This is a genomic window from Amycolatopsis ruanii, assembly GCF_003385175.1.
Classification (GTDB): Bacteria; Actinomycetota; Actinomycetes; order Mycobacteriales; family Pseudonocardiaceae; genus Amycolatopsis_E; species Amycolatopsis_E thermalba.
In genome coordinates this window covers 1-44,095 of the sequence record NZ_PQHY01000061.1, presented here as the reverse complement: position 1 = coordinate 44,095, position 44,095 = coordinate 1, and the positions used below count along the sequence as shown (strand labels likewise).

At 72.4% G+C, this 44,095-nt stretch carries 47 protein-coding genes; 19 read left to right on the top strand and 28 right to left on the bottom strand.

What is annotated here, in order from left to right; translation table 11 throughout:
* Positions 1-643: 643 nt before the first annotated feature.
* Positions 644-847, bottom strand: coding sequence for a hypothetical protein (locus D0D28_RS26705; protein WP_094005298.1), 204 nt, complete (start codon positions 845-847; stop codon positions 644-646).
* A gap of 156 nt (positions 848-1,003) precedes the next feature.
* Here D0D28_RS26705 and D0D28_RS37035 point away from each other — a divergent pair, with 156 nt between their 5' ends.
* Entirely contained in the window at positions 1,004-1,450 is a 447-nt protein-coding gene (locus tag D0D28_RS37035) for a hypothetical protein (protein ID WP_240323364.1), read from the top strand.
* A 34-nt stretch (positions 1,451-1,484) separates the two neighbouring features.
* Here the strand turns inward: D0D28_RS37035 and D0D28_RS26695 are convergent, their stop codons facing one another.
* Together D0D28_RS26695 and D0D28_RS26690 are read right to left on the bottom strand one after the other, a co-directional pair.
* Positions 1,485-3,188 (bottom strand): AMP-binding protein, encoded by a 1,704-nt coding sequence (locus D0D28_RS26695; protein ID WP_116113406.1) that lies wholly within the window; start codon positions 3,186-3,188, stop codon positions 1,485-1,487.
* Between the two features lie 11 nt (positions 3,189-3,199).
* The gene (locus D0D28_RS26690; protein WP_094005296.1) at positions 3,200-4,042 is read right to left on the bottom strand and encodes a crotonase/enoyl-CoA hydratase family protein; all 843 of its coding nucleotides are present in this window, start codon (positions 4,040-4,042) and stop codon (positions 3,200-3,202) included.
* 68 nt (positions 4,043-4,110) lie between these two features.
* Between D0D28_RS26690 and D0D28_RS26685 the strand changes: the two genes are divergently transcribed.
* Positions 4,111-4,938 (top strand): alpha/beta fold hydrolase, encoded by an 828-nt coding sequence (locus D0D28_RS26685; RefSeq protein WP_116113411.1) that lies wholly within the window; start codon positions 4,111-4,113, stop codon positions 4,936-4,938.
* On the opposite strand, the gene cobA is transcribed toward D0D28_RS26685, so the two are convergent.
* The 6 genes from cobA to rpmB are packed head-to-tail and all read right to left on the bottom strand — an operon-like array spanning position 4,926 to position 7,579.
* The gene (gene cobA, locus D0D28_RS26680) at positions 4,926-6,155 is read right to left on the bottom strand and encodes a uroporphyrinogen-III C-methyltransferase (protein ID WP_094005295.1); all 1,230 of its coding nucleotides are present in this window, start codon (positions 6,153-6,155) and stop codon (positions 4,926-4,928) included. The genes D0D28_RS26685 and cobA overlap by 13 nt on opposite strands.
* 37 nt (positions 6,156-6,192) lie before the next feature.
* The gene (locus tag D0D28_RS26675; RefSeq protein ID WP_094005294.1) at positions 6,193-6,579 is read right to left on the bottom strand and encodes an ankyrin repeat domain-containing protein; all 387 of its coding nucleotides are present in this window, start codon (positions 6,577-6,579) and stop codon (positions 6,193-6,195) included.
* A gap of 49 nt (positions 6,580-6,628) precedes the next feature.
* Complete coding sequence (rpsR, locus tag D0D28_RS26670) at positions 6,629-6,877, bottom strand: 30S ribosomal protein S18 (RefSeq protein ID WP_094005293.1); 249 nt, start codon at positions 6,875-6,877, stop codon at positions 6,629-6,631.
* The gene (gene rpsN / locus D0D28_RS26665) at positions 6,874-7,179 is read right to left on the bottom strand and encodes a 30S ribosomal protein S14 (protein ID WP_116113404.1); all 306 of its coding nucleotides are present in this window, start codon (positions 7,177-7,179) and stop codon (positions 6,874-6,876) included. The genes rpsR and rpsN overlap by 4 nt, the downstream gene beginning before the upstream one ends.
* Positions 7,179-7,343: a 50S ribosomal protein L33 gene (rpmG, locus tag D0D28_RS26660; RefSeq protein WP_017988077.1), complete on the bottom strand. Its 165-nt coding sequence runs from the start codon at positions 7,341-7,343 to the stop codon at positions 7,179-7,181. Before rpmG ends, rpsN begins: the two co-directional genes overlap by 1 nt.
* Complete coding sequence (gene rpmB, locus D0D28_RS26655; RefSeq protein ID WP_094005291.1) at positions 7,343-7,579, bottom strand: 50S ribosomal protein L28; 237 nt, start codon at positions 7,577-7,579, stop codon at positions 7,343-7,345. Before rpmB ends, rpmG begins: the two co-directional genes overlap by 1 nt.
* A gap of 50 nt (positions 7,580-7,629) precedes the next feature.
* Between rpmB and mrf the strand changes: the two genes are divergently transcribed.
* From mrf to D0D28_RS26635, 4 genes are read left to right on the top strand one after another with little or no spacing between them, the layout of a single operon-like run.
* Positions 7,630-8,856, top strand: coding sequence for a ribosome hibernation factor-recruiting GTPase MRF (gene mrf, locus D0D28_RS26650; RefSeq protein ID WP_116113402.1), 1,227 nt, complete (start codon positions 7,630-7,632; stop codon positions 8,854-8,856).
* Positions 8,853-9,101, top strand: coding sequence for a type B 50S ribosomal protein L31 (locus D0D28_RS26645; protein WP_116113399.1), 249 nt, complete (start codon positions 8,853-8,855; stop codon positions 9,099-9,101). Before mrf ends, D0D28_RS26645 begins: the two co-directional genes overlap by 4 nt.
* On the top strand, positions 9,101-9,259 hold the full coding sequence (gene rpmF, locus D0D28_RS26640; RefSeq protein ID WP_094005288.1) for a 50S ribosomal protein L32: 159 nt from the start codon (positions 9,101-9,103) through the stop codon (positions 9,257-9,259). Before D0D28_RS26645 ends, rpmF begins: the two co-directional genes overlap by 1 nt.
* On the top strand, positions 9,256-10,305 hold the full coding sequence (locus D0D28_RS26635; RefSeq protein WP_116113397.1) for a GTP-binding protein: 1,050 nt from the start codon (positions 9,256-9,258) through the stop codon (positions 10,303-10,305). The genes rpmF and D0D28_RS26635 overlap by 4 nt, the downstream gene beginning before the upstream one ends.
* Before the next feature lie 420 nt (positions 10,306-10,725).
* Here D0D28_RS26635 and D0D28_RS26630 read toward each other — a convergent pair whose 3' ends face one another.
* From D0D28_RS26630 to D0D28_RS26610, 5 genes are all read right to left on the bottom strand, one after another.
* Positions 10,726-12,147, bottom strand: coding sequence for a pyridoxal phosphate-dependent decarboxylase family protein (locus D0D28_RS26630; protein WP_116113394.1), 1,422 nt, complete (start codon positions 12,145-12,147; stop codon positions 10,726-10,728).
* On the bottom strand, positions 12,144-13,445 hold the full coding sequence (locus D0D28_RS26625) for an MFS transporter (protein ID WP_094009179.1): 1,302 nt from the start codon (positions 13,443-13,445) through the stop codon (positions 12,144-12,146). Before D0D28_RS26625 ends, D0D28_RS26630 begins: the two co-directional genes overlap by 4 nt.
* Before the next feature lie 80 nt (positions 13,446-13,525).
* Positions 13,526-15,538: a neutral/alkaline ceramidase gene (locus D0D28_RS26620; protein WP_116113392.1), complete on the bottom strand. Its 2,013-nt coding sequence runs from the start codon at positions 15,536-15,538 to the stop codon at positions 13,526-13,528.
* A 93-nt stretch (positions 15,539-15,631) separates the two neighbouring features.
* Positions 15,632-16,657 carry an LLM class F420-dependent oxidoreductase gene (locus tag D0D28_RS26615; protein ID WP_116113389.1) on the bottom strand — a complete coding sequence of 342 codons (1,026 nt, stop codon included), beginning with the start codon at positions 16,655-16,657 and terminating at the stop codon, positions 15,632-15,634.
* On the bottom strand, positions 16,654-17,577 hold the full coding sequence (locus D0D28_RS26610) for an oxygenase MpaB family protein (RefSeq protein ID WP_094009182.1): 924 nt from the start codon (positions 17,575-17,577) through the stop codon (positions 16,654-16,656). Before D0D28_RS26610 ends, D0D28_RS26615 begins: the two co-directional genes overlap by 4 nt.
* A 48-nt stretch (positions 17,578-17,625) precedes the next feature.
* On the opposite strand from D0D28_RS26610, the gene D0D28_RS26605 reads away from it, so the two are divergent.
* Positions 17,626-18,216: a TetR/AcrR family transcriptional regulator gene (locus D0D28_RS26605; RefSeq protein WP_094009183.1), complete on the top strand. Its 591-nt coding sequence runs from the start codon at positions 17,626-17,628 to the stop codon at positions 18,214-18,216.
* Between the two features lie 266 nt (positions 18,217-18,482).
* Here the strand turns inward: D0D28_RS26605 and dmpG are convergent, their stop codons facing one another.
* The gene (gene dmpG, locus D0D28_RS26600; RefSeq protein ID WP_116113387.1) at positions 18,483-19,502 is read right to left on the bottom strand and encodes a 4-hydroxy-2-oxovalerate aldolase; all 1,020 of its coding nucleotides are present in this window, start codon (positions 19,500-19,502) and stop codon (positions 18,483-18,485) included.
* Positions 19,499-20,410 carry an acetaldehyde dehydrogenase (acetylating) gene (locus D0D28_RS26595; RefSeq protein ID WP_116113384.1) on the bottom strand — a complete coding sequence of 304 codons (912 nt, stop codon included), beginning with the start codon at positions 20,408-20,410 and terminating at the stop codon, positions 19,499-19,501. Before D0D28_RS26595 ends, dmpG begins: the two co-directional genes overlap by 4 nt.
* A 58-nt stretch (positions 20,411-20,468) precedes the next feature.
* On the opposite strand from D0D28_RS26595, the gene D0D28_RS26590 reads away from it, so the two are divergent.
* Both D0D28_RS26590 and D0D28_RS26585 read left to right on the top strand, forming a co-directional pair.
* Positions 20,469-21,215, top strand: a complete 747-nt coding sequence (locus tag D0D28_RS26590) for an IclR family transcriptional regulator (RefSeq protein ID WP_240323363.1) — start codon at positions 20,469-20,471, stop codon at positions 21,213-21,215.
* An 81-nt stretch (positions 21,216-21,296) separates the two neighbouring features.
* On the top strand, positions 21,297-21,800 hold the full coding sequence (locus D0D28_RS26585; protein ID WP_094009187.1) for a hypothetical protein: 504 nt from the start codon (positions 21,297-21,299) through the stop codon (positions 21,798-21,800).
* A gap of 94 nt (positions 21,801-21,894) precedes the next feature.
* Here the strand turns inward: D0D28_RS26585 and folP are convergent, their stop codons facing one another.
* Positions 21,895-22,707, bottom strand: a complete 813-nt coding sequence (gene folP, locus D0D28_RS26580; RefSeq protein ID WP_205413365.1) for a dihydropteroate synthase — start codon at positions 22,705-22,707, stop codon at positions 21,895-21,897.
* Positions 22,708-22,849: 142 nt separating this feature from the next.
* Here folP and D0D28_RS26575 point away from each other — a divergent pair, with 142 nt between their 5' ends.
* Positions 22,850-23,485, top strand: a complete 636-nt coding sequence (locus tag D0D28_RS26575; protein WP_094009189.1) for a TetR/AcrR family transcriptional regulator — start codon at positions 22,850-22,852, stop codon at positions 23,483-23,485.
* 304 nt (positions 23,486-23,789) lie between these two features.
* Here D0D28_RS26575 and rpsA read toward each other — a convergent pair whose 3' ends face one another.
* Positions 23,790-25,286 carry a 30S ribosomal protein S1 gene (gene rpsA / locus D0D28_RS26570; RefSeq protein WP_094009190.1) on the bottom strand — a complete coding sequence of 499 codons (1,497 nt, stop codon included), beginning with the start codon at positions 25,284-25,286 and terminating at the stop codon, positions 23,790-23,792.
* Between the two features lie 273 nt (positions 25,287-25,559).
* On the opposite strand from rpsA, the gene D0D28_RS26565 reads away from it, so the two are divergent.
* The 8 genes from D0D28_RS26565 (at position 25,560) to D0D28_RS26530 (ending at position 32,812) form a co-directional block, all read left to right on the top strand.
* The gene (locus D0D28_RS26565) at positions 25,560-26,432 is read left to right on the top strand and encodes a class I SAM-dependent methyltransferase (RefSeq protein WP_116113376.1); all 873 of its coding nucleotides are present in this window, start codon (positions 25,560-25,562) and stop codon (positions 26,430-26,432) included.
* On the top strand, positions 26,429-27,346 hold the full coding sequence (locus D0D28_RS26560; protein ID WP_094009191.1) for a GNAT family N-acetyltransferase: 918 nt from the start codon (positions 26,429-26,431) through the stop codon (positions 27,344-27,346). The genes D0D28_RS26565 and D0D28_RS26560 overlap by 4 nt, the downstream gene beginning before the upstream one ends.
* A gap of 73 nt (positions 27,347-27,419) precedes the next feature.
* The gene (locus D0D28_RS26555) at positions 27,420-28,073 is read left to right on the top strand and encodes an ATP-binding cassette domain-containing protein (RefSeq protein ID WP_116113373.1); all 654 of its coding nucleotides are present in this window, start codon (positions 27,420-27,422) and stop codon (positions 28,071-28,073) included.
* Entirely contained in the window at positions 28,070-29,950 is a 1,881-nt protein-coding gene (locus D0D28_RS26550) for a YhgE/Pip family protein (protein WP_116113371.1), read from the top strand. Before D0D28_RS26555 ends, D0D28_RS26550 begins: the two co-directional genes overlap by 4 nt.
* Positions 29,947-30,531 (top strand): TetR/AcrR family transcriptional regulator, encoded by a 585-nt coding sequence (locus D0D28_RS26545; RefSeq protein WP_116113368.1) that lies wholly within the window; start codon positions 29,947-29,949, stop codon positions 30,529-30,531. Before D0D28_RS26550 ends, D0D28_RS26545 begins: the two co-directional genes overlap by 4 nt.
* An 85-nt stretch (positions 30,532-30,616) precedes the next feature.
* Complete coding sequence (locus D0D28_RS26540; protein WP_116113366.1) at positions 30,617-31,237, top strand: dihydrofolate reductase family protein; 621 nt, start codon at positions 30,617-30,619, stop codon at positions 31,235-31,237.
* A gap of 16 nt (positions 31,238-31,253) precedes the next feature.
* Positions 31,254-31,589, top strand: a complete 336-nt coding sequence (locus D0D28_RS26535) for a YciI family protein (protein WP_116113364.1) — start codon at positions 31,254-31,256, stop codon at positions 31,587-31,589.
* The gene (locus D0D28_RS26530; protein WP_116113361.1) at positions 31,586-32,812 is read left to right on the top strand and encodes an RNA polymerase sigma factor; all 1,227 of its coding nucleotides are present in this window, start codon (positions 31,586-31,588) and stop codon (positions 32,810-32,812) included. The genes D0D28_RS26535 and D0D28_RS26530 overlap by 4 nt, the downstream gene beginning before the upstream one ends.
* 153 nt (positions 32,813-32,965) lie before the next feature.
* On the opposite strand, the gene D0D28_RS26525 is transcribed toward D0D28_RS26530, so the two are convergent.
* From D0D28_RS26525 to polA, 4 genes are all read right to left on the bottom strand, one after another.
* Positions 32,966-33,583 (bottom strand): hypothetical protein, encoded by a 618-nt coding sequence (locus D0D28_RS26525; protein WP_240323362.1) that lies wholly within the window; start codon positions 33,581-33,583, stop codon positions 32,966-32,968.
* A gap of 162 nt (positions 33,584-33,745) precedes the next feature.
* Positions 33,746-34,177: a VOC family protein gene (locus D0D28_RS26520; RefSeq protein ID WP_116113358.1), complete on the bottom strand. Its 432-nt coding sequence runs from the start codon at positions 34,175-34,177 to the stop codon at positions 33,746-33,748.
* A 30-nt stretch (positions 34,178-34,207) separates the two neighbouring features.
* The gene (locus D0D28_RS26515; RefSeq protein WP_094008323.1) at positions 34,208-34,648 is read right to left on the bottom strand and encodes a helix-turn-helix domain-containing protein; all 441 of its coding nucleotides are present in this window, start codon (positions 34,646-34,648) and stop codon (positions 34,208-34,210) included.
* Positions 34,649-34,652: 4 nt separating this feature from the next.
* Complete coding sequence (polA, locus tag D0D28_RS26510) at positions 34,653-37,388, bottom strand: DNA polymerase I (protein WP_240323361.1); 2,736 nt, start codon at positions 37,386-37,388, stop codon at positions 34,653-34,655.
* 85 nt (positions 37,389-37,473) lie between these two features.
* Between polA and D0D28_RS26505 the strand changes: the two genes are divergently transcribed.
* Positions 37,474-37,917, top strand: coding sequence for a PaaI family thioesterase (locus D0D28_RS26505; RefSeq protein WP_094008325.1), 444 nt, complete (start codon positions 37,474-37,476; stop codon positions 37,915-37,917).
* A gap of 62 nt (positions 37,918-37,979) precedes the next feature.
* Here D0D28_RS26505 and D0D28_RS26500 read toward each other — a convergent pair whose 3' ends face one another.
* The 6 genes from D0D28_RS26500 to D0D28_RS26475 all read right to left on the bottom strand — a co-directional run bounded on the left by D0D28_RS26500 (position 37,980) and on the right by D0D28_RS26475 (position 43,893).
* On the bottom strand, positions 37,980-38,693 hold the full coding sequence (locus D0D28_RS26500; protein ID WP_094008326.1) for an ABC transporter ATP-binding protein: 714 nt from the start codon (positions 38,691-38,693) through the stop codon (positions 37,980-37,982).
* The gene (locus D0D28_RS26495) at positions 38,680-39,597 is read right to left on the bottom strand and encodes an ABC transporter ATP-binding protein (protein ID WP_094008327.1); all 918 of its coding nucleotides are present in this window, start codon (positions 39,595-39,597) and stop codon (positions 38,680-38,682) included. Before D0D28_RS26495 ends, D0D28_RS26500 begins: the two co-directional genes overlap by 14 nt.
* On the bottom strand, positions 39,594-40,706 hold the full coding sequence (locus D0D28_RS26490) for a branched-chain amino acid ABC transporter permease (protein ID WP_094008328.1): 1,113 nt from the start codon (positions 40,704-40,706) through the stop codon (positions 39,594-39,596). The genes D0D28_RS26495 and D0D28_RS26490 overlap by 4 nt, the downstream gene beginning before the upstream one ends.
* On the bottom strand, positions 40,703-41,698 hold the full coding sequence (locus D0D28_RS26485) for a branched-chain amino acid ABC transporter permease (RefSeq protein ID WP_094008329.1): 996 nt from the start codon (positions 41,696-41,698) through the stop codon (positions 40,703-40,705). The genes D0D28_RS26490 and D0D28_RS26485 overlap by 4 nt, the downstream gene beginning before the upstream one ends.
* An 89-nt stretch (positions 41,699-41,787) precedes the next feature.
* Positions 41,788-42,960 carry a branched-chain amino acid ABC transporter substrate-binding protein gene (locus D0D28_RS26480; protein ID WP_094008330.1) on the bottom strand — a complete coding sequence of 391 codons (1,173 nt, stop codon included), beginning with the start codon at positions 42,958-42,960 and terminating at the stop codon, positions 41,788-41,790.
* Between the two features lie 315 nt (positions 42,961-43,275).
* Positions 43,276-43,893: an ANTAR domain-containing response regulator gene (locus D0D28_RS26475; RefSeq protein ID WP_017988040.1), complete on the bottom strand. Its 618-nt coding sequence runs from the start codon at positions 43,891-43,893 to the stop codon at positions 43,276-43,278.
* Positions 43,894-44,095: the final 202 nt, after the last annotated feature.

The window sequence follows — 44,095 nt, the reverse complement described above, 5'->3', positions numbered from 1 at the left end:
GGCCGGGGTGGCGGCGGGCTCGGCTCGTCACGGACGCACCTGCGGCGGTCGGCAGCCGGGTGAGCAGCGCGAAGGCGGACGGGACAGGGGTTTCCGGCCCGGCGGTGCACTTCATGGGTGGCAGGTGGCCCCCAGGGCGGGCCGGACAGCCCGGCCCGGGGCATCGTGCGTGCCGGGCCAGCCGAGTGGGCCCGGGCGGGCGAGAGGTCGGTCCAGCCGGATCGCTGGTTCCCGAGCGCCCGAGGCGCGGCCCGCAGCCGCAACGCGGGCGAGCGCGGCAACCGCGCATCCGAGGCTGCGTGGCGCGCCAGGCGTGCGTCGGCGGGCCGAGCCGCGGCCAGCATCTCGCCGGCCGGCCGCCGCCAACGGCGGACGAGCGGCACACGCGGTCGTGGCGGTCCTGCCGCCGGAGGCACTCCACCAGCTTCCGGGTGGTGTCCGTGTCGCCGGGGCGGCAACGGCCCATCCGAGGCTCCGCGGCGCGCCAGGCGTTCGCCAGCTCCCCGAGCCGCGGCCCGCATCTCGCCGGCCGGCCGCCGCCAACGGTGGACGAGCCCGGGCAAGCGTGTATCCGAGGCTCCGCGGCGCGCGCGAGGGGTACGCCAGCGGGCCGGGGGCGCCTCTGTCCGGCGCCCCTTCGGGGTCAGCCCGCGCGGCGGTGCGTCCAGCCGCGGCGGCGGAGTTCGTCTCCGCTGAGGGTGAGCGGGCGGCCGAGGTGGTCGGTGCCCACCCAGCGCAGCGTCCCGGCGCCGGGCTCGAGGACGTAGGGGCGGCCCTGGCTCCACACCACGGAGCAGGGGGCGGTAGGGAGCGGGTCCGTCTCGGTCGCGGTTTCGGTGCTCAACACGATTGTGGAGTCGCGCGAGGAGACCGAAGTGTTAGCCTCCCGCCGACCATTCACCCGGCCGGTGGATCAGCGTCCACAATGGAGCCTCGCCGGGCGCGTCCTGCCAGCGATTTCGCCGCTGTCACGGTAATTTCGGGATCCAGGAGGCAACCACTGATGACCGCACCCCGCCGCGCCCTGGCGCTGCTGCTCCTGTCCGCCGGTGTCCTCGCCGGCTGTACCGATACACCGGACGTCGCGCCGGCATCGAGCCCACCGCCGGCGACCACCAGCGCGACCACCAGCACCACCGCGACCAGCACCACCGCGACCAGCCCGGCCGGGGCCCGCGCGGACGAGTGCGGCACCGTGCGCGCCGCCAGCGGGCTGACGCTCCAGGTCATGGACACCACGACCAGCGGCCTGAGCTGCGGTCAGGCCACCGACCTGGTGACCCGCTTCCAGCAGGCGATCGCCGGGCGGCAGCCGGCCGGGTCGGGCCGCCCGGTCGGCGAGACCGTGGACGGCTGGCTGTGCGTGTCCGGCCCGCCCGCCTCCCAGGGCGGCACGACGTGCAGCCGCGGCGAGGACACCGTCTTCGCCCGCGTCACCGAGGCGGAGTAGCCGCCCCCGGCCACGAACCGGGGGCGGCCCGTCCTCAGCCCTTGAGCCCCGGGAAGTCGTCCTCGCGGAACTCGCCCGCCGGGCGCGACTCCGGCGACGCCTGCTCCTTGCCGCGCAGCTCGACGCGGCGGATCTTGCCCGAAATGGTCTTGGGCAGCTCGGCGAACTCCAGCCGCCGGATCCGCTTGTACGGCGCCAGGTGCTCGCGGCAGAACGCCAGGATGCTCTCCGCGGTGGCCGCGTCCGGCTCGTGCCCGGCCGCGAGCACGACGTAGGCCTTGGGCACCGCGAGCCGGATCGGGTCCGGCGCGGGCACCACCGCCGCCTCGGCGAGCGCCTCGTGCTCCAGCAGCACGCTCTCCAGCTCGAACGGCGAGATGCGGTAGTCCGACGCCTTGAACACGTCGTCGGTGCGCCCGACGTAGGTGATGTAGCCCTTCTCGTCGACCGACCCGACGTCACCGGTGTGGTAGTAGCCGCCGCGGAACGCGTCCGCCGTCCGGTCGGCGTCGTCGGCGTACCCGACCATCAGCCCCACCGGCCGTTCGGTCAGGTCGAGGCAGATCTCGCCCTCCTCGGCGGGCTGCCCGCTCACCGGGTCGACCAGCACCACCTGGAAGCCGGGCACCGGACGCCCCATCGACCCGGCCTTGACCTCCTGTCCGGGCGTGTTGGCGATCTGCACGCTGGTCTCGGTCTGGCCGAACCCGTCCCGGATGGTCACGCCCCACGCCTTGCGGACCTGGTCGATCACCTCCGGGTTGAGCGGCTCGCCCGCGCCGACCACCTTGACCGGCGGCGTCTCCAGCGCGCCGAGGTCGGCCTGGATCAGCATCCGCCACACCGTCGGCGGCGCGCAGAAGCTGGTGATCCCGCACCGCTGCATCTGCGCCATCAGCGCGCCGGCGTCGAAGCGCGTGTAGTTGTACAGGAACACCGTGGCCTCGGCGTTCCACGGCGCGAACACGTTGCTCCACGCGTGCTTGGCCCAGCCGGGCGAGGAGATGTTGAGGTGCACGTCGCCCGGTTCGAGGCCGATCCAGTACATCGTGGACAGGTGCCCGACCGGGTAGGACACGTGCGTGTGCTGCACCAGCTTCGGCTTGGCCGTGGTGCCCGAGGTGAAGTACAGCAGCAGCGGATCGGCCGCGGCGGTCGGCCCGTCCGGCGTGAACGATTCCTCCGCGGAATAGGCGTCGGCGAAGGAGTGCCAGCCCTCGGTCGGCTCCCCCACCGCGATGCGGGTGTAGTCCCCGGCGACGTCGGCGAACTTCCCGGTGTCGGCCGAGCGGACCACTACGTGCCGCGCGTTGCCGCGGTCGAGCCGGTCGCGCAGGTCGGCCGCCCCGAGCAGGGTCGACGCCGGGATGATCACCGCGCCCAGCTTGATCGCGGCGAGGATGGTCTCCCACAGCTCGACCTGGTTGCCGAGCATCAGGATCAGCCGGTCGCCGCGGCGGACGCCGAGCCCGCGCAGCCAGTTGGCCACCTGGCTGGAGCGGCGGGACATCTCCGGGTAGGTCCAGCGGCCCTCGCCGCCGTCCTCCTCGACGATCCACAGCGCGTACTTCTCCGCGTTGGCCGGATCGGCGGCGACGACGTCGAACCAGTCCAGCGCCCAGTTGAACTCGTCCAGCCGCGGCCAGGCGAACTCGCGGTAGGCGGTGTCGTAGTCCTCGCGGTGCGCCAGCAGGAAGTCGCGCGCCTCGCGGAACCGCTGGTGAGCGGTGTTGCTCATGGCGTTCCTCCTCACTCGCCGGTGAACTCCGGCGCGCGGCGCTCCATGAACGCCCGCACCGCTTCCTGGATGTCCTTGCTGGGCAGGAACGCCGCGTTCCAGGTGGAGACGTAGCGCAGCCCGTCGCTGACCTGCCGCTCGGTGTTGAGCGAAAGGACCTCCTTGACGCCCTGGACGACCAGCGGCGGGTTGGCGGCGATCTCGCGGGCCAGGTCCTCGGCCGCGGCCAGCACCGCGTCCTGATCGGGGTACACGTCGTTGACCAGGCCGATCCGCTCGGCGCGGGCCGCGTCGATGTCCTTGCCGGTCAGGGCCAGCTCACGCAGGTGGCCCTCGCCGATGATCCCGGCCAGCCGCTGCAGGCTGCCCAGATCCGCCACGATCGCGACCTTCGCCTCGCGCACGCTGAACTTCGCGTCCGCGCTGGCCAGCCGCACGTCGGCGGCCGCGATGACGTCGACCCCGCCGCCGATGCACCAGCCGGACACGGCGGCGATCACCGGCGTGCGGCACTCCGCGACCGCGGTGACGCTGTCCTGCAGGACGCGGATCTCGCGGAGGAACTCGGTGCGCGGGCCGGCCAGGGCGTCCCCGGCGAGCAGCGGCGCCCACCCGCCCATCATCGCGGGCAGGTCGAGGCCGTAGGAGAAGTTCTTCCCGCTGCCGGTCAGCACGATCGCCCGGACCGCGGGATCAGCGTCCAGGGTGCGGAACACGATCGGCAGCTCGCGCCAGAAGTCCGGGCCCATCGCGTTGCCCTTGCCCGGGCCGAGCAGGGTGACGCGGGCGACCGGGCCGGTGCGCTCGACGGCGAGCGAAACCAGGTCCGGGAGCTTGTCGGCGGTGTCAGTCATGCGGCCATCTTGACGCATCCGGACGCATTCGCGCGCACAAGCCCGCGCGGGATGGTTTGCTGATCGTCATGCTGACCCGTCCCCTGGAGACCACCGGACTGGCTGCCGCGTTCACCTTCGAGGGCCACCGGCTCTGCTACACCGAGTTCGGCACCGGCGACCAGGTCGTGGTGCTGGCCCACGGCCTGATGTTCACCCGGCGGATGCACGCGCCGCTGGCGCGCCGTCTCGCCGCCGACGGGTTCCGGGTGATCACCCTGGACCTGCTCGGTCACGGCGACTCCGACCGGCCGCGCGAGTCGTGGCACTACTCGATCCCGGCGTTCGGCGACCAGGTGGTGGCGCTGCTGGACCACCTGGACGTCGGCCGCGCGGTGGTCGGCGGGACGTCGCTCGGCGCGAACGTGGCGCTGGAGGTGGCGGTGAAGGCGCCGGAGCGGTTGCGCGGGATCGTGGTGGAGATGCCGGTGCTGGACAACGCGATCGTCGCCGGGCTGCTGGCGTTCACGCCGCTGCTGTTCGCGGCGCGGTTCGTGCCGTTCGGGGTGCAGGCGGTGGCGAAGGTGGCCGGGCTGGTGCCGCAGGGCAGCCAGTGGGTCGACGTCGTCACCGACACCCTCGACCAGCGCCCGGCGTCGATGGCCGCGCTGCTGCACGGCGTGTTCTTCGGCCGGATCGCCCCGCCGCGGTCGGTGCGCGGGCGGATCGAGGTGCCCGCGCTGGTGATCGGGCACCAGCGCGACCCGATTCACCCGTTCGGCGACGCGGACACCCTCGCCGCCGACCTGCCCCACGCGGAGTTCGTGCAGGCCCGCAGCCCGGTCGAGCTGCGGTTCGACCCGCAGCGGCTGACCGCGGCGATCCTGGACTTCGTGCGGCGCTGCTACCGGAGCTGATCCGGCAGCAGGCCGGCGACCGGGCCGATCACGATCACCGCGGGCGGGCGCACCCCGGCGGCCTTGGCGTCTTCCGCCGCGGTGGCCAGGGTGAAGCGGTGCACGCGCTGGGCCGGCATGGTGCCGTTCTCCACGATCGCGACCGGCGTGTCGGCGGGGCGGCCGCCGTCGAGCAGCGCGGCGGCGAACTGGCCGAGCCGTTCCACGCCCATCATCAGCACGATCGTGCCGCGCAGCTTCGCCAGCGCCGTCCAGTCGGTCAGCGAGCTCTCGTGGTCCGGCGCGACGTGCCCGGACACGACGACGACCTCGTGCGCGACCCCGCGGTGGGTGACCGGGACCCCGGCGGCCGCCGGCCCGGCGATCGAGCTGGTGATGCCCGGGACCACCGTCACCGGCACCCCGGCCTCGGCGCAGGCGAGCAGCTCCTCGAAGCCGCGGCCGAACACGTACGGGTCACCGCCCTTGAGGCGGACCACGAACCTGCCCGCCTTGGCGTGCTCGATCAGGGTGGCGTTGATGAACTCCTGGCTCGCGGCGCGGCCGTAGGGGATCTTGGCGGCGTCCACGACCTCGACGTCCGGGGGCAGCTCGTCGAGCAGCTCACGCGGGGCCAGCCGGTCGGCGACGACGACGTCGGCGCGGGCGAGCAGACGGCGGCCCTTGACGGTGATCAGCTCCGGATCGCCCGGGCCGCCGCCGACGAGCGCGACGCCGGGCAGCTCGGTGGCGTCCGGCGGGGTGAGATCGCCGGCGATCGCGCCGGTGTGCAGGGCCTCCACGATGTTGTCGCGCACCGCCGCCGAGCGCAGCGGCTGGCCGCCGGACAGCACACCCACGACGAGGCCCTCGTGGCGGCCGACCGCGGCGGTCACCGCGGTGCCCTCGATGCCGGCGTCGGCGCGCACGCAGAAGATCCGGCGCCGCTCGGCCTCCGCGCAGACCGCGGCGTTGACCTCGGGGTCGTCGGTGCAGGCCAGCGCGTACCAGGCGCCGTCGAGGTCGCCGTCGGCGTAGCGGCGCTGGTGCCAGACGACCTCACCGGCGTCGATCATGCCGCCGACGGCCGGCGTGGTGGACGGCGAGATCAGCTCGACCGCGGCCCCGGCGCTGATCAGGCGGGGCAGCCGGCGCTGGGCGACGGTGCCACCGCCGACGAGCACCACGCGCCGCCCGGCGAGATCGAGGCCGACGAGGTAGTGCTGGTCTTCGGGCATGCGGACAAGCATGCCTGCCGGAAGCGCCGATGACACCTCAGGGTTGCAGGAGTGTGAGCAACTCCGTATTGCCGAACATGCGCGCGGTGTCCACGGCCGACGGCGTGCCCGCATCCGGGTCCGCTCCCCCGGCCAGCAGCGCCTTCACCACGTCCGGGTCGTTCTTGAACACCGCGCCGGCCAGTGGGCTCTGGCCGCGGTCGTTGAGGCGGTTCGGGTCGGCGCCGCGGTCGAGCAGTGCTTTGACCGTGTCCGCGTGGCCGTGGTAGGCCGCCAGCATCACGAGCGTGTCGCCGCGGTCGTTGGTCAGGTTGACCGCGATGCCGGCGTCCACGTAGGCGGCCAGCGTCTCGGTCCGCCCCTCCCGCGCCATCTGGAAGACGCGGCTCCACAGCTCGACCAGTTCGGGATCGGGCTCGCTCATGACGCCGAGCCTAGTGCGGTGCGGGCCACCCGGCCCGCACCGCACCACCTCAGCGCGCCGACGAGGGGTAGGGCAACAACGCCATCTCGCGGGCGTTCTTGATCGCCTGGGCCACCTGCTTCTGCTGCGTCGGCGACAGGCCGGTCACCCGCCGGGCGCGGATCTTGCCCCGGTCGGAGATGAACTTGCGCAGCAGGTCCACGTCCTTCCAGTCCACAACGGACACGTCCGCCTCGGCGAGCAGGTTGCGGCGACGGCGGCCGGGCCGCTCCTTGACGTACTTGGGCACGGCGCTCACCAGCTCGACTTCGACACGCCGGGCAGCTCGCCGCGGTGGGCCATCTCGCGCAGCCGCACCCGGGACAACCCGAACTTGCGGAGGTAGCCGCGCGGGCGGCCGTCGGCGGTGTCGCGGTTGCGCAGCCGCGTCGGGCTGGCGTCGCGGGGCAGCTTCTGCAGCGCCGACACCGCGGCCGCCCGCTCGTCCGCGGTGGACCGCGGCGAGGACACGACCGCCTTCAGCTCCGCGCGGCGCTCGGCGTAGCGGGCCACGACGGCACGCCGCTGCTCGTTGCGGGCGATCTTCGACTTCTTCGCCATCAGCGCTCCTCCCGGAACTCGACGTGGCGGCGGACCACCGGGTCGAACTTGCGCAGCACCATCCGGTCCGGGTCGTTGCGCCGGTTCTTCCTGGTCACGTACGTGTAGCCGGTCCCCGCGGTCGAGCGGAGCTTGATGATCGGCCGGACGTCGTTGCGGGCCACTACAGCTTCACCCCCTTCGCGCGCAGCTCGGCGACGACCGCCTCGATGCCGCGCTTGTCGATCGTCTTGATGCCCTTCGCCGAAACCCGCAGCGTGACCCAGCGTCCCTCCGCGGGCAGCCAGTAGCGGCGCCGCTGGAGGTTCGGGTCCCACCGCCGCGAGGTCCGCCGGTGCGAATGGGACACCTGCTTGCCGAAGCCCGGTTTGCGGCCGGTGACCTGGCAGACCGCCGACATCCACCCTCCCTAGTTGGTATCGATTTTCATTACCAACTACTCTACAACGCGTGGATCCCGAAACGACCGGCACCACCCGGGTGCCCCTCACCCTGATCAGCGGCCTCGTCCCGGCGGCCACCGCGGACCTCGCCGAGCAGGTCCGCGCGGCCCGGCCCGGCACCGCGGTCGTGCACCACGACCTGCGCGAAATCCGCGGCGGGGTCGTGCGGCGGCGGCTGCAGCTGGGCGACCGCGACGAGACGACCGTCCTCGAACTCGCGCACGGCTGCGTGTCCTGCACCCTGCGGGAGGACCTGCTCCCCCTGCTGCGCCGCCTGGCCGGCACGCCCGGCGTGCGGCACATCGCGGTGCGGCTGGACGAGGCGATGGAGCCGGAGCCGGTGTGCTGGGCGATCCGGCACGTCCTCGTCGGCGACCGGCCGGTGAGCGACTTCGTGACGATCGACGGCGTGCACACGGTGCTCGACCGCGGCACCTGGCTGGCCGACGCCACCGGTGACGACACCCTGGAGGAGCGCGGGCTGCAGGCCAGCCAGGACGACGAGCGGACGGTCGCGCAGGTCGCGTTGTCGCAGGCCGAGTTCGCCGACGTGCTCGTGCTGACCGGCACCGCCGACGCCTGGACCGACGCGAAGACCGCGGCCGTGCTCGACCGCGTCGCCCCGGCGGCGTTGCGCACCTCGCGCCTGGCCGAGGTGCCCGCGGGCGCGCGGCGCGGCGAGGTGACCGACATGCACGGCCCGCTGTTGCACGGCGAGCCGCCGCTGGGCGCCGACTGCGGCGTGGCGACGCTGCTGTTCACCGCGCAGCGCCCGTTCCACCCGGAGCGCCTGCACGACGCGCTCGACGTGCTGCTGGACGGCGTCGAGCGCGCCCGCGGCCGGGTGTGGGTGGCCAGCCAGCCGGACATGGCGCTGTGGCTGGAGTCGGCCGGCGGTGGCCTGGGCGTCGGGCACGCCGGGCCGTGGCTGGACGCGCCGGACGGTCCGGCGTGGACGGACGTGTCCCCGGAGCGGCGGACGCTGGCGTCGCTGCGCTGGCACCCGGTGTTCGGCGACCGGGCCTCGGAGATCTTCGTCGTCACCGATCAGGCCACGCCGGCCGAGATCGAGGAGGCGCTGTCCGGGGCGCTGCTCACCGACGCCGAGCTCGCCGCCGGGCAGCGGGAGTGGCTGACCTACGACGACCCGTTCGGCGCCTGGCACGAGGAGCCGTGCGAAGAAACCGACGAGACGCAGGACGTGAACGTCACGTCCGGAACGGAGAAGCAGTGAAACCGGGCATCCATCCCGACTACCACCCGGTGGTGTTCCAGGACACCGCGACCGGGGACGGGTTCCTGACGCGGTCGACGATCACCTCGGACAAGACGATCGAGTGGCGCGACGGCAACACCTACCCGCTGGTGCTGGTCGACGTCAGCGCGTGGTCGCACCCGTTCTGGACGGGCGCGCGCCGGATCATGGACACCGCGGGCCAGGTGGAGAAGTTCCACCGCCGCTACGGAAGGCGGAAGTGATGGCCGTTCCCAAGCGCAAGATGTCGCGTAGCAACACCCGCCACCGCCGCGCCCAGTGGAAGGCGGTCAAGCCGGACCTGGTGCCGGTGGTGATCGACGGCAAGGAGCAGCTGGTGCCGCGCAGGCTGCTCGGCCACTTCCACCGGCTGGCCCGGTGAAGGTCACCGTTCTGTCGGGGTTCCTCGGTGCGGGGAAGACGACGCTGCTCAACCACGTGCTGGGCAACGTCGCGGGCCTGCCGGTCGCGGTGGTCGTCAACGACATGAGCGAGGTCAACATCGACGCCGCGCTCGTGCGCACGCAAGAGCGGCTCGTCGAGATGACCAACGGCTGCATCTGCTGCACCCTGCGGGACGACCTGCTGGAGGAGGTGGGCCGGCTGTGCGACGAGGGCCGCTTCGACCACGTGCTGATCGAGTCGAGCGGGATCTCCGAGCCGATGCCGGTCGCGGCGACGTTCACGTTCCTGCCGCGGGCGCGGCTGGACACCATGGTCACCGTGGTGGACGCGGTGAACTTCGCCCGCGAGCTGGACCGCGGGGACGGCCTGGCCGAGCGGTCGCTGGACCAGTACGACGGTGACGAGCGGACGGTCAGCGACCTGCTGATCGACCAGGTGGAGTTCGCCGACGTCCTGGTGCTGAACAAGACCGACCTGGTGGGCCCCGGCGAGCTGGCCCGGCTGGAGGCGCTGCTGCGGCGGCTGAACCCGGCGGCGGAGGTGATCCGGGCCGGCTTCGGGCGCGTGCCGGTGCGGGAGGTGCTCGGGACCGGCCGCTACGACGCCGAACGGGCGCAGCAGGCGCCCGGCTGGGTGGCCGAGCTGAACGGCGACCACGTGCCGGAGACCGAGGAGTACGGCATCTCCAGTGTCGTGTTCCGGGCGGACCGGCCGTTCCACCCGGGCCGGCTGTGGTCGTTCGTGACGCGGGACCTGGACTCCGGCCGGTTCGGGAAGGTGTTGCGCGCCAAGGGGTTCTTCGCGCTGGCGTCCCGTCCGGGCGTGGTGGGTCTGTGGTCGCAGGCCGGTTCGGTGGCGCGGTTCGAACCGCAGGGCAGCGGGCCCGCGCGGCAGGAGCTGGTGTTCATCGGGACGGGCCTGGACCACGCGGCACTGACGGCGGCGCTGGCGGATTGCCTCGGCGAGGAAGCGGGTCCCGACCCGTTCCCCGCCTGGGCGGTGCACGACCACGCGGCGCACTAGGGTCTCTGGACCTGGCATCGCCGCCTGGTCGGCGAAGGCGCCTGGGACGTGGTGCTGAAGCGGCGGCCGGCCGCGGCGGCTGGACCACCTGGCTACACCGTCTGGCCGAGGGCAACGGCCGCCCTCTGGTCCCTGGCCTGACCGCCGTCGGGCCAGGGACTCGCCGATGACCGAGCCGCTGATGTCCCAACCGCGGGTACCCGCCTCGGTAGCGGCCGCGCCCGCCGCCACCGAGTCCTCGGCAAGGCCAGCTCCTCCCGCACCATCCCCGCGACCTACGCCGACGCGCGAGCCAGGCGGTCATTCCCGGGCCCGGCGACCAGGCCCGGCATCGCAAGTGAAGCGGTTCCCGCGGCGGACGGCCACCTACCTTCGACGCCCGACGTCACCACCTGGACAACGGCACGACCACGCGGCGCACTAGTCCGGCCGGTACAGCATCCCGAGGAACTCGCGCAGCAGGCGTTCCCTCAGCGCCGGGTGGGCGGTGCCGAGCAGGGCGTTGATCCCGGCCATCCGGTCCGGCACCCCGGCCCCGCCGCCCAGGCCGGCCGCGGTGAGCAGGCCCTCGAACTGCTCGCCGGTCAGCGTGTCCGGGTCGAGGGCGGCGACGAACGCCGCCACGTTCTCGTCCACGGTGACCGGTCCGGCGTCCCGGGCGGCGGCGACCGACGCGGCGAGGTCGGCCAGGAACCCGGCCTCGCCACCCCGGTTCGCGGCCGTGACGGTGAGGTGCAGGTTCACCGGCGAGGACTCGTGGGCGAACTGCGGCTGCACGTACCAGCCGCGGGCCCGCATCTCGTCGGCGACGGTGAACAGGTCGAAGCCCGCGTCGCCGGCGGTGAGCGCGATCAGCGTCGAGTCCGGTTCGGCGAGCAGCCGCAGGCCGTCGACGCTCCTGATGCCCTCGGCCAGGGTCGTCACCGCGGCCAGCGTCTGCCGGGCGAGTTCGAGGTAGCCGCGGTCGCCGAGGTGCTCCAGCACGGCCCACGCGGCGGCGAGCGGGCCGCCGGAGCGGGTGGACTGGACGGTGCTGTTGAGCATCGTGTAGCCGGGCCAGTCCGCGCTGGCGAAGAAGTGCCCGCGCCGCAGATCCGCGTCGGCGTGCAGCAGCACCGACACGCCCTTCGGGACGTAGGCGTACTTGTGCAGGTCCACCGAGACGCTGGTGACGCCCTCGACGGCGAACCCGAACTCCGGCACCGGGCGGCCGAGCCGGCGGAAGTAGGGCAGGATCCAGCCGCCGATGCAGGCGTCCACGTGCATCCGCACCCCGCGCGCGGCGGCCGCGGCGGCGATCGGCGCGACCGGGTCGATCACGCCGTGGGCGTAGGACGGGGCACTGGCGACCACGAGCACCGTCGTGTCGTCGATGGCGGCCGCCATCGCGTCCGGATCGGCGCGGAAGGTGACCGGGTCGACGGGCACCACGACCGGCCGCACCCGGAACAGGTGCGCGGCCTTGTGGAACGCGGCGTGCGCGGTCGAGGGCAGCACCATGCTCGGCGCGGCGACGTCCGGGCGGCCCTCGCGCGCGGCGAGCACCGCGAGCAGGCACGACTCGGTGCCGCCGGAGGTCACCGCGCCGACCGTGGACGGCGTGCCGCCCACCAGGCGGGCGGTCGCGGCGACGAGGTCGTTCTCCAGGCGCCGCAAGCTGGGGAACGCCGTCGGGTCGAGACCGTTGGCGGCGGCGGCGAGCGCGTGGGCCTGCGCGGCCAGCTCGTCCACACCGGACAGCCCGCTGTCGTAGACGTAGGCCAGGGTGCGGCCGCCGTGGGTGGGCAGGTCTGCCGCGCGCAGCTCGCGCAGCCGGGCCAGGACCTCGCGGGCGGGTTTCATCGCGGCTCCAGGATCGACCGGCGCAGCAGCGGCAGGCCCGCCACCACGAGGATTCCGGGCAGCAGGGCGAACCCGAGCAGGATCGCGGTGACCGCGCTGCCCGGTTGCGCCGCCGAAGCGTCCACACTGGACACGTACCCGCCCGCGGACAGCACCAGCCCGAACAGGCCCGGCCCCAGCGCGAGGCCGAGGGTCTCCGACGCGGTCCACACCCCGGCGGTGACGCCGGCCCGGGTGGCGCCGGTGCGTTCCTCCTCGGCGCTGATCAGGTCCGGCAGGATCGCCAGCGGGAACACCTGGATCCCGGCGTAGCCGACCCCGGCCAGGGCCACGAACACGAACGACACGCCGACCGGCACCACCAGCGCGGCGCACAGGCCCGCGCACGCGACGCCGAAGGCGATGCAGGCGAACCGGAAGCCGGCCAGCTTGCCCCAGCGCGCGCCGATGCGCGGCCACAGCGGCATGGTCACCAGCGCGGGCAGCACGAACCCGACGAACAGGAACGTCTGCAGGTCCGCGTCGCCGAACACGTACCGGGAGGCGTAGTTGACCCCGGCGAGCAGCGTGGCCAGGCCGAGCGACTGGACGAAGTAGACACCCAGCAGCCACCGGAAGGCGCGCCACTGCCGCATCGTCGCGAGCAGGTCGCGCCAGCCCGGCGTCGGCGGGCGCAGGTTGCCCACCGGCGCGGTCCGGGTGCCCACGTACACCGCGATGGTGCCGAGGATCATGATCACGCCCATCACGACGCCCATGACGCGGTAGCCGGTGACGCCGCCGACCTGGTTGGTGATCTCGGGTGCGCCGCCGCCGGAGACCAGGATCGCGATCGCCAGCAGGCCGATGCGCCAGCTGGTCAGGCGGGTGCGCTCGTGGTAGTTCCCGGTCAGCTCGGCGGGCAGCGCGTTGTAGGGCACCTGGAAGAACGCGAACGCGGTGGCGCACAGGAAGAACGCGAGCACCACGTACCCGGCGTCCAGCGTGGTGCTGCCGAAGCCCGGGTGGGCGAAGATCGCCGCGAACAGCACCGCGACGCCGAGCCCGCCGAACAGCAGGAACGGGCGCCTGCTGCCCCGCCGGTTCAGGCTCGCGTCGGACAGCCGCCCGGCGACCGGGTTGAACAGGACGTCCCACGCCTTGGGCACCAGCACGATGGCCCCGGCGATCGCGCCCGGCACCGCCATCGTGTCGGTGAGGTAGGGCAGCAGCAGCAGGCCGGGCACCGTGCCGAACGCGCCGGTGACGAACGACCCGGCGGAGTAGCCGAGCCTGGTCTTGGCCGGTAGGGCGACCATGGTCCTCCGATCGACACCCCGATGATCGCCCGCATCGTGTCACCGATCACGCGCCCGGGTGAGCCCGGGGCGCGAATTCGTCACGAGACGACGAACGCGCGTGAGGTGCCGGTGAAGGGGGTGATCGTGCCGTCGAGTGCCTTCGCGTCGCCGAAGTGGACGACGCGGTACTTGCCGACCGGGGTGTCCGGCGGGATGTCCCAGGTGATCGTCGCCTTCGACTCGGCCAGGAAGGTGCGCGTCCAGCGGTACTTGGTGGCCCAGTCGCCGTCGTCGGCGTGCCGCACCCAGGCGCCGCCGTCCAGGCGCTGGATCTCGGCGAACGTGCCGTTCCGGTGCAGGTCGTTCTTCGGGTGGCCGGTGACGAACTCGACCACCACCTGCTCGCCCCGCCGGTAGCTGCCGCGCGCCTCGGTGAGCACGTCGCCGAACCGCTTGAGCAGCGGCGGCGAGTCGACCACCACGCCGGGCTGGAAGTTGAGCTGCGCGCCGGACAGGTCGCGTGGCACCGGGCCGTGCGGCACGCTCGCGCCGGTCCGCATCGCCGCGGCCAGGCGCGCGAACTCCTGCTGGTAGGCGGGCAGCGTGTAGCGGCCGAAGAGCGTGGACGCGCCCTCGTACTGTTGCGAGTCGTACTCCTCGGGCGTGGTCACGTATTGGCTGTAGGCGTTGGCGTAGCCCTGCATGATCACGTTCTCCAGTGGCACGCCGAGCTCGGCGGCGACGGTGCGGCGGATGCGCAGCCCGGCGACGATCGTGTACTCGGCGGGCCCGCCGACGAGGTAGAGCTGCCCGAGCCGCAGGATCTGCAGCGGCAGCACCTCCGGCGCCCACGGGTAGGGCTTCATCGCGCCGAAGGGCACCGCGATCACCTTGGGCGCGTGCGCGTCGGCGAGCGCCTGCGGGATCGGCGCGTCCATCCCGCCGAGCGCGTCGACGAAGGGGTTGCGCACGCCCTCCGGCAGCGGCAGGCCGGGGCCGTCCTCGGTGCTGCCGGCCAGCATCGACACGCCGATCGCGGCGGTGGCGGTGGTGTGCTGCCGTCCGTCCGGCGTGTAGCGGCCGTCGACGGTCACCTTCGACATGTCCACGTAGCAGAAGCGGAAGTCCAGCGGCCCGGCGAGGGGCGTGCGCGTGCTGTCGAAGGCGGTTTTGGCGGCGGTGAACTGGCGTTCGCCGATGATGCGGGTGTTGGTGAACTCGTCCTCGGTCGGGCCGGATCCCGGTTTCAGGTTGAGGTTCGGGGACATGTCGCCGGAGTTGGTCTGCGGGAAGCAGGCGACGAACTCCGGGGCGCCGTCGAGGGAGCGGGTGCCGCGGCCGTGTTCCCAGGCGTAGGCGGCGTAGCCCTTGTTGTCGCCGCTGATCAGCTTGTTCGCGTTGGTCATCGACGTGCCGTGGGTGGCGAACCAGGCGATGGCGCCGATGTCGCGGCCGCCCTGGCGGAACCGCAGCACGGTGACGGCCGGGTCGATGGCGAGCGGGAAGTGGTCCTTGTCCGCCTGGGGGTTCAGCTCGAACGCGGTGCGGGAGCGGTTGACGCTGGCGTCGGTCAGCTCGGTCCGGCCGAGGGTGATCGTGCCGGGGGCGAGGTCGTCGTGCGCCTGCTGGATCGCTTCGACGATGCCGTCGACCTGCGCGTCGTAGGTCTGCCGCTGGAAGCCCAGGATCGACAGGTTGTAGGCGGCGTACCAGGACGATCCGCCGCAGCCGGCGTGCGTGTGGGTGGCGTTGAGCAGCACGTTCTGCTCGGTGTAGAGGTCGCCGTAGCGCTGCGCGAGCCGGGCGAGCACCCCCTGGTGCACGGACTGGAACAGCGCGCCCACGTCGGCGGTGACGAACACGATCCGCCGCCCACCCGGCTCGGCGACGACGTAGGCGCGGGCACGGGTGCGCTGGTGGATGCCGGCGGTCTGCTGCTGCGGCATCGAGTAGCCCATCATGCCGCACTCGGCCGCGGGCCCGGTGACGTCGGAGATCCCGGCGCCGACGAGGTAGCCCTGCTGCGCGGTCGCCTGCGGGATGGCGAGCACTCCCGCGGCCAGCGGCGCCGCGGCCGCTCCGGCCAAGACGGTCCTGCGGCTCACCGGCATCGGCACACTCCTTCCAGACGTGAAGCCCTTTCAGATTTGACGGAGACTAGAGGAGGCCGCCCGGCGCTGCCAACCCTCGTCCGGGTGGATTCGCTACCCGATCACCTCAGCGATCCGCCGCAAGGTTCGCGCATCCCCGCGCAGCAGCAAGGTCGTCACCACCGTCTCCTCCCACGCGGCCAGCTCCGCCCGGATCTTCTCCGGCGGCCCGATCAGCGAGGTGTCCTCCACCAGCGACGTGGGGATCGCCGCGGCGGCCTCCTCCTTCCGCCCGGCGAGGTAGAGCTCCTGCACCTTCTCCGCGACGTCCGCATACCCGAGCCGGGCGAACACGTCCTTGTGGAAGTTCACCTGCCTGGCCCCCATGCCGCCGATGTAGAGCGCCAGCGACGGCTTGATGAACCCGGCCGCGGTCTCGACGTCGTCGTGCACGATGACCGGCACCGACGCGGCCACCTCGAAATCGGCCTGGGTGTGCCGGGCGCCGGGGCGCGCGAAGCCCTCGGCGAGCGCCTCGCGGTAGAACGCGTCGCTCTTCGGGGAGAAGAACAGCGGCAGCCAGCCGTCGCAGATCTCGGCCGCCAGCGCCACGTTCTTCGGCCCCTCCGCGGCCAGGTAGACGGGGATCTCCGGGCGCAGCGGGTGCACGGTGGACTTCAGCGGCTTGCCCAGCCCGGTCCCGTCCCGCAGCGGCAGCTGGTACTGCTCGCCGTCGAAGGTCACCGGCTCGCGGCGCGCCACCACCCGGCGCACGATCTCCACGTACTCCCGTGTCCGGGCCAGCGGCCGCGGGTACGGCTGCCCGTACCAGCCCTCCACCACCTGCGGGCCGGACGCGCCGAGGCCGAGGATGAACCGGCCGCCGGAGAGGTGGTCCAGGGTCATCGCGGCCATCGCGGTCGCGGTCGGGGTGCGGGCCGACATCTGGACGATGTTGGTGCCCAGCTTGACCCGCGAGGTCGCCGCGCCCCACCAGGCCAGCGGGGTCAGCGCGTCCGAGCCGTACCCCTCGGCGGTCCACACCGAGTCGAACCCCAGCTCCTCCGCGGCGCGGATCGCCTCGAGCGCGCCCTCCGGCGGACCGGAGGACCAGTAACCGATGTGATAGCCGAGCTTCACGACGCCTCCCGGGGAACGTAGTGGATGGGACTGTCCCGTTCGGACAGTGGTGGCAGGTTGCGCGCGGGGGTCTCCACCAGCGGGGCGTCCGCCGGGACCTCCCCGCGCACCCGGCGCCACGCCGCCCGGGCGCGCGGGTGGTAGCGGCGGTCGCGCGGCACGAACCGGAACGCCAGCCCGATCGCGCGGCCGGTGAGCCGGTGCAGCACCTCGCTGCGGCGCGACCACGAGTAGCCCAGCCGTGCCCGCACCGCCGGGTGGTACAGGCCGACGGTCCACCACACGAACGACTTGGCGATCCCGGCGCGCAGCACCCGCCACACCGGCTCCGGCATCCAAGACACGAACGGTGGCTTGGCGATCCCGCGGAGGTCGAGCACGTCCCGCGTGGCCTTGTTGTCCTCCAGGACCTCGGTGCACATGTGGTCCCAGTAGGACTGGAACTCCTCCCAGGTGGCCGGCACCGGCCGCATACTCAGCCCGTAGAGCCGGTACCACTGGATGTGCTCGTCGAACAGCCGCCGCTTGTCCGCCTCGCTGAGCCCGCCCATCATCCGCTCCGCGGCGACCACGGTGAGCATGAAGAACGTCGAGTGCGCCCAGTAGAACGTGCCCGGGTTCAGCGCGTGGTAGCGGCGGCCGCGGGAGTCCACGCCCTGGATCGTCTCGTGGTAGCCGCGCACCGCCCGCGCGGTCCCGGCGGCGCGCGGGCCGTCGTAGACCACGCCGCCGATCGGGTACAGCGAGCGGAACAGCCGCTGCCAGCGTTCGGCGAAGAACCGCGAGTGCTGCTCCACCCCGGCGCCGAGTTCGGGGTGCATGTTCTGCAACGAGCCCGCCCACAGTGCCATGAGCAGGGTCCGCCAGTCGCCGAAGTACTTCCACGTCAGGGACCCGGGGCCCAGGGGCTGCGCTGCCATGATCCGAACGCTACAATTGACAACACCTGTAGTCAATTGTGAGGGCGGATGGCGGAGAAGACCTGGGCGGGCACCACGCTGAGCGACCGCCGGGCGGCCCGGCGCGCCCAGCTGCTCGACGCGGGACTCGACCTGCTCGGCACCGCGGGCAGCGCCGCGGTGACCGTGCGCGCGGTGTGCCGGCAGGCCAGGCTCACCGAGCGCTACTTCTACGAGAACTTCGCCGACCGCGAGGAGCTGGTGGTCGCGGTCTACGAGCAGGTCGCCGCCGAGGCCCACCGCGCCCTCGCCGACGCGGTGCCGGACAGCCGGCGGGACCCGGCCGAGCGCGCCGAGGCGGCGGTCACCGCGTTCGTCGGGCTGATGCTCGACGATCCGCGCAAGGGCCGGGTCCTGCTGCTGGCGCCGATCACCGACCCGGCCCTGTCCGCCCGCGGCGTGGCGCTGCTGCCGGCCTTCGCCGGGCTGGTGCGGGAGCAGCTGCCCGAGCGGATGGACGCGCTGGAGAAGCAGCTGACCGCGATCGGCCTCGTCGGCGCGCTGACCCACCTGTTCACCGCCTACCTGTCCGGCACGCCGGAGATGTCCCGGGAGCGCCTCGTGGAGCACTGCGTCCGCCTGCTGGTGCGATCGTCCTAAGCGGACCTCTCTGCCCGGCACGCTCGAGCCACCGGCACCGCCGCGGGTTCTCAGGAGCCCCCTCGCGAGGACAGCGCCGACGTGGTGGTTGGCACTGTCGCGCGAAGCGCGTCCACCAGGGGTGGTGGTCGGGCCGGCGGGCGGGAATTCATGAGGAGGCGATCCCACAGCGAGGGGGCTGAGTCGGCCCAGCCGCGCGGAGCGCGTCCGTTGAGGGTGGTGGTGGGCTGGCGGGAGGGGCCACCACCCGCACCGCGACTCACGCCCTACCCGGATTTCTCCCCCGCGAGTTCGAGGGCGATGCCGATGATCATGTCCTCCTGACCGCCGACGTAGCGCCGCTCCCCCACCCGGTACAGGATTTCGTGGGCGGGCACCCCGTACCGCTCGGCGGCGCGCTCGGCGTGCAGCAGGAAGCTGGAGTACACCCCGGCGAACCCCTGCACGATCGACGACCGGTCCATCACCGGCAGCCGCGTGATGAACGGCTTGACCACGTTCTCCGCGGCGTCCATCAGCACGTCCTTGTCCACCCCGGTCTGGACGCCCAGCCGCTCGAACACCGCGGCGAGCACCTCGGTCGGCGAGTTGCCGGCCCCGGCGCCGAGCGCGACGAGCGAGCCGTCGATCTGCTTCGCCCCCGCCCGATAGGCAAGCACCGAGTTCGCCACGCCGAAGCTGAGGTTCTGGTGGCCGTGGTAGCCCACCTGCGCCGCGTCGCCGAACTCGGCGGCCAGCGCGGCCACCCGGTCGGCGGCTTCCTCCAGGATCAGCGCGCCGGCGGAGTCCACCACGTACACGCACTGGCATCCGGCGTCGACCATGATCCGGCCCTGCTTCGCGAGGGTCTCCGGCGTGGCCATGTGCGACAGCATCAGGAATCCGACGGTCTCCAGCCCCAGCGTGCGCGCCTCGGTGAAGTGCTGGATCGACACGTCAGCTTCGGTGCAGTGCGTGGCGATCCGCACCGCGCCCGCGCCCAGGTCGGCGGCGGCCTTCAGGTCGCTGACCGTGCCCAGGCCGGGCAGCAGCAGCACGGCGATCGTGGCCCGCTCGGCCTCGTCGACGGCGGCGGCGATCAGCTTGCGCTCGTCGACCAGGGAGAAGCCGTAGTTGAAGGTCGATCCGCCGAGGCCGTCGCCGTGGGTCACCTCGATCAGCGAGATCCCGGCGGTGTCCAGCGCGCGCACGGTGTCCCGCACGTTGGCCTCGGTGAACTGGTGGGCCATGGCGTGGCTGCCGTCGCGCAGGCTCGTGTCGACGAGCCGCACCTCCCGCTCGGTCATGCCGGCACCTCCTGCGCGCGGTTGGCGGCCAGCAGCTCACCCACGCGGGCCGCGGCGGCGGTCATGATGTCCAGGTTCCCGGCGTAGGGCGGCAGGTAGTCGCCGTTGCCGGCGACCTCGAGGAACACCGCGACCCGGGCCCGGCCCCGCCAGTCCGGCCGCGGGTCGTCGAACTGCGGCGCCGCCTTGAGCGTGTAGCCGGGGACGTACTCCTGCACGTCGGCGACCATCCGCTCGATCGACGCGGTGATCGCGTCGCGGTCGGCGTCCGGCGAGATCGCGCAGAACACGGTGTCGCGCATGATGAGCGGCGGTTCGACCGGGTTGATGATGATGATCGCCTTGCCCTTCGCGGCGCCGCCGACGATCTCCAGGCCGCGGGCGGTGGTCTCGGTGAACTCGTCGATGTTGGCGCGCGTGCCCGGACCGGCCGACCGCGAGGACACCGACGCCACGATCTCGGCGTAGGGCACCTCGGTGACGCGGGAGACGGCATGCACGATCGGGATCGTGGCCTGCCCGCCGCAGGTGATCATGTTGTAGTTCGCCGCGCCCAGCTGGTCCGGCAGGTCCACCGCGGGGCAGGTGAACGGGCCGACCGCGGCCGGGGTCAGGTCGACGGCCTGGATGCCGGCCTCGGCGTAGCGCGGGGCGTTGGCGAGGTGCGCCTTGGCGGAGGTGGCCTCGAAGACGATGTCCGGCAGCTCGTCGCGGGACAGCAGCCAGTCCACGCCCTCGGCCGAGGTGTCCACGCCCAGCGCGGCCGCCCGCTTCAGGCCGTCGGAGGCCGGGTCCACCCCGACCATGTACGCGACCTCGATGTGCTCGCTGCGCCGCAGCTTGACGAGCAGATCGGTGCCGATGTTGCCGGGTCCGACGATCGCGGCCCGTGCCTTCCGGGTGCTCATGCGCCCTCCTTCCGGGGTCGGCTCCACGGTGCGCGCCGGACTGCGGCACACTCAACGCATGTGTGCCGCTGAGCGGGACGACGGGATGACCGCGGCGCGGATCGCCGCGCTGCTCGGCGCGTTCCGGCCCGGAGACCGGGCGCTGGGCGCGTCCGAGCTGGCGCGCCGCACCGGCGTGCCGAAGTCGTCGGTGCACCGGCTGACCGGGCACCTGGTCACGCAGGGCCTGCTGGAGCGCGACGGCACCGCGGTGCGGCTCGGGCTGCGGCTGTTCGAGATCGGGCAGCTGGCCGGGCGGGAGCGCGGGCTCGTCGACGCCGCCCGCCCCTACCTGGCCGATCTGCGTGAGGCCACGCGCAACACGGTGCACCTGGCGGTGCTGGAGGGCACCGAGGTGGTGTACCTCGACATCGTGCGGGGGCCGGACGCGCCGGCGCTGCCGTCCCGCATCGGCGGCCGGTTCCCCGCGCACGCCACGGCGGTGGGCAAGGCGATCCTGGCGCACTCCCCCGCGTCCGTGCTGGAGACCGTGCTGGCGGCGGGGCTGACCAGGGTGGGCCCGCGCACGATCACCGCGCCGGGGCTGCTGCGGCGGCAGCTGACCCGGATCCGCGACGAGGGGGTCGCCTACGAGCGGGAGGAATCCGGGGTGGGCGTAACCTGTGCAGCCAGTCCAGTGCTCGACGCGACCGGTCGGGCACGGGCCGCGATTTCGATCTCGGGCTGGAGCAACCGGGTCCGGGTCGAGCGCGTCTCTCCAGCGGTGCGCACGGCGGCTCTCGCTTTGTCGCGGGCCTTGCCGTAGGGTCTCGCGCACCAGCGGGGAAGATCGACACGTAGGTCTCGTGGCGCTCGCCGGGCCACGGGGATGTTAGGGAGGATTGGCGTGACCACCGCGACCACCCAGGTAGACGACCTTCGGCTCGTGGCGGCGCCGACCGCCGTCAGCTGCGCCGAGATGTTCGTCCGTTTCGCCCTCCTGGAGTGGAAACTACGCCCGCTGGCCGACGACGCGGCGACCGTCATCCGGCACCTGGTGCGGTCCTCGGTGGACGGGGCGGACCGGCGATCGCCCCGCTTCCTGACCGTCCGGCTGCGCCTGCACCGCGACGTGGTGGTCGTCGAACTCGACGACGACCGCCCCGGCGAACCCCCCGAACTGCCCGGCTGGACCATCAACACCGTCGCCCTGCCCGGCGGGCACCGCACCGCGTGGTGCGAGCTGCCGCTGCCCGCCGGGGTGACCGGAGCCCTCCCGACGCGTTCCCCGCACCGCCTGCCCAGCCCCGCGACCGAGTACCCGGCCGAGGAGCCGCTGCCGGAGCCCGACTTCCTGGACTCGCAGATCCTGCAGCGCGTGCTGCACGGACTCAACGGTTCCGCACGATAGCGCTTTCCGCGGGCGGGCCGGACAGCGCTTCCCGGGAGCGGTGCGCGGCGCCGGTCGCGCGGGACCACCGCGGCCGGTGCCGCCGCCGCGCGGGTCAGGCGAGTCCGCGCAGCGCCTGCGCCGGCGGGCGCTCCCCGGCGATCGTCGCCACCATTTCCAGGACCCGGCGCGTCTGCTGGACCTCGTGGACGCGGAACACCTGCGCCCCGTCCCGCGCGGCGAGCCCCGTCGCGGCCAGGGTGCCGTCCAGGCGCTCCGTGATGCCCGCGCCCAGGGTCTCCCCCACGAAGTCCTTGTTGGACAGTGCCATGAGGACCGGCCAGCCGGTCGCCGTCAGGTCGCGCGCGTGCCGCAGCAGCGCCAGGCTGTGCCAGGTGTTCTTGCCGAAGTCGTGCGTCGGGTCGATCAGGACGCCGCCGCGGGGCACGCCGAGCGCCACGACCTCCTCGGCGCGGCGGGTGAGCTCCTCGATCACCTGCCCCACCACGTCCTCGTAACGCACGCGGAACGGGCGCGTCCGCGGCACCGCTCCCCCGGTGTGCGAGCACACGTACCCGGCGCCGAACTCGGCCGCGACCTCCGCCAGCCGGGGGTCGGCGCCGGCCCAGGTGTCGTTGAGCAGGTCCGCCCCGGCCTCGCAGGCCAGGCGCCCCACCTCGTGCCGCCAGGTGTCCACGCTGATCACCAGGTCCGGGTGCCGGCGCCGGATCTCGGCCACGAACGGCACCACCCGGCGGGTCTCCTCGGCGACGCCGACGTCGCTGACCTGGCCGGCCTTGACCCCGCCGATGTCCACGATGTCGGCACCTTCGGCGACGGCTCGGTCGACGGCCGCGAGGGCGTCCGGATCGGCGAAGGACGCGCCCCGGTCGTAGAACGAATCGGGGGTGCGGTTCACGATCGCCATCACGAGCGCGCGGTCGGAGACGACGCGCCGCCCGCGGAAGACCAAGTCGACTGCCACGAGTTCATCATGCCTGCCGTGGCGGGGGCGCGATAACGCGCGTTATGCCCTAAGTTGCTTCCAGAAGAGCGAAGGGGGTGCGCGGATGGCCACCCGGCACGGCCCGGCGGGCCCGGCGGACAGCCACAGCAGGGAGCGGTTCCTGCAGGCCGCGCTGACGGTTCTCCTCGAGCATGGCGTGTCCGGGCTGACGGTGCGCAGCGTCGCCGAGGCGGCCGGCACGTCGACGATCGGGGTCTACACGCGCTTCGGCGGCCGCAACGGGGTGCTGGACGCCTTGTACGAGCGCACTTTCGAGATGCTGCACGAGAAGTTCGTGGCCGTGCCGCGGGTTCCCGGCGACCCGGCCGCGGGGATCCTCGCGCTGGCCCGGGCCTACCGCCGGTTCGCGCTGGACAGCCCGGCGCGGTACTCGTTCATGTTCGAGCAGTCGGTGCCCGGGTTCGACCCGGACCCGGATCTGCGGTCGTTCGCCCAGCGCGGCACCTTCGACCTGCTCGTGGACCGCGTGGCGCCGGCGACACCGCCCGGCCGCGATCCGAACGTCACCGGCTACCTGATCTGGACGACGATGCACGGGCTGGTGAGCGTCGAGCTGACGCACCGCGCGCGCAACCCGCCGCCGAAGTGGTTCATCGCGACGACGGACACCGCCTACGACGACATCTTCGGCGCCGGCATCCGCGCGATGCTCAACGGACTGGACCTCGACCTCGGCTGATCCGCGCCCGCTCACGGCCCACGCCCCGCACCTACCCGGGCACACGGACTCGCGCGCACGGGACGCCGAACTCCCCCACCGGAGCGTGGGACACGCCCGCCGGAGCGTGGAACTCGCCCGCCGGAGCGTGGAACTCGCCCGCCGGAGCGTGGAACTCGCCCGCCGGAGCGTGGAACTCGCGCGCACCGAACGCAGAACTCGCCCGCCGGAGCGTGGGACTCGCGGGCGGGTGAGACGAACGTGGCCCCCGGTCTCCGCAGAGAACCGGGGGCCACGAATCGATCAGTCAGCCTGAGCTACGCGCTCACGCGCCGCCCGACAGCTTCTCGCGCAGGGCCGCGAGCTGCTCGTCGCTGGCGAGGGTGCCGCCGCTGCGCTGCTCCGCGCCGCCACCGGTCGAGCTGTAGTTCTGCTCGCCGCCGCCGACCGGGCCGCCGGTGGCCTCCTCGGCCGCCGCCTGGGCGCTGGCCTCGGCAGCCTTGGCGATCTGCCGCATGTGGGCCTCGTAGCGGGCGTGCGCCTCGGCGTACTGGCGCTCCCACTCCTCACGCTGCTTGTCGTAGCCTTCCTGCCACTCCTGCGTGTCGGGGTCGAAGCCCTCGGGGTAGATGTAGTTGCCCTGGTCGTCGTACTCGGCGGCCATGCCGTACTGGGTCGGGTCGAACTCGGTGTCGGTGGTGAAGCCCTCGTTCGCCTGCTTCAGCGACAGCGAGATCCGGCGGCGCTCCAGGTCGATGTCGATGACCTTGACCATGACCTCGGTGCCGACCTGCACGACCTGCTCCGGGATCTCCACGTGGCGCTCGGCCAGCTCGGAGATGTGCACCAGGCCCTCGATGCCCTCCTCGACGCGGACGAACGCGCCGAACGGGACGAGCTTGGTGACCTTGCCCGGCACGATCTGGCCGATCGCGTGGGTGCGGGCGAACTGGCGCCACGGGTCTTCCTGGGTCGCCTTCAGCGACAGGGACACGCGCTCGCGGTCCATGTCGACGTCCAGCACCTCGACGGTGACCTCCTGGCCGACCTCGACGACCTCGGACGGGTGGTCGATGTGCTTCCAGGACAGCTCCGAGACGTGCACCAGACCGTCGACGCCGCCGAGGTCGACGAACGCGCCGAAGTTGACGATCGAGGACACGACGCCCTTGCGGACCTGGCCCTTGGCCAGCGCGTTGAGGAACTCGCTGCGGACCTCGGACTGGGTCTGCTCGAGGTAGGCGCGGCGGGACAGGACCACGTTGTTGCGGTTCTTGTCCAGCTCGATGATCTTCGCCTCGAGCTCGCGGCCGACGTAGGGCTGCAGGTCCCGCACGCGGCGCATCTCCACCAGGGAGGCGGGCAGGAAGCCCCGCAGGCCGATGTCCAGGATCAGGCCGCCCTTGACGACCTCGATGACGGTGCCCTTGACGGGCTCGTCCTTCTCCTTGAGCTCCTCGATCGTGCCCCAGGCGCGCTCGTACTGGGCGCGCTTCTTGGACAGGATCAGCCGGCCTTCCTTGTCCTCCTTCTGGAGGACGAGGGCCTCGACCTCGTCACCGACGCTGACGACCTCGCCGGGATCGACATCGTGCTTGATGGACAGCTCACGCGAGGGGATGACGCCCTCGGTCTTGTAACCGATGTCGAGCAGCACCTCGTCGCGGTCGACCTTGACGATGGTGCCCTCAACGATATCGCCGTCGTTGAAGTACTTGATCGTCTTGTCGATCGCGGCGAGGAAGTCTTCCTCCGACCCGATGTCGTTGACGGCGACCTGGGCGGCGCCGGACGTCGGGGCGGTGGTGGTGTCGGTGGTCATTAGGTGGGTTGCTCCGGTTGGTTTACGGCTCGAGTAGGTTTGCAGTTTGCGTGCGCGGCGAGCGTACGACGGCAACCATGAGCAAACGTTCACAACGGAACGGCCGCGGAGCATCACCGCCGACGGTGCGCGACCCGGAACCCGGCTCAGCTCTGCCGAGTGGAAGGTAGCGCGAACCCACTGCGCTAGAGATATCGTACGCGGCCGCCTGCGAGGCGCACAAACAGGGTCGCCCGCACGGACGCGCACCGGCCGGCCGGTGAGAATACCGGTGTGACGACGGCGGGCGAGCACCACGGCGAAGACCTGGACCCGGACCGGCACGCGCGGGCCGAACAGCGGCTCGGCACGGTCGGCGTGGCGCACCGGGAGGTGGCCGCGCACGAGGCGACGGCGGCGAACCTGGCCTGGTGGGACGCCGACGCCGACGACTACCAGGCGGCCCACGGCGAGTTCCTCGGCGACGCGGACTTCGTGTGGTGCCCGGAGGGTGTGCGCGAGGCCGACGCCCGCCTGCTCGGCGACGTGCGCGGCCGCCGCGTGGCCGAGATCGGGTGCGGCCAGGCCGCGTGCTCGCGCTGGCTCGCCACCGCCGGGGCGCACCCGGTCGAGCTGGACCTGTCCGCCGGGATGCTCCGGCACGCCCGGGCGGCCGCCGCGCGCACCGGCATCGGCGTCCCGCTGATCCAGGCCACGGCCGAGCGGCTGCCGCTGGCGGACGGGAGCATGGACGCAGCCTGCTCGGCGTTCGGCGCGCTGCCGTTCGTGGCCTCGATCGAGACCGTGTTCGCCGAGGTGCGCCGGGTGCTGCGGCCGGGCGGGCCGTGGGTGTTCGCGGTGACTCACCCGATCCGGTGGATCTTTCCGGACGATCCCGGCCCGGCCGGGCTGACCGCGAGCCAGCCGTACTTCGACCGCACCCCCTACGTCGAGGTCGACGCCGGCAGCCGGGCCACCTACGTCGAGTACCACCGCACGGTGGGCGACTACGTGCGGGCGCTGGCGGCCACCGGGTTCGTGCTGGAGGACCTGCTGGAGCCGGAGTGGCCGGCCGGGCACACGCGCGTGTGGGGGCAGTGGAGCCCGTTGCGCGGCAGGCTGTTCCCGGGCACCGCGATCTTCCGGGCCCGCGCAGGGACGCGGTGAACACCGCGCTGCTGTCCGCGCAGCGGGCCCGGTTCGCCGCGCTGGACCCGCTGCTGCCGGCCGCCGCGCCGCTGCCGGAGGGCGAGGTGCTGGACGCGGCCACGGCCGGCGGCACCCGGGTCACCGGGGTGCTCCAGGTCCACCGGCACGAGCCGGGCGCGTTCGACCTGCTGTGGTCCGCGGCGCGGGTGTGGCACCTGTTCCCCTGCATCGGGGACACCGGGACCGCAGGCATGGACGCGCTGCTGCGCGCGTGGCGGCACCGGATGGACCGCGAGTCACCGGGCGCGGATTCGTCGTGCACGGTGACCTGGCCGAGCCGGGACGCCGAGGCGGCGCGCGCGTTCCTCGACCACGGCCTGGTCCCGCTGTCGGTGCTCGCGGTGCGCACCGGCCCGCCGCAGGACCACCCGGCCCCGCCCGGGGTCACGATCCGCCGCGCGCGGCCGGAGGACCTGGAGGAGGTCGTGGCCCTGTCGCTGGCCACGTTCCGCTACTCCGGCCTGGTCGCCGGGCCGTGGCGGCCGGGCACCGGGGAGCTGATCGCCCCGCGCCTGGAGCGCAACCTCGCGGCGGAGGCGCCGATCTGGCTCGCCGAACGGGACGGCGTCGCCGTGGCGCTGGCCGACTGCGGCTGGGTCGAGTCGGCACCCGGGTCGTGGGCGGCCGAGTTGCTGCCCACCGGCCGGTGGGGTTACGTCAACAACGTCGCCACCAGCGAGCACGTGCGCGGCGAGGGCATCGGCCGGGCGCTGTTGGCCCGGGTGCACCGCGAGTTCGCCGGCCGCGGCGCCCGCGCGACCTACCTCTACTACAACCCGGCCAACCCGCTGTCCTCGGTGTTCTGGCCGCGCCAGGGGTACCGGCCGCTGTGGTCGTACTGGGAGGTGCGGCCGGCCTCCGCCCTGCGGTGACCCCCGAGTTGCCGGCTCCGGCGGACGGTCGTATCTTTTGAACTGACCAGTCAGTTCAAAAGAGGGGGATCCTGTGCGGGTGCACGCCGACCGGGTCACCGTCGAAGGTCCGCACGGCACGCTGCTGCCGCCGACCTCGCTCACCGTCACCGAGGGCGAACTCGTCTTCGTGCACGGCGAACCGGGCGCCGGGGTCACCGCGTTCGGCCTCGCCCTGACCGGGCGGATGCGGCCGTCGACCGGGCTCGTGACGCTCGACGGCGCGGCGGACGCGGCGAAGCGGCGCCGTGCCGGCGCGGTGGTGGACGCGCCGGAGATCACCGCGCCGGAGGGCTCGCTGCCGGTCCGGATGGTGGTCGCCGAGGAGCTGTCGATCGGGAAGCTGCCGTCGGGCAAGGACGCCGTCGCGCGGTGGCTGTCCGAGCACGACCTCGCCGGGCGCGCGGGCGTCCGGTTCGAGCACCTGTCCCCCGCCGAACGCACCCGGCTGCTCACCGCGCTGGCCGCCGCGCGCCCCGGCGTGCGGCTGCTCGTGCTCGACACGCCCGACCGGCACACCAGCGATGTCGCGAGCTGGGCGGACCTGGCCCGCGAGCACGCCGCGCGCGGGTTCGCCGTCGTCGTGCTGACCGCCACCACCCCACCCGAGGCGCTGCCCGCTCCCCCGGCCCGGCTCGGCCGGACCGAGCAGCCCGAACCCGAACTCGTGCAAGGAGATCCGCAGTGACCGGCCTCCGTCTCGCCGCCGGGGAACTGCGCCGCCTGACCTCCGGCAAGCTGCCCAAGCTCGCCGTGGCCGCCCTGGTGCTCGTCCCCCTGCTCTACGCGTCGTTCTACCTCTACGCCAACTTCGACCCCTACGGCAGGCTGGGCAACCTGCCCGCGGCGATCGTCAACGAGGACACCGGCAGCACCGACCGCAACATCGGCGACGAGGTCACCTCCTCGGTCGTCGGCTCCGGCACCTTCCAGTGGCACGAGGTCTCCGCCGCCGAGGCCGACGCCGGGGTGCGCGACGACCGCTACTCGTTCGCGATCACCATCCCGCGCGACTTCTCCGCCGCGCTGACCTCCAGCGGGAACTTCACCCCCCAGCGGGCCACGATCCAGCTGACCACGAACGACGCGAACAACTACCTGTCGCACACGATCGCCAACCAGGTGGCCGAGCAGATCCGCGGCACGATCGCGGAGAAGGTGGGCAGCGAGGCCGCGAACCGGTTCCTGATGGGCTTCTCGACGATCTTCGGGCAGACCCAGCAGGCCGCGACCGGCGCGACCCAGCTCGCGGACGGGGCGAACCGGCTGCTGACCGGTCAGCAGCAGCTCGCCGACGGCGCCCAGCGGCTGGCCACCGGCAGCGCCGAGCTGTCGTCCGGGCTGTCCACGTTGCGGTCGAGCACCGCGACCCTGCCGCAGAGCACCCGGCAGCTGGCCGACGGCGCGCAGCGGGTCGCCGACGGCAACAGCCAGGTCGCGGCGGCCGGGGCCACCGTCGCCAGCGGGTCGGCCCAGCTCGTCAGCGACCTCGACAACGTGGACAACCAGCTCACCGACCGCCTGCGCGCCGCCGGGCTGTCCGAGACCGACATCCAGCGCGTGCAGGGCGTGCTCGGTGATCTGCGGGCCCCGGTCGACCAGGCCAACGCCCGGATCCAGCAGACGTCCGCCCAGCTGAACCAGCTCGCCGACGGCGCGCGGCAGGTCGCGGCCGGCGCGGCCACTCTGGCGAACTCGGCGCCGGCGCTGTCCGGTGGGATCGCACCGTCCTCCGACGGCGCGAACACGCTGTCGGCCGGGGCCGCCCAGCTCAACGACGGCGAGAAGACCGCGCTGTCCGGCACCCAGGAGCTGGCGGCCGGCGCGGGCCGGTTGCGGGACGGGCTGACCAACGGGCTGGGCCAGATCCCCAACCCCAGCGACCCCACCCGGACGGCGACGGCCGACACGATCGCCGACCCGGTCACCGTCAACTCGGTGGGCGTCGCCTCCGCCGGCACCTACGGCGCCGGGCTGGCCCCGTTCTTCCTCGCCCTGGCCACCTGGATCGGCGCGTTCGTGCTGTTCCTGCTGATCCGGCCGCTGTCGGCGCGGGCGATCGCGGCCGGCACCGCGCCGCTGCGGGTCGCGCTCGGCGGGTGGCTGCCCTCGGCGCTGCTCGGCATCGCGCAGGTCGTCGTGCTGTTCGCCGCGGTCACCTGGTTCGTCGGCATCCACATCGCGCACCCGGTGGGCGCGCTGGCGTTCGCGATCCTCGCGTCGCTGACCTTCACCGCGATCGTGCACGCGCTCAACGCGTTCTTCGGCGCCGTCGGCAAGTTCCTCGGGCTGGTGCTGCTGGTGCTGCAGCTGGTCAGCGCGGGCGGCACGTTCCCCTGGCAGACCCTGCCGGACGCGCTGTACCCGCTGCACGTCGTGCTGCCCATGGGGTACGTGGTCGACGGGCTGCGGCACCTGATGTACACCGGGGCGTCGCTGCGGAACCTGGTGGACATCGGGGTGCTGGTCGCCTACCTGGTCGGCGCGCTCGCGGTGTCGGCGCTGGCCGCGCGCAGGCAGCGGGTGTGGACGGTGTCGAAGCTCCAGCCGGAGCTGTCCCTGTGAGCCCGCGCGGTGAGCACACCAAGCAGAAGTTGTTCGAGGCGACGCTGCGGCTGGCGACCGAGAAGGGGCTGGCCGGGCTGACGGTGGACGAGATCGCGGCGGCGGCCGGGGTCGCAAAGGGCACCGTGTACTACAACTTCGGCAGCAAGGACGGGCTCATCGACGCGTTGCTGCGTTACGGCGTGGGCCAGCTCGCCTCACGGCTGCGGGCGCAAACGGGTGGCACGGACCCGGTGGCCGCGCTGGAGGCGCTGGTGGACACCGGGCTGGAGTTCATCGCCGGGCACCGCGGGTTCTCGCAGATCCTGGTCAGCGAGCTGTGGCGGACGCCGGGCCAGTGGCAGGAGACGCTGTCGCTGCTGCGCGAGGACATCGTGTCGATCGTCAAGGAGCAGCTGCAGCGGGTGGCCGACGCCGGGCGGCTGCCGCCGGGTGTCGAGGTGCCGACCGCGGCGGCCGGGCTGTTCGGCACGCTGCTGGTCGTCGCGCTGGACTGGCAGGTGTTCCAGCCGCACCGGTCCCGCGCCGAGGTGCGCGAGGGCATCATGGTCCTCGTCCGCGGGGTGGCCCGCCCGGATTGATTCCCGCCGGTTGTCGATTCCGCGGCTCCTCGTTCGCCGTAGGGGCGCGGGCGTCATCCGGACGCCCGGTGAGGAAGGGATCGACATGCGGAAACTGGTGGTCACGGCGTTCGTGTCGGCCGACGGTGTGATGCAGGCGCCGGGCGGGCCGGACGAGGACCGCGACGGCGGGTTCGCCCACGGCGGCTGGGCGGTGCCGTTCATCGGCGAGCGGGTGCTCGAAGTGATGAGCGCGTTCACCGCCGGGGCGGGCGCGCTGCTGCTCGGCCGGAAGACCTACGAGGAGTTCGCCGCGACCTGGCCGCCGGCCGACGACCCGCTCGGCGAGGTGATGAACGGCCTGCCCAAGTTCGTGGCCTCCCGGACGCTGACCGAGGTGACCTGGCGGAACTCCACGCTGCTGCGCGGGGACGCCGCCGAGGCGGTGGCCGGGCTCAAGCGCGGCGCGGACGGGGACATCCAGGTCCACGGCAGCAGCGACCTGGTGCAGACGCTGCTCGCCCACGACCTGGTCGACGAGTTCCAGCTGCTGGTGTTCCCGGTGGTGCTCGGGACCGGGAAACGGCTGTTCGGTCCCGGCGCCGGGCCGGCCGCGCTGGAGCTCACCCACAGCGAGCCGCTGCCGCGCGGTGGCCTGCTCAACCGCTATTCGCGCGGGGGCGAGCTCCGCTACGGTGCGATGGGCCCGGAGACGGGCAACTGGTGAGCGGGGGTTCGAGGCGATGCCGCAGTACGCGATTCTGATCTACGAGAAGGAACTGCCCGGCGGGGTCGCCGACATCCCGCCGGAGGTCATGGCGGCCAACCTCGCCGCCGGGCCCAAGATCGAGGAGATGGGCGCCCGGGTGGTGCACGAGCAGGCGCTGCAGCCCGCGGCGCGGGCCCGCACGATCCACCGGGGCGGCGCGGTGACCGACGGCCCGTTCCTGGAGAGCAAGGAGGTCATCGCCGGGTTCTTCGTGGTCGAGGCCGCCGACCTCGACCAGGCGGTGGCCATCGGGAAGCTGCTGCCGATCATGGACGGGGCGGTCGAGGTGCGGCCGGTGCTCGAGGTGTGACCGAGGCCCGGCGCGCCGTCGCCGACGCGCACCGCCGCGAGTGGGCCCGGGTGCTCGCCGCGACGGTGCGGGTCACGCGCGATCTCGACCTGGCGGAGGAGTGCGTCCAGGACGCCTACGCCGCCGCGCTGGACGCGTGGGCGCGTGACGGCGTGCCGGACCGGCCGGCCGCGTGGCTGACGACCGCGGCGCGGCACAACGCGCTGGACGCCCTGCGCCGCGCGGCGCCCCTGCGCGCGAAGCTGCCATTGCTGGTCGAGCCCGCGCCCGATCCCCCGCCTGCTGGCGATCCGCTGCGGCTGGTGTTCCTGTGCTGCCACCCCGCGCTGGCGGGCGAGGCGCAGGTCGCGCTGACGTTGCGGCTGGTGTGCGGGGTGCCGACGCCGGACGTCGCCGCCGCGTTCCTGGTGCCGGTGGCGACGATGGCGGCCCGGATCACGCGGGCGAAGAAGAAGATCGCGGCGGCGCGGATCCCGTTCCGGATGCCGTCGCGGGCTGAGCTGCCGGACCGGCTGGACGCGGTGCTGACCACGATCCACCTGCTGTTCACGACCGGGCACACCGCGCCGTCCGGCGCGTCGCTGATGCGGGTGTCGTGCGCCGAGCGGGCGCTGGAGCTGGCGCGGCTGCTGCGGGAGCTGATGCCGGACTCGCGGGAGGTGCGGGGGTTGCTGGCGTTGCTGCTGGCGGGGCACGCGCGCCGGGCCACCCGCACGGACGAGGCGGGACGGCTCCTGCTGCTGTCCGAGCAGGACCGTTCCCGCTGGGACGCGGCCGCGCTCGAGGAGGCGGACGAGCTGGTGGTGTCGGCCCTGCGCGGCGGCGCACCCGGACGGTTCACGCTGCAGGCGGCGATCGCGATGCTGCACGCGAGCGCGCCGTCGTTCGCGGAGACGGACTGGCCGCAGATCCTGGTGCTGTACGACGAGCTGGTGAAGGTGTGGCCGTCGCCGGTGGTGACGCTGAACCGGACGGTGGCGGTGGCGATGGTGGACGGCCCGGCGCGGGCGCTGGCGGAGGTGACGGCGCTGGAGGGCGACCGGCGGCTGTCCGGGTACCGGTACCTCCCCGCGATCAAGGCTGATTTCCTGCGCCGCCTCGGCCGCTGGGCCGAGGCGGCGGCGTGTTACGAGGAGGCGCTGACCGCGACCGGGAACGAAGCCGAACGAGCGTTCCTGAGGGGCCGCCTCACGGAGGTGCGGCAGGCGGGCGCTCCCGGCTGAGACGCCGGGTCTTCGGGGGGTCGCTCACGGACCTACGCACCAACGGCCGCACCTGCCCACCTGGTGGGTCGAGGTCGCGTGCCCGTTCGGCGCGCGCCGCACCGCCTCGGCGATCCCGGCCCCCGCCGCTCGCAGACCTGCCCGCCCTGACCGCTAGCGCACCAACGGCCGCAGCTGCCCCACCTGATGCGTCGAGCTCGCGTGCCCGTTCAGCGCCCGCCGCACCGCGTCGAGTACTCCCTCGGCGATTTCGTCCTGCGCCAGGGAGCGGTGGGCGTCGTAGGCGGAGACCGTGCCCAGCTGCACCACCTGCGTCGGGTGGAGCGGGAGGAGCGGGTCGGGTGGCTCGACGGTCCCGGTGCCGCTCAGGCCGCCGCGGACCTCGACCACCGGCGCGTCCTCGGCGAGCAGGGGCTCCACCGCCCCCATCACCGACCGGCGGTACTGCTCGTGGATCCACGCCACCAGCAGGTCCGCCGGCCCGCGCAGGGCCAGCTCCGCCTTCGCCGCGAGTTCCCGCGGCCGGTCCCAGTGCGCCTCGACCCAGATCGCCTTCCCGCCGCCCCACGGACGGAGGGTGGCGGGGTGGTAGGGCCGGTGCCCGGGTGGCCGCATCGACCGCCGCGCCGCCGCCCCGGGCCACACCTCGCAGTCCAGCGGGTGGTACCGCCGGGAGGGCAGCACCACGTGCCAGCCTTCGTGGGTCAGGACCTGCGCGACCCTCGCCAGCATGCCCGTTCCCGCCAGGATCAGCGCTTTCCGGCCAGCCATGACCCCACGCTACCTGCTGCCCGCCGCCCGCACAGCCTCTCCACGTGCCGTTTTCCCGCCCGCAACACGCCGGACACCCGCCACGACACTGTTCACCGGCGACCGGTCCGCCCCGCGCCGAAGTGCGGCGCAGCTCGGCGCGCAGCTGGAGACCGGCGACGCTCAGCCCCAGTCCTTGCCCGGGTCGAAGGCGTGCGGCTCGGTCAGGCTGAACCAGTTGCCCGAGTCGTCGCGGAACACCGCCTCGATGCCGTACGGGCGTTCGGCCGGCTCCTGCAGGAACGTGACCCCGCGGGCGGCCAGGTCGGCGTGCGTCTTCCGGCAGTCGTCGGTGCGCCAGACTCCCCCGCCGAGCGCGCCCTTGGCCACCAGCTCCCGGATCTGCTTCTCGGTCTCCGCGTCGTGCTGGGGCGGGCCGGGCTTCATCAGGATGAAATCCAGGTCCGGCTGGCCGGGCGGCCCGACGGTGAGCCAGCGGAAATCACCGATCCGCAGGTCCCGCCGCACCTCGAAGCCGAGCTTCTCGGTGTAGAACGCCTTCGCCGAGTCGTGGTCCAGCACGTAGACGCTGGCATGGGACAGTCCCCTGATCATCGCGAACCTCCTGTCGTCGATGACCAGACGCTACGGCCCGGCCGCGTCCCCGGGCTTCTCCGAATGTGCGGTTTCCGCCCCCGGGCGGGTCCACATCATCAGGTAGCACCCGGGCACCGGCGGCGGCCCGTCCGAACGCACCCGCGCCCGGTACTCGCTCGGCGACTCGCCGGTGATCTCGGTGAAGCGGCGGCTGAACGTGCCCAGGCTGGAGAACCCGACGGCCAGGCACACCTCGGTGACCGTCAGGTTCACCGACCGCAGCAGGTCCTGCGCCCGCTCGATGCGCCGCCGCGTCAGGTACGCCTTCGGGCTCTCCCCGTACGCGGCGGCGAACGACCGCATGAAGTGGTAGCGCGAACAGCAGGCGACGGCGGCGAGCGCGTCCACGTCGAGGGGCTCGGCGTAGTGCGCGTCCATCCAGTCCTTGGCGCGGCGCACCTGCGCCACCACCGCCACCCGGTCGGTCATCGGCTCAATGCGCCGCCTCGTTCCAGGACCGGCCGAACCCGACCGACACCTCCAGCGGCACGGCCAGCTCGTAGGCCGCGCCCATCTCGCGGCGCACCAGCTCCTCGACCCGGTCCCGCTCGCCCTCGCAGACCTCCACGATCAGCTCGTCGTGCACCTGCAACAGCACCCGCGACGAGAGGCCCGCCTCCGCGATCGCGCGGTGCACGCCGATCATCGCGACCTTGATGATGTCGGCCGCGCTGCCCTGGATCGGCGCGTTGAGCGCCATCCGCTCGGCCATCTCCCGGCGCTGCCGGTTGTCGCTGTTGAGGTCGGGCAGGTACCGGCGGCGGCCGAAGATCGTCTCGGTGTAGCCGACCTTGCCCGCCTCGACCACGACGCTGTGCAGGTAGTCGCGCACCCCGCCGAACCGGGCGAAGTACTCGTCCATCAGCCCGCGCGCCTCCTCGGTGGAGATCCGCAGCTGCTGCGACAGCCCGTACGCCGACAGCCCGTAGGCCAGGCCGTAGTTCATCGCCTTGATCTTCGCCCGCTGCGGCCCGGTGACGTCGGCCGGGTCGACGCCGAACACCCGCGCCGCGGTGGCGGCGTGGAAGTCGAACCCGGACTGGAACGCCTCGATCAGCGCCGCGTCCTCGGACAGGTGCGCCATGATCCGCATCTCGATCTGGCTGTAGTCCGCGGTGAGCAGCTCGGCGTACCCCTCGCCGACCACGAAGGCGTCGCGGATGCGGCGGCCCTCCTCGGTGCGGATCGGGATGTTCTGCAGGTTCGGGTCCACAGAGGACAGACGCCCGGTGGCGGCGATGGTCTGGTGCAGCGTGGTGTGGATCCGGCCGTCGTCGGCGACCGACTTGAGCAGGCCCTCGACCGTGGTCTTGAGCCGGGTGGCGTCCCGGTGCTCCAGCAGGTGCTGCAGGAACGGGTGCTCGGTCTTCTCGAACAGCGTCTGCAGCGCCTCGGCGTCGGTGGTGTAGCCGGTCTTGGTGCGCTTGGTCTTGGGCATGCCCAGCTCGTCGAACAGCACGACCTGCAGCTGCTTGGGCGAGCCCAGGTTGACCTGCTTGCCGATCACGCCGTAGGCGGCCTCGGCGGCCTGCTTCACGCGGGCGCCGTAGTGCGCCTCCAGCGCGGTCAGCTGCTCGATGTCCACCGCCACGCCCGCGGCCTCGACCTCGGCGATGACCTGCAGCAGCGGCAGCTCGATGTCGTTCAGCAGCGTGGTGCCGCTGATCTTCTCCAACTCGCCGGCGAGCGCGCCGGCCAGCTCGGCGACCGCGCTGGCGCGGACCAGCTCGCCCTGCACCAGTTTCTGGTCGCCGTCGTCGCCGTCGAGCAGGGACAGCTGGCCGTCGCCGGAGTCGCTGTCGTTGCGCAGCTCGCGCTGCAGGTACCGCAGCACCAGGTCGTCCAGCTCGAACGACCGCTGCCCCGGCCGGACCAGGTAGGCGGCCAGCTCGGTGTCCATCGCCAGCCCGGCGAGCTTCCAGCCGCGCGCCCGCAGCGCGTGCAGCGGCACCTTCAGGGCGTGCCCGGCCTTGGGGATCGCCGGATCGGCCAGCCACGCCGCCAGCGCCTGCTCGTCGGCCTCGTCCAGCGTGGTGACGTCGACGTAGCCGGCCTCGCCGCCCGCCGAGGCGAGGGTGATCGACTGGATGTCCGACCGCACCGACGATCCGGTGGTGCGGAACGACAGGCCCACGGTCCGGCCGGCCTTGGTGTGCCGGGACAGCCACGCCGCGAGACCGCCGGCGGGCACCGCCGCGCCCTCCACCTCGAACCCGGACTCGGCCTCCGGCTCGGCGCTGGACAGCGTCTGGAACAGCCGGTCGCGCAGCACCCGGAACTCCAGCTCGTCGAACAGCCGGTGCACCGCGTCCCGGTCCCACGGCTTGAGCGCGAGGTCGTCGGGCGTGGCGTCCAGCGGCACGTCCCGCACCAGCTCGGTGAGCTGGCGGTTGAGCATCACCGAGTCGAGGTGGGCGCGCAGCGCGTCGCCCACCTTGCCCTTGACCTCGTCGACGCGGTCGATGAGCGCGGCCAGCGACCCGAACTGCTGGATCCACTTGGTGGCCGTCTTCTCCCCCACCCCCGGGATGCCCGGCAGGTTGTCCGACGGGTCGCCGCGCAGCGCCGCGAAGTCCGGGTACTGCGACGGGGTGAGCCCGTACTTCTCCGACACCCCGGCCGGGTCGTACCGCACCAGGTCGGACACGCCCTTGCGCGGGTACAGCACGGTCACCGCGTCGTCCACCAGCTGCAGCGCGTCCCGGTCGCCGGTGCAGATGAGGACCTGGTAGCCCTGCGCCGTGGCCTGCGTGGTGAGCGTGGCGATGATGTCGTCGGCCTCGTAGTTCTCCTTGGTCAGCACCGGGATGCCGAGCACCCCGAGCACGTCCTTGACCAGGTCGACCTGCCCCTTGAACTCGTCCGGCGTGGACGTGCGCGTGGCCTTGTAGTCGGCGAAGGTCTCCGAGCGGAACGTCTGCCGCGACACGTCGAACGCCACCGCGAGGTGCGTGGGCTGCTCGTCGCGCAGCAGGTTGATGAGCATCGAGGTGAACCCGAACACCGCGTTGGTGACCTGGCCGGTGGAGGTCTTGAACCGGTCGGCCGGGACCGCGAAGAACGCCCGGTAGGCCATCGAGTGGCCGTCGATCAGCAACAGCCGCGGCCGCCCGTCCGCGGGCAGCGTGGCTGTGGTGTTGGCTACTGGCTGGTTCTGGCTGGGGCTCACGGGTGCGAGTCTAGGGTGGGGCACCGACAGAACCGCGCGAGCGGTCGCTTCGCCCTGCCGTCGTCTCACCGAGGAGCACTCAGCCGTGACCGAGAACCTGTCCGAAGCCATCCGCGAGCAGCTCGCGGGCATCGATCCGCGCGTCGCGGAGCAGCAGCTCAACGACAAGCTCGGCATCGAGTTCGTCGAGCTCACGGCGGAGCGGGTGGTCGGCACGATGCCGGTCGAGGGCAACCTGCAGCCCTACGGCCTGCTGCACGGCGGCGCCAACGCGGTGCTGGCCGAGGCGCTCGGCTCGACGGTGGCCGCGCTCAACGCCGGCCCGGACAAGGCCACGCTCGGGTTCGAGCTGTCCTGCACCCACCACCGCGCCGCGCGCTCGGGCCTGGTCACGGGCGTGGCGACGCCGCTGCACGTGGGCCGCGGCACCATCACCGCCGAGATCGTGCTGACCGACGACCAGGGCCGCCGCACCTGCACCGCGCGCCTGTCCTGCCTGGTGCGCGACCGCGCGCCGGGCAGCCGCTGACACACGGACGAGGGCCCCGGCGCACGCGGCGCCGGGGCCCTCACCGTTCCAGGTCCACCCGATCAGGCGACGCCCAGGTAGGCCTCCTTGATCGCGGAGTCCGCGAGCAGCTCGGTCCCGGTGCCGCTCTTGGTGATCCGGCCGGTTTCCAGCACGTACGCGCGGTGGGCGCGGGAGAGCGCCTGCTGCGCGTTCTGCTCCACCAGCAGCACGGTCGTGCCCTGCTTGTTGATCTCCGTGACGATCCGGAAGATCTGCTGGATGAACTGCGGCGCCAGCCCCATCGACGGCTCGTCGAGCAGCAGCAGCCGGGGCTTGGCCATCAGGGCCCGGCCCATCGCCAGCATCTGCTGCTCACCGCCGGAGAGGGTGCCGCCGGCCTGGTTGCGCCGTTCCGCCAGGCGCGGGAACAGGTCGAACACGCGGTCCAGGTCGGGTTGCAGGTTCTTCCGGTCCTTGCGCGCGTAGGCGCCCATGTCCAGGTTCTCCGCGACCGTCATGCCCGGGAACACCCCGCGCCCCTCGGGCACCTGCGAGATGCCGCGCACGACCCGCAGGTCCGCGCGCAGCTTCGTGATGTCCTCACCGGCGAAGGTGATCCGGCCCGCCGACAGCGGGCGGATCCCCGAGATGGCGCGCATCGTGGTGCTCTTGCCGGCGCCGTTGGCGCCGATGAGGGCGACGACCTCGCCCTCGTCGACCCGCAGCGTCAGCTCCGAGACCGCCTGGATCCGTCCGTAGTGGACGGAGACCCCGTCAAGCTCAAGCAGCGTCATCGTCAGGCACTCCCAGGTAGGCGGCGATCACAGCGGGGTTCTCCCTGATCTCGGCCGGCAGTCCTTCGGCGATCTTCTTGCCGAACTCCAGAACGACGATCCGGTCGGTCACGCCCATGACGAGCTTCATGTCGTGCTCGATGAGCAGGACGGTGTAGCCGTCGTCGCGGATCTTGCGGATCAGCCCCATGAGCTCTTCCTTCTCCGCCGGGTTGAACCCGGCGGCCGGCTCGTCGAGGCACAGCAGCTTCGGCTCGGTGGCCATCGCCCGCGCGATCTCCAGGCGGCGCTGGTAGCCGTACGGGAGGTTCTTGGCCTTGTCCGCGGCCCGGTCGGCGATGCCGACGAACTCCAGCAGCGCCATGGCCCGCTCGACCGCGGTCTTCTCCTCCTGGTGGTGCCGCGGCAGCCGCAGCAGCGCACCGATGACGCTGGTCTTGTGGCGGGCGTCGGTGCCGACCACCACGTTCTCCAGCGCGGTCATCTCGCCGAAGAGGCGGATGTTCTGGAAGGTGCGGGCGATGCCGCGCTGCGTGATCTGGTGCCGGGTGGCCTTGCCCAGCGGCTTGTCCTCCAGCAGCACCTGCCCCGACGTGGGCCGGTAGACCCCGGTCATCGCGTTGAAGCAGGTGGTCTTGCCGGCGCCGTTGGGCCCGATCAGGCCCAGGATCTCGCCGCGGCGGATGCCGAAGGACACCGAGTCCAGCGCGGTCAGGCCGCCGAACTTCAGCGTCACGTCGCGCAGCTCGAGCAGGGTCTCGCCGACCTCGACCTGGATGTCCCGGTCGACGGCGACAGCCTCGGCGACCTCGGCCTCGTGTTCGGCGAGCTCCTCCGGGCTCATCCGGGCGACCTCGGCGACCAGGCCGCCCTCGACGGGGGTCTCCTCGCTGGGGTGGCTCATCGGGGACCTCCCGTCGTGTCGGCGGCCAGCGCGCTCTCCCCGCTGATCTGCTCACCGCGGCCGAGCAGCCGCTGGTAGGCCTGGCGGCCCCGGGCCAGCAGCCGCTGCCGGGCGCCGAGCAGGCCCTGCGGGCGGAAGATCATCAGGATGATCAGCGCGATGCCGAAGATGAGGTAGTTGTACTCGGCCAGCTGCACGAACCGCAGCGGCAGGTAGGCCACCACGGCCGCGCCGAGCAGCACGCCCACCTTGTTGCCGGCGCCGCCGAGCACCACCGCGGCCAGGAACAGCATCGAGGTGATGACGTCGAACGACTGGTTGTTCACGAACCCGAGCTTGCCCGCGTAGAGCGCGCCGGAGAGACCGCCGATGGCGGCGCCGATGACGAACGCCCAGATCTTGAACTTGAAGACCGGGACGCCCATGATCTCGGCGACGTCCTCGTCCTCGCGGATCGACACCCAGGCGCGGCCGACGCGGCTGCGTTCCAGGTTCCCGACCAGCAGCAGGATCGCGATGATGATGGTGACCGTCAGCCAGTACCAGGCGGTGGCGTTGGCGAAGAACGGCGTGCCGTCCGCGTCGGTGCCGACGCGCTCGAAGCCGGACTGGCCGCGCAGCGGGTCGACGTTGTCCGCCACCAGGCGGATGATCTCGCCGAACCCGAGCGTGACGATCGCCAGGTAGTCACCGCGCAGCCGCAGGGTCGGCGTGCCCAGGATGACCCCGAAGATCATCGTGACCACCATCGCCAGCGGCAGCGTCCACAGGTAGGGCAGCTTGGTCAGCCCGGAGTTCGGGCTGGTGAACAGCGCCGCGACGTAGGCGCCGACGGCGAAGAAGCCGACGTAGCCCAGGTCCAGCAGGCCGGCCTGGCCGACCACCACGTTGAGCCCGATCGCGACCAGCGCGTAGCGGGCCACGTCGAACATCGCGGTCGGGAAGTCGGTGCCGGTCGTCGCGATGAGCGGCGGGTTGAGCACCGGCAGGAAGTAGATCAGCGCCACGACCGGGATGAGGATCGCCCACTGGGCCGGCCGGGACAGGTTGTTCCACTGCTCGCGGATGGAGCGCCGCTTCGCCGGCGCGCTCACGGTCTGGGTGCTCATACGCGCGCCTTCCCGAGGGACTCACCGAGGATGCCGGTGGGACGGAACATCAGGACGACGATCAGCACGACGAAGGCCACGATGTCCTTCCACTCGCCGCCGAACAGGGACTGGCCGTAGTTCTCCACCAGGCCGAGCAGGAACCCGCCGAGCAGCGCGCCCCGCAGGTTGCCGATCCCGCCGAGCACCGCGGCGGTGAACGCCTTGATGCCGAGCAGGAAGCCGCCGTTGTAGATGGCGCCCTGCGGGATCCGCATCATGTAGAACAGCGCGGCGGCGCCGGCGAGCAGCCCGCCGACGAGGAACGTGATGACGATGACCCGTTCCTTGTTGACGCCCATCAGCGTCGCGGTGTCCGGGTCCTGGGCGACCGCGCGGATGCCGCGGCCCAGGCGGGTCCGGTTGACGAAGTAGTCGGCCACGAACCACAGCAGGACGGCGGCGACGAAGAGGATGATGTGGATGTTGGTGACCGTCGCGCCGAAGAGCCGGAACAGCGGTTCCGGCTGCAGCAGCCGGATCTGGGGCTGCTGGTTGAGGCCGAACACCAGGCGCAGAACCTGCTGGATGGCGAACGAGGCGCCGATCGCGGTGATCAGGAAGACCAGGCGCGGGGCGTTGCGCTTGCGCAACGGGCGGTAGGCCACGCGTTCCAGCAGCACCGCGGTGCCGCCGGAGACCGCCATCGCGGCGATGCAGGCGATCGCGAGGAAGAGGATGATCTCGAAGACCGACAGGACCGGCGTGGCGCCGGCGCGGAACCCGAGGCCGTAGAAGGTCAGCCAGGTGGCGAACGCGCCGACGACGAAGACCTCGGAGTGCGCGAAGTTGATGAGCTTGAGCACGCCGTAGACGAGCGTGTAGCCCAGGGCCACCAGTGCGTAGATGCCGCCGAGCGCGAGGCCGTCGACGGTGTTGTTCCAGAACTGTTCCGCGAGGCCGGCCACGTCGAAGGAGATCCATGGCTCGGACTGCGCGAGGAATGGGGTCATCGCGGGGTACAAGGGTTCACTCATTCCCGGGTACGGATCGGGCATGCACGCGACGATCGGCCGCGTGCATGCCCGATAAGGTCAGGTCGTTAGCTGATCTGGCCGTTGTTGACGATCCTGCCGTTCTCGACGCGGTAGCTCCACACCGGGGTGTCGGAGAGCTCGCCCTTGTCGTTCCACTTGAACTTCTTCGTCAGGCCCTGACCGTCGTAGTTCTTGACGAAGTTGAGCATTCCCGCGCGGTCCTTGATGCCGCTGTCGATGCCCTTGAGCAGAATGGTCGTGACGTCGTAGCCCTCGGGCGAGTAGGTGCCCGGGTCAGCGCCCTCGACCTGCTTGAAGGCGGCCGTGAAGTCGCGGAAGTTGTCCTCCGGGACGCACGGGCAGGTGAAGTAGGCGTTGGTCGCGCCGCCGCCGGCGCCCTTGAGGAACTCGTTGTCCTTCACACCGTCCGGCCCGACGAACTTGGCGGTGACGCCCTTGTCGTTGAGCTGCTGCGCGAACGGGCCGGCCTCGGGGTAGTAGCCGGAGTAGAAGATGGCGTCCGGGTTCTCGGTGGAGATCTTGTTGACCACCGCGGAGAAGTCGGTCTGACCGGTCTTCACCTTGTCGGTGCAGGAGGCCTTGGCGCCCAGCGCCTGCTTCACGGCGTTGGCCAGGCCGATGCCGTACTCGGAGTCGTCCTCCACGACGCAGACCTTGTTGGCCTTGAGCGTCTCGGTGAGGAACTTGGCCGCCGCCGGGCCCTGGACCGAGTCGTTGCCCATGCCGCGGAAGAAGGTCTTCCAGCCGTTCTCGGCCAGCGCGGGGTTGGTCGCCGACGGGCTGATGGTGACCAGGCCGGCCTGGTTGAACAGGTTGCCCGCGGCCTTGGACTCACCGGAGAACGGCAGGCCCACGACGCCGATGATGTCGGCCTCGTTGATGACCTGGGTGACGATGCCCGGGGCCTTGTCCGGCTTGCCTTCGGTGTCGAACTGCTTCAGCGTCACCTGGCAGTTCGGGTTCGCCTCGTTGTGCTGCTTCACCGCGAGGTCGGCGCCACGCAGGATGTTCTGGCCCAGCGCTGCGCTCGCGCCGTTGATGGTGCCCGCGTACGCGATCGACACGCCCGAGCACACCGCCTTGCCGTCGCCGCGCGGGTTCGCCGCGTCGGCCGCCTGCGAAGGCGCCGCCGCCGAGCCGGTGGTGTCGCCCGACGTACCTCCCTCATCACGCGCCGCGCACGCACCCAGCGCCAGCGTTGCCGCCGCTGCCAGCACGAGAACTCGCGTGAGTCGTGCTCCTGACACTCGTTCCTCCAATATCCAGCCGGCCGCGGACTGCGGCCGTCCCGAGATAGGGACCTATCGGGCGCTGAACGTAGCCGCCCGGTGAGGTCAAGCACAGCGGTCCGCGCTGTCTTGTTTCCACATCGTGACGGGGGTCACTATAGTTCATGCATGATTTACACCCGGTTGCTGCATTGCAACAACCGGGTGATAACAATCAGTGACCTTTTGCTCAGATGAGCAGCGCCGTCACGCTCTCGTTGGAGTGATGTCGGAGCGTTTGACCACGCACGCGAACGCGTGGGGTTATTTCTGACCGATGCTCTCGACGACCGCCTGGGCGACGGCCTTCATGGTCGTGCGCCGGTCCATGGCGGTGCGCTGGATCCACCGGAACGCGTCCGGCTCGGTCAGGCCCTGGTGGGTCATCAGCAGGCCCTTGGCCCGGTCGATGACCTTGCGGGTCTCCAGCCGGTCGGACAGGCTGGCGACCTCGGCTTCGAGGGCCTGCATCTCCGAGAACCGGCTGACGGCCAGTTCGATCGCGGGAACGAGGTCCCGCTTGTTGAACGGCTTGACCAGGTACGCCATGGTGCCCGCGTCGCGGGCGCGCTCGACCAGCTCGCGCTGGCTGAACGCGGTCAGGATGACCACGGGGGCGATGCGGTCGGTGGTGATCTGGGACGCCGCCTCGATGCCGTCCAGCTTGGGCATCTTGACGTCCAGGATCACCAGGTCGGGCTTGAGCTCGGCAGCCAGCTTGATGGCCTCTTCGCCGTCGCCCGCCTCGCCCACCACCTGGTATCCCTCTTCGCGCAACATCTCGACGAGGTCAAGCCGGATCAGTGCTTCGTCTTCGGCGACGAGCACCCGACGCTGCGGAGCGGTGGCCACACCGCTGGCCTCGGTAGCCTCTTCGGTCACCGGGGTCCTCCTGCGTGCTCGACGGAATGGGAATGCGGTAAACCGCAGGACGAGCCTACCCGGAACGATCCAGTCGGTGGATGGCGCAGACCACGTACCGAGCATGGTGTTCACCACGTCGTGCGACGGCGTGTCGCGTTGATCGACTCGCCCGTGAGCGGTCGTCACTGAGGGCTACCCCCGCTGCTCGGGTGGGTGGGCG

Bases quoted from the DNA above. Each gene is read 5' to 3' on its own strand.
- D0D28_RS26575 (WP_094009189.1), top strand. From the start codon at position 22,850: ATGGCCACCCGGCACGGCCCGGCGGGCCCGGCGGACAGCCACAGCAGG.
- rpmF (WP_094005288.1), top strand. From the start codon at position 9,101: ATGGCCGTTCCCAAGCGCAAGATGTCGCGTAGCAACACCCGCCACCGC.
- D0D28_RS26590 (WP_240323363.1), top strand. From the start codon at position 20,469: ATGTGTGCCGCTGAGCGGGACGACGGGATGACCGCGGCGCGGATCGCC.
- D0D28_RS26595 (WP_116113384.1), bottom strand. From the start codon at position 20,410: ATGAGCACCCGGAAGGCACGGGCCGCGATCGTCGGACCCGGCAACATC.
- rpsN (WP_116113404.1), bottom strand. From the start codon at position 7,179: ATGGCGAAGAAGTCGAAGATCGCCCGCAACGAGCAGCGGCGTGCCGTC.
- D0D28_RS26535 (WP_116113364.1), top strand. From the start codon at position 31,254: ATGCCGCAGTACGCGATTCTGATCTACGAGAAGGAACTGCCCGGCGGG.
- dmpG (WP_116113387.1), bottom strand. From the start codon at position 19,502: ATGACCGAGCGGGAGGTGCGGCTCGTCGACACGAGCCTGCGCGACGGC.
- D0D28_RS26630 (WP_116113394.1), bottom strand. From the start codon at position 12,147: ATGAAACCCGCCCGCGAGGTCCTGGCCCGGCTGCGCGAGCTGCGCGCG.
- rpsA (WP_094009190.1), bottom strand. From the start codon at position 25,286: ATGACCACCGACACCACCACCGCCCCGACGTCCGGCGCCGCCCAGGTC.
- D0D28_RS26625 (WP_094009179.1), bottom strand. From the start codon at position 13,445: ATGGTCGCCCTACCGGCCAAGACCAGGCTCGGCTACTCCGCCGGGTCG.
- D0D28_RS26520 (WP_116113358.1), bottom strand. From the start codon at position 34,177: ATGATCAGGGGACTGTCCCATGCCAGCGTCTACGTGCTGGACCACGAC.
- D0D28_RS26605 (WP_094009183.1), top strand. From the start codon at position 17,626: ATGGCGGAGAAGACCTGGGCGGGCACCACGCTGAGCGACCGCCGGGCG.
- D0D28_RS26500 (WP_094008326.1), bottom strand. From the start codon at position 38,693: ATGACGCTGCTTGAGCTTGACGGGGTCTCCGTCCACTACGGACGGATC.
- D0D28_RS26525 (WP_240323362.1), bottom strand. From the start codon at position 33,583: ATGGCTGGCCGGAAAGCGCTGATCCTGGCGGGAACGGGCATGCTGGCG.
- D0D28_RS26610 (WP_094009182.1), bottom strand. From the start codon at position 17,577: ATGGCAGCGCAGCCCCTGGGCCCCGGGTCCCTGACGTGGAAGTACTTC.
- rpmB (WP_094005291.1), bottom strand. From the start codon at position 7,579: ATGTCGGCGGTCTGCCAGGTCACCGGCCGCAAACCGGGCTTCGGCAAG.
- D0D28_RS26620 (WP_116113392.1), bottom strand. From the start codon at position 15,538: ATGCCGGTGAGCCGCAGGACCGTCTTGGCCGGAGCGGCCGCGGCGCCG.
- D0D28_RS26540 (WP_116113366.1), top strand. From the start codon at position 30,617: ATGCGGAAACTGGTGGTCACGGCGTTCGTGTCGGCCGACGGTGTGATG.
- D0D28_RS26490 (WP_094008328.1), bottom strand. From the start codon at position 40,706: ATGAGCACCCAGACCGTGAGCGCGCCGGCGAAGCGGCGCTCCATCCGC.
- D0D28_RS26685 (WP_116113411.1), top strand. From the start codon at position 4,111: ATGCTGACCCGTCCCCTGGAGACCACCGGACTGGCTGCCGCGTTCACC.
- cobA (WP_094005295.1), bottom strand. From the start codon at position 6,155: ATGCCCGAAGACCAGCACTACCTCGTCGGCCTCGATCTCGCCGGGCGG.
- D0D28_RS26695 (WP_116113406.1), bottom strand. From the start codon at position 3,188: ATGAGCAACACCGCTCACCAGCGGTTCCGCGAGGCGCGCGACTTCCTG.
- D0D28_RS26675 (WP_094005294.1), bottom strand. From the start codon at position 6,579: ATGAGCGAGCCCGATCCCGAACTGGTCGAGCTGTGGAGCCGCGTCTTC.
- D0D28_RS26515 (WP_094008323.1), bottom strand. From the start codon at position 34,648: ATGACCGACCGGGTGGCGGTGGTGGCGCAGGTGCGCCGCGCCAAGGAC.
- D0D28_RS26495 (WP_094008327.1), bottom strand. From the start codon at position 39,597: ATGAGCCACCCCAGCGAGGAGACCCCCGTCGAGGGCGGCCTGGTCGCC.
- D0D28_RS37035 (WP_240323364.1), top strand. From the start codon at position 1,004: ATGACCGCACCCCGCCGCGCCCTGGCGCTGCTGCTCCTGTCCGCCGGT.
- D0D28_RS26485 (WP_094008329.1), bottom strand. From the start codon at position 41,698: ATGACCCCATTCCTCGCGCAGTCCGAGCCATGGATCTCCTTCGACGTG.
- D0D28_RS26690 (WP_094005296.1), bottom strand. From the start codon at position 4,042: ATGACTGACACCGCCGACAAGCTCCCGGACCTGGTTTCGCTCGCCGTC.
- folP (WP_205413365.1), bottom strand. From the start codon at position 22,707: ATGGCGATCGTGAACCGCACCCCCGATTCGTTCTACGACCGGGGCGCG.